The sequence below is a fragment of the Ruminococcus bromii genome (assembly GCF_002834225.1).
GTDB classification, from domain to species: domain Bacteria; phylum Bacillota; class Clostridia; order Oscillospirales; family Acutalibacteraceae; genus Ruminococcoides; species Ruminococcoides bromii.
Genome location: NZ_NNSR01000039.1, coordinates 1 through 57,671 on the forward strand (window position 1 = coordinate 1; position 57,671 = coordinate 57,671).

Sequence of the window (57,671 nt, forward strand, 5' to 3'; positions counted from 1 at the left end):
TGTCAAGTGCAACATGGTAACCACCTGTGCAAGGACATGGTATACAAATTCACAGTCTTGAAATCTTGCGGTGAATACGCTTGCCAGATGACGAGTCATACTCAGCAATAACAAAATTGCGATAGCAAACAAGAAATGAATCATTGTTTGGATTAGGTCTGAATTGAACATAATCATTGATGAAAGTTTCACTAAGATATAATTGAAAATTCTGAAAACGGACATATCCCCACGAATTTACTTTTATGGCTTTAAAGCCGGGTTCATATTCAAACGGCTCCACCTTGTCAGCAAAAATCCTTTCGCTGTGAGTATAGACATCGGCAGGACATTTGTTTCCAAGTGCTTCATGAGGTCGCAGGCAATTATACTTAGTTCGCCACTCTTGCAGAGCCTTGTCAGCGTAATCCAAGTTCTTGAATAGATTATGATTTAAAAGTTCTCTTTTCATACTGCCATGAAACCGTTCAATTTTTCCTTGTGTTTGCGGATGTTTAATTCTGCAATGTATGGGAAGAATGTCATTGTTCATAAGGAATTTTTCAAACATAGTAAATCCATGTTTAAAACCTGCAAACTGAGAACCATTGTCAGAAAGTACGCTTGATGGCATACCAAACTCATAAAAAGCTTGCTTAAAAGCGTTAATAACGACATTTTTAGTGTTAGGAAAGCATGCTATTTTGATTGAGTATCGTGAGCTGTCATCGAGAATAGTCAATGGATAGCAATAACGATTATCGGCAGTTAAAAACTCTCCCTTGAAATCAGTTTGCCACATATCATTGCAATGTTCTTTCTGAAAGCGTTTAAAAGGCTTTCTTTTGAGAGATTCCTCTTCAGATATGAGTTGGTGTTTATGAAGAATGTTAGTAATGGTTCTTGGACAAGGAATGTTTTTATACCCTTGATTTTCAAGAAAAATTTTAATTTTATCATCACCCCAACCCGGGTTATCGAAACGAACAGAAACGATTAATTCTTCAATGTCGTCAGGCGTTTTGTTAGGAGAACATAATGGTCTGCGTGACATATCAGTTAAGGGCAGTCCCTGTTTAAATCTATCAACCCACTTGCGACCGGTTTTGCGTGTGATTTCATATTCCCGACATAGAGCACTAAAATTATTTGTTTCTAATGCTTTTGTAACAAATTCTAATCTTTGTTTTTCCACAGTTTTACACTCCCACGGCATAAAAACAGCTCCTTCATTTGCTATTTTCTTGCCATTTATTTTATCATAAAACTGTATACTATGTCTTTGCACTGTTGTATACTATGTTACTACACTGCACATATCATCCGCCCGCAGTTAAAGACAGATTTACTTAAGAGATTCTCTGATTCGGCATAATCTGTGTTGTATTTTATGCCTTTTAATAATTCTTGGTTTAAATCTTTAGTAGCTTCTGCAAATTTTGACTGCTTGAGTATATCTGCTTCATTGGCAGTTACTTTATTTCTTAAAACCTTGTCATCTAAGCTTTCGGCGTAGGTTTTATATTCTTTATATTTGTCAGTAGCTTTGGTAATATCTTGCGTTGCTCTAGCTTTGGCAGCCGTAGTAAACCATCCGATATGTTTACCATTATCCTTGTCTAAGTATGTTTGGAGTATCTTTCTCTTAGACACAATATATTAATAAGAAGGTGTTTTAATGCTTGAAGTAGCAATATGTCCAAAATGTGGAGAAGTTAATTACCCTGCATTGGAATCATATAAGAAATGTTATTGTTGTTGGGTTGGTTTTCTTAAAAGACCTCGTAAATTGCTTTTTGAAGTCACAGAACAATTACAGCGAGAGCACTTTGAACGAAATGTTTTGGGGAGCCAAGAGGCTGAATATCTTTTTTGGTATGAAAAATTCCTTAAAGACTGTCCTGAATATGATAATAGTCTATATGAAGAGCACCTAAATAACAACAGACGCTGGGATTTAGTGACAAAACAACGACTTAATGAATTATCTTCCAAGCCAACTGTTAAATGTCCATATTGCGGTTCTCTGCGTACTACTAAAATTTCAACAAGTAGTAAAGTAGCTTCATCTCTCACACTCGGCTTAGCAAGCAACAAGATAGGTAAGAACTATCAATGTAATGATTGCAAAGCCACCTTCTAATTAATAATTTGAGCAGTGTTTTATGATACTGCTCTTTTTGTTTGTTTATAAAACTTTTCTTTTATATGATAGTCACTGTTGTCTCAGTGTCGATTTGGACTATACAATTTAAGGTCATTTCATATCGTTGAAACTACCTCAAGAGGCTTATAGTCTCTGAACCTCCGCTTATGCGGCTGGATGCTGATTATGGCTTATTACGGCGGTTAGCTTTTGACATACGCCGAACAATAACTTGTTTCTGACTTTCGTCTCCGTATGGCGTTCGCCGCTACGAAAAAATCCCTGTCCATTGTGGACAGGGATTTTCATTTGCATTATAAAAAAGTTTTAGGGCTGCGAACCTCGGCTCTTCTAATGTCAAGCCTCGTTGTTCTCCGCTATTCCTAAAATAACTTCCACTCGTCTAATCCGTTTCAATTACTTGTGTAATTTTCACGGCTTAGTCCTCGCCGGTCGTTATTTTAGGGCTGCGAACCTCGGCTCTTCTATTAGTCAAAGAATTTGCTGTGGATAGCGCTTACAGCCTTGTCAGCGTCTGCTGAATCAATAAGAACCGAAACCTTGATTTCGCTTGTGCTGATCATCTGGATGTTGACCTGAGCGTCATAAAGAGCCTCAAACATCTTTGTAGCAACGCCTGCGTGGCTTTCCATACCTGCGCCGACGATTGAAATCTTTGCTACCTTATCGTCATAGAGAATTTCCTCTGCACCGAGGTTCTCTGTGTATTCCTTCATAAGAGCAACAGCCTCTTCGCCTCTGTTCTTGGCAACTGTAAAGCTGATGTCCTTCTTGCCGTCATGACCGATTGACTGAAGAATAATGTCAACATTGATATCTTTAGCAGAAAGCTTTGAGAACATCTTAAAAGCAAGACCGGGGATATTCGGAACACCCATAACAGAAATTCTTGCAACATCTGTATCTTTAGCAACACCGCTGATTAACATTTTTTCCATTTTAGTTTTCTCCTTTACAATTGTACCCGAAGCCTTTGTCATACTTGAAAGCACTTCAAGCTCGATATTATATTTTTTAGCCATTTCAACCGAACGGTTGTTAAGAACCTGAGCACCGAGTGTAGCAAGCTCAAGCATTTCGTCATAAGAGATTTCCTGAAGCTTCTTAGCGTTCTTAACCTTTCTCGGGTCAGCTGTGTAAACACCCTCAACATCGGTGAAAATCTGACAGAGATCAGCGTGCATTGAAGCCGCAATAGCTACGGCACTTGTGTCTGAACCACCTCTGCCGAGTGTTGTAATATCGCCGTATTTTGAAATGCCCTGGAAGCCTGCAACGATTACAATGTTCTTCTTGTCAAGCTCTTTCTTAATTCTGTCAGGCTCAACTTTTCTGATTCTTGCGCTTGTGTGAGCAGAAGTGGTATTGAAACCTGCCTGCCAGCCAAGAAGAGAAACAGCGTGGTAACCGAGCTTTTCGATTGCCATTGCAAGAAGTGAAATAGAAATCTGCTCGCCTGCGGCAAGAAGCATATCCTTTTCTCTTTTTGAAGCCTTTGGATTGATTTCGTTTGCCTTTTCAATGAGATCATCTGTTGTGTCGCCCTGAGCGGAGACAACAACTACAACATCATTGCCCTTTGCGTAAGTGTCTGTTACGATTGATGCAACATTCATTACTCTTTCGGCATTGGCAACAGAACTGCCGCCAAATTTCTGAACTATCAAACTCATGTACTTAATACTCCCTCTGTAAAATTATAAATCAGCCACACGGATACTTGAAAGTACCGAAACACCGTCAGCCTCAAGCTGAGCAATCTTCTCGGCAAATTCGCTGTACGGCATAGCCTTGACAACAAATGCTTTTTCGTCGGCAGGTGCGTCAGTCTTATTGATTACTGTTACCTCACCGAATATTTTTTCTGCCTTTTCTGCAACATTACTGCCGTTTGCACGAACATACATGGCACGGCTTGACTCCTCCCAAGGAAGAATGTTTTTGCCGTTGCCGTCTGCCCAGTAAAGGAACTTTCTTGTCTTGAGGTGCTTACAGCAGTCGATTACATCGGCTACAACTGCGCTTGCTGTAGGAAGCTTGCCCGCACCCTTGCCGTAGAATACTACATCGCCTGTGCAGTCGCCTCTTACCATAATGCCGTTGAACTCATAGTCAATGTTAGCAAGCTGGCTCTTGTTCGGAACGAGCATAGGAGCAACGATAATGTCAATCTTGCCGTCCGCAAGACGCTTAACACTGCCGATAAGCTTAATCACGCAATGGAAAGCCTCGGCATATCTTACATCTTCAAGTGTGATTTTTGTAATGCCCTCTGTATGTACAGAGTCGGGATAAACATGCTTTCCGTATGCAAGAGATGCAAGAATACAAATCTTACGGCAAGCATCGTGACCTTCAATATCAGCGGCAGGATTTCTCTCGGCAAAGCCAAGCTCCTGAGCAAGCTTGAGCGCATCGTCAAACTGCATACCGTCTTCAATCATCTTTGTAAGGATAAAGTTTGTTGTACCGTTAAGAATACCGGCAATCTCGTCAACATTGTTTGCAACAAGACACTGGCTCATCGGGCGGATAATCGGAATACCGCCGCCTACCGATGCTTCAAAGAGGAAGTTTGTGTTTGTTTCTTTTGCGATTTCAAGAAGCTCTGCACCGTGAGCTGCAACAAGCTCCTTGTTTGAAGTAACAACACTCTTGCCTGCTTTAAGACATCTCTTTACAAAGTCATAAGCAGGGTTAAGACCGCCCATAACCTCAACAACAACTCTTATTTCGAGGTCGTTGATGATATCTTCAAAGTTTTTTGTGAATCTGTCTGCAAGCGGGCTGTCGGGAAATTCGCGAAGGTCAAGAATCTTCTTGACATAAACCTCTTCACCGATGCTTGCATAAAGCTTCTGTTTGTGTGTTGTAAAGATTTCGGCAACGCCCGAACCTACAACACCGTGACCCATAATTGCTATTGAAACCATATCTAAAAACCTTTCCTTTCGAGTTTTTGGTTTAACCTGTTATTTTATTCTGCCGCAGAAGGGGCGTCGCCTCCTCCTGACGATTCACCGCCTCCTGACGGCTCTCCTCCGCCTGAGGATTCCCCTCCGCCTGAAGGTTCTCCGCCTGAATTATCTCCTCCGCCTGAATTGTCACCGCCTGAATTATCTCCTCCGCCGGAGGTGTCGCCGCCTGAATTATCTCCTCCGCCTGAGGTGTCGCCGCCTGAATTATCTCCTCCGCTGTTGCTTGTGTCGCCGCCGTAATAGCTACCGCTGTTGTCACCGCCGTAATTGGGATCGTAGTAGCTTGACGAGTTGGAAACATCCGAACCGTATTCATAGTTGCCACTGTAATACGAACCGCCGGTACTCGGCATATTATCCTCGGTGTAGTAACCCACATACCGCCCCGAGATGTTATCTGTTGAAACAATAAGTCCCGTTGTTGGGTTATATGTTGCCTCAATCAGGTTATCGGATATTTTATATTCCTTGTTTTCCTTGCCTTCAAGGTAATTGCCCATAACATTTGCAAAGAATTTTGCCGCGGTTGTTCTTCCGCTGTAAGAAATGGTTGAAGGATGATCAAAGCCGCACCAGGTTGCCATTACGGCATAAGGCGAGCCTCCGCAGAACCATGAGTCCTTATCATCATCGGTTGTACCTGTTTTGCCGATAATATCCCAGCCCGAAATTTGAGCGTAATGTGCATTTGTGTGGGCGCTGTTTGTAACATTGTAGTGAAGCAGTCTGTTCATAATGCCTGCTGTTTCTGCCGAATAAGCCTGCTTCGGAACTGCGTCACGGTTATCAATGAGAATATTGTCCTCTGAGTCGGTTACATAGTAGTATGTGTACGGTTCGTAGTAAAGACCGCCGTTGCCGAGATATGTGTAAGCAGCCGCCATTTCTCTTACTGTAACACCGCCGTTCATACCGCCGATTGAAAGAGCACCCGTATTCTGTGCATCCTGTTCCGTAAGATTCTTGAATCCCATTTTTGTAACAACCTGCTGATATGCAACACTCGGACCGCCGATAAGCTCCATTGTCTGAGCGGCTGTTGCGTTAGATGACCACTCAATCGCATCCGGAAGGCTCATATTGCCGTTGTAGTAGCCGTATGCGTTGTTAGGACCCGAAACAAGCTGACCGCTTTCGTTTGTACGGTAGTTGTCAAGCGGTTCATCAAGCACCATTGATGAGAAGTAAAGCTTCTTTGATTCGATTGCGTAAGGATAAACGACAACCGGTTTGATTGAAGAACCCGGCTGAAGCACGGAGTTGTAGGATCTGTCCCAGCCGAGAGCTCCCTCTTTCTTTGTTGAAGAACCGACTGTTGCAATTACTCTGCCGTCATATCCCATAATTGTTGACGCAATCTGAAGGTCGGGATCATTTGATTTATCAATATTAAGTGCCGCATTTTCAAGGTAGGTCTGAGCCTTTTCATCCATTGCACAGTAGATTTTAAGTCCCTCTGTGTAAAGCTTTGAAGATGCCGCAGATTCGCTTATGTTGTAATATTCTGCAATGTCCTTTTGAAGATCACGAAAGACCTGATCAATATACCAGTTCTGAACATCTGCTTCGTCATCTTCGTCATCGTCATCGGACGCCTGCCAGCCGACAAATTTCATTGTGGCACTTTCCTTCATTGCCGCGTCATATTCGTCTTTGGTGATTTTTTTCTGATCGTACATTTCGTTGATTACAATCTCGCGGCGTTCCTTGTTGTTTTCGGGGAAAACAAGAGGATTCCATCTTGACGGATTCTGTGTAATTCCCGCTATTGCCGCACATTCGGCTATGGAGCATTCCTTGATGCTCTTGCCAAAATAGAGCTGAGCCGCAGACTCAACGCCCTGACAGTTATTGCCGAAGTTTACAACATTTAAGTAGGCTTCAAGAATCTGATCCTTGGTATATTCCTGCTCAAGCTTGAGTGCCTTTGTAATTTCACGAAGCTTTCTTGTGATTGAAACCTCGTTATCATCTGTAATATTTTTGATGAGCTGTTGTGTGATTGTTGAACCGCCATACGAATCGGAGCCTGTAGCAAGGTTTGCAACAGCGGAAAGGGTTCTGCCCCAGTCAACACCGTTGTGGTCAAAGAAACGCTTGTCCTCAATTGCTACCACAGCGTCCTTCATTGCCTGAGGAATATCCTGATTGTCAACCCAAATTCTGTTTTCGGTGTCATACAGCTTTTGATACTCCGTAAATTCCTTTGAGTTGTCCTTTTGAATATAGATTCGGCTCGTCTGGTTCATAGACTTTGCCTTGAGGTCAATACCGGTCGGTTCGGATGCAAGGGTAAAAATGTAGACAGCAAGTGAAATGCCTGTAATAAGCAGGGCTACCAGACAGACCGAACAAACGGTAATCAGGAACTTGCCGAAACCCCTGAAAAATCTTTTTGCACCTCCGTCAGCCTTTTTGGACAATTCATTTTGCTGAAGGTCCTTATACTGACTGATGTCGGTTTCACGCTTGTTTCGCATATTATCTCCTTTATCAATTCACAGTTTCGGTCAATTAAACCGTAATTTTGCAATTTGTTTGAGTTATTTGCACGAACACGGTGCACTGATTGTAATAATTGCAATATAAGTTATATAATAACAAATATGTCCAAAATTACAAGCAGAAATACTCATTTGCTTATTATATCACTTGCAAAGGAAAAAATAAATATATTAAACCAAATTTTTGTTAAAAAAAATAAGGATTTACGGTGTTCTTTTGGTGTGAAATTTATAAAAACGGTGAATATAACATACAGTTTGGGCAAAAATAGAAGTAAAAACTGACGGAAAGAGTGCTGAACAATGAAAAAAATAGTTGGACTGACAGGTGTGATTTTAATTGCGTGCATGATGATAAGCTCGCTTTTTGCCCCTGCAAATTCTGTTGAAAACACCTCCGCAACAAGTGATTATTCGGCTTCGCAGAATAACGGTATGGGGGAAAGTGACTACATCATAAAAGCCGAAAAAGGGTATATTGTTGTGTACAAAAAAGGTGAAGACAAGCCTTATCTGACAACCGACTGCAGAGTGTCAAATCTGCCTAAGGGCGACGCACTTTACCTTGAAAAAGGAATTGAAATAAAGGGAAAGGAAAGCCTTATGAAGACCCTTGAGGATTATTGCAGTTAAAGGCGCAATGGTAAATAATTGTTCATATATATTGACTTTTCTGTGCTTTTGGGGTAAAATCAAACTGATATGCCATAAAGTATTGAATCAGGTGCAGAATTTGCCGTGAGTTTTTCAAAATGATGAAATCTTGCAAATTATTTGTTTCTGAAAATCAAGTAAAAATGCAGAAAAGGAGATATTACATATGATTTCTACTGTCATTGACCAGTCGCTCGGTCTTGAGTTCCCTATTTTTCAGGGAGGCATGGCTTGGGTGGCTGATGCATCGCTTGCCGCAGGTGTTTCAAACGCAGGCGGCTTGGGCATTATTGCGGCTATGAATTCCAACGGTGAACAGCTCCGTGAGGAAATCAGAAAGTGCAAAAAAATGACCGATAAAATTTTCGGCGTAAACATTATGCTTATGAGTCCCTTTGCGGAAGAGGTAAGCGATGTTGTTGTTGAAGAGGGCATCAAGGTTATTACAACAGGCGCAGGCAACCCCGGCAAGTATATGGCAAAGTGGCTTGAGGCAGGCATCAAGGTTATTCCTGTTGTTCCGAGTGTTGCACTTGCAAGGAAAATGGAAAAAGACGGTGCTTTTGCCGTTATCGCAGAGGGCGGCGAGTCCGGCGGTCATGTTGGCGACCTCACAACCATGGCTCTTGTTCCTCAGGTTGTTGACGCAGTAAAAATTCCTGTAATTGCCGCAGGCGGTATTGCAGACGGCAGACAGATTGCCGCAGCATTTATGCTCGGTGCTCAGGGCGTTCAGGTCGGCACAAGATTTCTCGTTGCAAAGGAATGTACTATCTCTCAGGAATATAAGAACAAAATTCTCAAAGCAAGAGATATTGACACAGTTGTAACAGGTAAAAGACTCGGTCATCCTGTTCGTTCAATCCGCAACTCATTCACTCGTGAATATACAAAGGCTGAGTACGATTCGGCTAATGTTTCCGATGAAGAGCTTGAAAATATGGGACTCGGCAGACTCAGAAGAGCCGTGAGAGAGGGCGATGTTTCTCAGGGTACCGTTCTTGCAGGACAGGTTGCAAGTATGGTTAAAAAGGAACAGCCTGCAAGGGAAATGATTGAAGAGATGTTCTCACAGGCAGAAGAAGTATTGAACGGAGCAACAAAATGGGTAAAATAGCATTTATTTTTTCAGGTCAGGGCGCACAGTACAGCGGTATGGGCAAGGACCTTTACGATAATTCGCCTGCCGCAAAGGCTGTTTACGAAATGGCTGATTCTATAAGAGAAAACACCTCGAAGCAGTGCTTTGAGGGTACAATGGAGGAGCTTTCAAAGACAGTAAATACACAGCCGTGTATTTTTACTGCCGACCTTGCGGCCGCAAGAGCTCTTGTTGAAAAGGGTATCACTCCCGACTGCGTAGCAGGCTTTTCACTCGGTGAGATTTCTGCACTTGCTTTTTCGGGAATCCTTTCCGATGAAGAGGCTTTCAGACTCGTTTGCAAAAGAGGCGAGCTTATGGACAAAGCCGCAACGGAAAATCCGGGTGCAATGGCTGCCGTGTTAAAGCTTACTCCAGAAAAGGTTGAAGAAATCTGCTCAAGGTTTGACAAAACATATCCCGTAAACTACAACTCACCGGCTCAGACTGTTGTTGCAACAACAAGTGAAAATGCCGACGCTTTCTGCGAGGCAGTTAAAGCAGAGGGCGGAAGGGCAAAACTTCTTGCAGTAAGCGGTGCGTTCCATTCTCCCTTTATGGCTGATGCCGCAGAGGGACTCGGAAGGTATATGGAAAATGTTGACTTTGCTCAGCCAAAGGTTCAGATTTATTCCGATTACACGGCTCAGCCGTATTCGGGCGATTTCAAGAAGCTTGTAAAGTCACAGGTTGAAAATCCCGTAAAATGGCAGACTATTGTTGAAAATATGATAAATGACGGCGTTGACACCTTTATTGAGGTTGGTGTGGGCAAAACCCTCACAGGTCTTGTAAAGAGAATCAACGGTGATGTAAAGGCATTCAAGGTTGAAACTGCGGCTGATATTGACGCACTTGAACTTTGATACTGTTCGGAGGTATAATATAATGAGATTTGAAAATAAAACAGCCGTAGTAACAGGCGGCTCAAGAGGCATCGGCCTTGCAATCGCAACAAAGCTTGCAAAAGAGGGTGCTAACATCGCAATTCTCTATGTTGGTGACGAAAACGAGGGCATTAAGGCTAAGGAAGAGCTTTCGCAGTACGGCACAAAGGTTGAGCAGTATTTCTGCGATGTTTCAAACTTTGAAGAGTCAAAGAAGGTTGTCGATCAGGTTATCGAGGAGTTCGGCAGTATCGAAATTCTTGTAAACAACGCAGGTATCACAAGAGATAAGCTCGTTTTAAATATGGACGAAAAAGATTTTGACGCTGTAATCAATGTAAACCTCAAGGGTACATTCAATATGATTAAGCATACATACAAGCACTTTATGAAAAAGCGTTACGGCAGAATCTGCAGCACAGCGTCAATTGTCGGTCTTACCGGCAACGCAGGTCAGGCTAACTATTCTGCATCAAAGGCAGGTATTATCGGTCTTACAAAGTCGGTTGCAAAGGAGCTTGCCGGCAGAGGCGTTACAGCCAATGCAGTTGCTCCGGGTTACATTGCAACAGATATGACAAGTGTACTTCCCGATAAGGTAAAGGACGCAATGAAAGCACAGATTCCTGCAAAGCGTATCGGTACTCCCGATGATGTTGCAGATGTAGTAGCTTTCCTCTGCTCTGACGATGCCGCTTATGTAACAGGCGAGGTTATCAGAGTTGACGGCGGACTTGCAATGTAATTGATTTGGAGGATATAATGAGCAGAAGAGTAGTTGTAACAGGTATGGGCGCAATTTCACCGATCGGTAACGATGTGCCTACAATGTGGAAAAATATGGTTGACGGCGTTTGCGGTATCGAAACAATCACAGCTTTCGATACAAGTGACCTCAAGGTTCACATCGCAGGTACAGTCAAGGATTTTGATCCCACACAGTATATTGAGAAAAAAGAAGTAAGAAAGCTTGATCCATATACACAGTACGCAATCGCAGCGGCACAGCAAGCAGTTGACGACAGCGGTATCATAGGCAAGATTGACGAGAACCGTTTCGGTGTTTATATCGGTGCAGGTATCGGCGGTTTGCAGACCTTTGTTAAGAATACAGTGGGCATGGAAAACGGAGGCCCGAGAAAGGTTTCTCCTTTCTTCATTCCGATGATGATCGGTAATATCGCAACAGGCAATGTTGCAATCCGTTTTAACGCAAAAGGTGTGTCTCTTTCGGTTATGAGTGCCTGTGCAACAGGTACAAACTCAATCGGTGAGGCTTTCCACTGCATCAAGGACGGCTACGCTGACGCTATCATCGCAGGCGGTGCAGAGGCAGTTGTTGCTCCTCTCACAATTGCAGGCTTCCAGAATATGAAAGCTCTTTCGACAAACGATGATCCAAAGCACGCATCCCGTCCGTTCGACAAGAATCGTGACGGTTTCATCATGGGCGAGGGCGCAGGTATGCTCGTTCTTGAAGAGTATGAGCACGCAGTTGCAAGAGGTGCTAAGATTTATGCAGAGCTTTCAGGCTACGGCAATACTTGTGATGCACATCATGTTACAGCTCCCGATCCTAACGGTGCAGGTCTTGCAAGAGCAATTAAGATTGCTTTTGAGGAGGCAAATGTTGCCGATGATGCACAGCTTTACATCAATGCTCACGGCACAAGCACACATCTTAACGACCTTACCGAAACAATGGCTATCAAAACTGCTCTCGGTGAAAAGGCTTATGATGCAAATATCAGCTCAACAAAATCAATGACAGGTCATCTTCTCGGTGCAACAGGCGCAGTTGAGGCTATCGCTTCGGTTATGGCTCTCAATGACGGTGTTATTCCGCCGACAATCAACCTTGACGAACCCGATGAAGGTCTTGACCTTAACTATACACCTAACAAAGCAGTTAAGCGTGATGTAAATGTTGCCGCTTCAACCAACCTCGGCTTTGGCGGACATGACGCTTGTCTTGTATTTAAAAAATATTAAGCGAGGGAATTACTATGAATAAAATCGAAGAAATAAAGGAATATATTTCCCTTCTTGAAAATTCTTCTTTGAGCGTTCTTGAAATTGAAAAAGAGGACGGCACAAAGATTCATCTTGAAAAAGAACATCCGGCACAGCAGATTTTTAATGCATCTCCAATCGGCGCATATCAGCCGACTGCAACAGATGTTCCCACTCCTGCACCTGTTCAGCCACAGGCTCCTGCGGCTCAGCCTGCCGCTCCCGAAGAAGACGCCAAGACTGTAAACGCTCCGATTGTCGGTGTATTCTATGCCGCATCGGCACCGGGCAAGGCTCCTTTTGCTCCTGTCGGAAAGAAAGTAAGCAAGGGCTCAACCGTTTGCATTATCGAGGCTATGAAGTGTATGAACGAAATTCAGGCTGAGGACGACTATGAAATCGTTGAAGTTCTTGTTAAGGACGGAGATCTTGTTGAATACGGTCAGCCGTTATTCAAGGTTAAATAATCGGAGGACAGTATGAATCAGGAAGAAATTAAAAAGATTTTGCCGCATCGTGACAATATGCTTCTTGTTGAAGAGGCTGAAAGCGTTGACGAAAACACGGCAAAGGGCAGATATACAATCAAAGGTGACGAGTTCTTTTTACAGGGACATTTCCCCGGTAACCCCGTTGTTCCGGGTGTTATTCTCTGCGAAATGATGGGACAGGCAAGCTGTTGCCTTCTTGCAGACAAGGTTAAGAACTGCACACCTTACTTTACGAAGATGAACAATGTTAAGTTCAGAAATCCCGTGAAACCTGGCGACACTCTTGAAAGTGTCTGCACACTCACAAAGAGCAGAGGTGCATTCTACTTTATTGACGCAAAGGGTTATGTCGACGGCAAGCTCTGTGTAAGTGCCGAGCTTTCGTTTGCACTTGTTGAAAATAAGTGATTGATTTTTAAAGGGCTGTCTGTGCCGTTTTGGGTGCAGACAGCCGTAATGCGATAAATAACTGGAAGTGAAAAAATGTTCTCAAAAATTCTGATTGCCAACCGTGGCGAAATTGCAGTAAGAATTATCCGTGCGTGCCGTGAAATGGGCATCAGCACTGTTGCAATTTATTCCGAGGCGGATAAAGATTCTTTGCATGTTCAGCTTGCCGATGAAAGCTACTGCGTAGGCGGTAGCCGTGTTGCCGACAGCTACCTTAATATGCCTGCGATTCTCACCGTTGCCGTTGAAAGCGGTGCTCAGGCTATTCATCCCGGCTACGGACTTTTGTCCGAAAATGCCAAGTTTGTTTCGCTCTGTGAACAGTGCAACATCAACTTCATCGGTCCTTCATCCGATATGATAAAGCTTTTGGGTGACAAGGACAACGCAAGAAAGACTATGCGTGCCGCAGGTGTTCCCGTAACCCCCGGCTGCGATATTGTTGAAAGCGTTGAGCAGGCAAAAGAGGAAGCTGAAAAAATCGGTTTTCCGCTTCTCATCAAGGCTCGTTCAGGCGGCGGCGGAAAGGGTATTCGCCGTGTTGATTCAATTGAGCAGTTTGAAGAGGCATTTTTGTCAGCTTCAAGCGAGGCGCAGTCGGCATTCGGTGACGGTGCCTGCTACATAGAAAAATTCATTCACCCTGTAAAGCACATTGAAATGCAGCTTTTGTGCGACAAATACGGCAATATCGTTTGTCTTGGCGAGCGTGAATGTTCTGTTCAGAGAAAGAACCAAAAGATGATTGAAGAAAGTCCAAGCCCCGCTCTTGACGAGAAAACCCGTAAAGAGATGATGATTGCGGCTGTTAAGGCGGCAAAGGCAGTCAACTATGTCAATGCAGGCACAGTTGAATTTTTGCTTGATATGGACAACAACTTCTACTTTATGGAGATGAACACCCGTCTTCAGGTTGAACACGGCGTTACCGAAATGGTAACAGGTCTTGATATTGTTCAGTGGCAGATAAGAATTGCCGCAGGTGCAAAGCTTTCCCGCACTCAGGACAGCATCTTCACACACGGCAATGTAATTGAGTGCCGAATCAATGCCGAAAATCCTGAAAAGGGATTCAGACCGAGCTGCGGAAGAATTACAAGACTTCACACCCCCGGTGGTGCATTTGTAAGATTTGATACGGCGATTTATCAGGACTATTTTGTTCCTCCGTACTATGATTCGATGATCGGCAAGCTGATTGTTCAGGCAAGAAGCCGTGCCGAGGCGATCAGAAAGATGAAAATGGCTCTTTCCGAGCTTACCATTGACGGAATTGACATTAACCGTGACCTTCTTGCCGAGATTCTCTCGGACGAACAGTTTGTGAGCGGTGAATATACAACAGATTTTATGGCAGAGTTTGAAGAAAAACACGCCGACAGGAAGAAGTAAAAGATATGGATTTGTTTGCTTTCAGAAAACCGAAGAATGAGCTTGAGTCCGATGAGGGCGAGAGCAAAAATGTTCCCTTCGTTCCCGAAGAAATGTGGATAAAATGCCCCAAATGCAACACTATGCTCCTTACGACGGATATGGAGGAAAATCTTCATGTCTGCACAAAGTGCAACCACCATTTCAGAATGAACGGAAGAGATCGAGTTGAAATGCTTGCCGACAAGGATACCTTTGTTGAATTTGACGCTGACCTTTCAAGCCATAATATTCTTGATTTTCCGGGATATGACGAAAAGCTTGAAAAGGCGAGAAAAACAGGTGCAAAGGAGTCTGTTATCTGCGGCGAGTGTAAAATGAACGGCATTGATACCGTACTCTGTGTTATGGATCCGACCTTTATGATGGGAAGTATGGGCGTTGTAACGGGCGAAAAAATCACCCGTGCGTTTGAATATGCAACCGAAAATGCAATGCCGATTGTTGTTTGTACTGCGGCCGGCGGTGCAAGAATGCAGGAGGGTATCCTCTCGCTTATGCAAATGGCAAAAACTTCCGGTGCGGTAAAAAGACACAGCGACGCAGGCAATCTCTACATCACCGTGCTTACAGACCCGACAACAGGCGGTGTTACCGCGTCGTTTGCAATGGAGGGCGACATTATTCTTGCCGAGCCCGATTGTCTTGTTGCCTTTGCAGGTCCGAGAGTAATCGAGCAGACAATCCGTCAAAAGCTCCCCAAGGACTTCCAAACATCGGAATTTGTTCTTCAGAAGGGCTTTATCGATTCGGTTGTCAGCAGAAATAATTTGAAATCTACACTTGTAAAACTGCTTAAATTGCACGGTTACAGCGGTGAGGAGGCTTAAAAATGACAGCTTACGAAAAGGTTATGGCGGCGAGAGATGCTAACAAGCTGACCTCGGTTGACTATATTGCCCATATGTTCGGTGACAGCTTCATTGAGCTTCACGGTGACCGCAGATATGCCGATGATAAAGCAGTTGTTGCAGGACTCGCAATGCTCTTTGACACTCCCGTTACTGTAATCGGAATTGAAAAGGGCAGAAATACAAAAGAGCGTGTTGAACGCAACTTCGGTCAGGCTCATCCCGAGGGCTACCGCAAGGCTTTAAGACTTATGAAACAGGCTGAAAAGTTCAGAAGACCTGTTCTTTGCCTTGTCGATACAAGCGGTGCATACCCCGGAATCGGTGCGGAGGAAAGAGGTCAGGGACAGGCTATTGCAGAGAATCTTATGGAAATGATGACTCTTAAAACTCCTGTGCTTACAGTGCTTATCGGTGAGGGCGGCAGCGGCGGTGCGCTTGCACTTGCAGTTTCCGATGAAGTATGGATGCTTGAAAATTCCGTTTATTCGGTAATTTCTCCCGAGGGTTGTGCGTCAATTCTCTGGAAAGACAGCTCAAAGGCGGCTGATGCGGCAGAGGCTCTCAAGCTTACCGCACAGGATTTGTTTGACCTCGGTGTAATCGAGAGAATCATCCGTCAGCCAAAGGCAGGCGATCAGGCTATGTTTGAAAGCCTTAAAATGCTCATCAAAAGAACATTTGAAAAGAACCTTGCCCTTGATGACGAAGAGCTTTTGAATGCACGCTATGAGCGTTTCCGCAAAATAGGCATACCGGAATAATATCATTTATTTATATTGAAACGGCTCTGTATCAATAGTTTGATTAACTCAAAAAAAGAATAAAGTGTAATTACAAGGGCTGCGAAAAAACAGTCTTACAAAAATAAAAAGGCACATAACCGAAAACAGTGACGGTTATGTGCCTTTTTGCGGTTTTGGTTTTATATATAAATTAAATTATATAATATCGCCTTCTCGCAATTGTAAAACTGTTTGCTCAAACATAGCCGAAAGCGTTTCTTTAAGTGCATTGATTTTGTTGCTGCAATCCTCAATAAAGCCATCGGTTGCCGTCTGTAATGAGAAAATGCTCTCCGATTTTGTAACCAAGGCTGTGATATTTGTAATTTTTAACACAGTAGTTTTGCCCCAAAATGGATAAAATCCTTTTAAAATTGATGTTTTGAGGCATAATATTCTTTTCTGAAAAAATATAGTTTCAAAGTTGAAAATTATTTTAATGATTTGTAAATATTCTTTGTTTTTTCGTAACTTTGATATTGATTTTTTCGTACCTATGGTTTATAATAAGACAAAAGGTGTCATAAGGTGTCATTTGGTGACTTTAAAAACCATTCAAGGGCATCTTTTGAAGAAAAGTGTACGGAGGTGGGCAGATGTTTTCCGGAATGACAAATCATTCTATTGACGCAAAAGGAAGAATTGTACTGCCCGCAAGGTTCCGTGAACAGCTCGGCGAAACATACTATCTTGCACGAGGCTTTGGCAACAAGTGTATTCAGGTTATGTCGGTTGAGCAGTTTAATGCAATGTGCGAGAAGATTCTGGCACTTCCTGCAAACCTGTCGATGGCTGTTCAATACACCTTTAACGCTACTGCCGTCGAGGTAACTTCTAACGCACAGGGTAGGGTAATAATTCCCCAGTCTTTGCGTGAATTTGCTGAGATTGAAGGCGATGCGGTAGTAATCGGTATGACAAACAGACTCGAAATTTGGAGCAAGAAAAATTATGAGGACTATGTTGCTTCTCAGAACGAAAATCTTGCGCTTGCTCTCAAGGAGTTAAAGCTTTAAGGAGGTTTTTATGGAATTTTCTCATATTCCTGTCCTTCTTGAGCAGGCCGTAGATGCCCTTGCAATTAAGGAAAACGGCATTTATGTTGACGGTACAGCAGGCGGAGGAGGTCACAGCAGTGAAATCCTCAAGCATCTTACAACAGGCAAGCTTATTTCGATTGATCAGGATCCCGATGCAATACTCACGCTGACAGAGCGCTTTAAGAAAAACGAAAACTCAATAATTATCAAGGGTAATTTTGCCGATATGGTCGGTCTTCTTCATTCAAGAGGAGTAGGAAGAGTTGACGGTGTTCTGCTTGATATCGGCGTTTCCTCGCACCAGCTTGACACTCCCGAAAGAGGCTTTTCGTTCCATGAGGACGCGCCTCTCGATATGAGAATGAGCCAAAGCGGAACAACTGCCGCCGAGCTTGTCAACACACTTCCCGCCGGCGAATTAAGACGGATTCTCAGCGTTTACGGTGAAGAAAAGTTTGCCGGTTCAATTGTAAACGGAATCGTTAAGGCGAGAGCCGAAAAGCCGATTGAAACTACCCTTGAACTTGCGGAAATCATAAAAGAAAATGTTCCCCAGCGTGTCCGCCGTGACGGACATCCTGCGAGAAAAAGCTTTCAGGCTCTGAGAATAGCGGTAAACGATGAACTCGGAGTTCTTGAAAGAGGTCTTGACGGTGCATTTGAGCTTTTGGGAAGCGGCGGCAGGCTTGCTGTAATTACTTTCCACTCCCTTGAGGACAGAATCGTAAAACAGAAAATGGCATTATGGTGTCAGGGCTGTACCTGTCCGAAAGACTTTCCTGTTTGTGTTTGCGGAAACAAGCCAAAGGCAAAGCTTGTTGTAAAAAAACCAATTTGTGCAAATGAAACAGAATTGTCGGATAACCCGAGAGCAAGAAGTGCAAAGTTGAGAATATGCGAAAAAATTTAAAAAAATTCTCTGTGACTATGGACAAAATTGCCTGTTTGTAGTAAAATATAACAAAGTTGTAAATGTTATTACAGACACAATGGATTGTGATTGAATATGTCATAATAACAAAATGTACGGCTTTTTGATAAATGTCCGATAAAATCGGGCTGATTGTGTGTTGTGTGTTTAAATGAAATTGTTAAAGGTTTGAAACTTTTTTGCTTTATGGAAAAATAAAGCAAGAATGTGTGTTTTATGGAATTGATATAGAAAGGCACCGGGTGCATTCAATGGCTTATGAAAACAGAAATGCAGCTTATGACTTGAGTCTTTTTGATGACAGCACCGACTATGTTTCGGGTACTGCCGTTCCTGAAAGAAAAGAAGAGGTACATAAGAAGCAGGAAAGAAAAAGAAGAAAAAACAATGTTGTAAGTCTTCCGAAGGAGGAACTCCAGAAGAACAGACGCCGCAAGCATAACAAATTTAAGCTTGCTTTGGGAACAGCAGGCGGTGCGGTTGCCGCGGTTGTTATCGGCATCATAATTGTCGGTCAGGTAAGACTTACCGAACTTAATCAAGAAGTTATTACAGCGAAAGAAACTCTTGCAAATGCACAGAGCGTTTATACACAAACACAGATGAAGCTTGAATCAAAGCTTTCAACATCGGATATTGAAAAATATGCCGAGGATACACTCGGTATGACCAAGGCTACGAACACACAAAAGGAATTTGTTACTCTCTCGGGCGGAGACAAAGCAGAGGTTTCTGCAACTCAGGAAAGTGACAATATCTTTGCACAGTTCTGGAATTCAGTACAGAATCTTTGGTCATAACATTCATGGTAATTTAATAGATATGTTATGAAAGAATGGAGAGTTAAGACTGCGTCTTGACTCTTTTTTCGGTATATATGCGGATTGAAACGGAGCGTAACGGACACTATTTTGCGGTGAAAGGAGCTTTACATTGCAATCACCAGGATCAAAAAACAACTTGAAAAAGCGTGCCAAAAAAGGACCTGCACAAAGGCTCAGACAGCGTACGGCAATATTGATTTTGCTTATACTTGTACTCGGTTTCGGTGCGGCTGTTTTAAGACTTACATACCTCACTACGGTTCAGAGCAGTGAGCTTCAGGAGGCGGCTGTTGATCTTCAGCTTGCCGACACAACTGTTTCTGCAAAACGGGGAACAATATATGACGCAAACGGCAATGTTCTTGCCGAGAGCGCGTCTGTTTGGCAGGTGGTAATGTCACCTATCAACTTTAAAAATGACGAGCAGCGTCAGGCTGCCGCAAAGGGCCTTTCGGAAATTTTTGACCTTGAATATAACGATGTTCTCGAGGACACAAAACAGCAGAGTCATTATGTTGTTGTCAAGAGAAGAATTGAATCCGACGAGCGGGAAAAGGTTCTTGAGCTTGTTGACACTTTGAAAAAGAATTACAAGTGTGCCGGTGTTATTCAGCTGCTTGACGACTATAAGAGATATTACCCGAAAAACAGCCTTGCATCCTCCGTAATTGGTTTTACGGGCAGTGATGATCAGGGACTTGAGGGTGTTGAGTATGAATATGACAGCTATCTGTCAGGGATACCCGGCCGTATCATTACCGCTCAAAATGCAAGAGGTATAGATATGCCGTTTCAGTATGAGCAGAATGTTGAATCTGAGGACGGCAACAATGTTTACCTTACAATTGATGAAACGATTCAGTCTATTTGCGAGAAGTATATGCAAAAGGGCGTTGAAGACAACAATGTTCTTAATAAGGGCGTTTGCATTGCAATGGATGTAAACACAGGCGCAATTCTTGCAATGGTAACAACAGACGGCTACGATCTTAACAATCCTTATGAGCTTTCGGCAAAGGATAAGAAGAAAATCAAATCAACTCCAAAAAAGAAACAGGCAGAGGCAGAGAGTGCGGCTCTCAGCGCTATGTGGAGAAACAAAGCTGTTGCCGACACATATATGCCCGGTTCTGTATTTAAGATGTGCGTTGCGTCAGCGGCTCTTGAGGAAAACCTTGTAAATGATAAAACATCTTTTACCTGTACAGGTTCAATTGAAGTTGAAGGAGAAACACTCCACTGCTCAAATATGGAAGGTCACGGAACACAGTCTTTTGTTGAAGCAATTTCAAACTCATGTAACCCTGCATTTGTCCAGATTGGTCAGATGCTCGGTGCAAGCAAGTTCCGTCAGTATTATCAGGGCTTCGGCTTCAGCGACAAAACAGGCATTGACCTCCCGGGTGAAGCTGAGGACAGCTTTTGGAAAGAAGGCAAAATGGGCGGCGTTGACCTTGCGGTTGCTTCATTCGGTCAGAACTTCTCAATCACTCCTATTCAAATGATCACAGCCTGTGCGGCTGTTTCAAACGGCGGTTATGTTGTTCAGCCTCATGTGGTTTCAAAAATCACAGATTCAAAGGGCAATGTAATCAAGACTGTTGATAAAAAAATCAAAAGACAGGTTATTTCAGACGATACATCCAAGAAGATGAATGAATACCTTGAATATAACACAGAAAGACAGGGTGCTGCCGCAGGTTATATTTCAGGCTATAAGGTAGCCGGTAAAACAGGTACATCTGAAAAAAAAGGTGTAACAAAGGTTGAAAGCTCATTTTCTGAGGACTATATCTCATCATTCTGCGGTTTTGCTCCGGCAGACGACCCGCAGATTGCAATGCTTGTATTCTTTGATACTCCCGACGGCGACGCCTACTACGGTTCACAGGTTTCGTCACCTGTATTTATCAATATTATGAGCGAGGTTCTTCCTTATCTTGATGTTAAGACCTCTTACACAGACGAGGAACTCGGATATGTTGACGCATCTGCCGGCGATTATACAGGCGTCAGCGTTGACGAAGCTAAAACAGCTGTTGAGGCTGACGGCTTTACGGCAACCGTAAAGGGTAACGGTTCAACTGTAATTTCACAGATTCCGACCGTATCGTCAGGACTTCAGAAGGGCGGCAGTATTGTCCTCTACACAGACAGCGACAGTCAGTCGGAAACAGTAAGTGTTCCGAGTCTTATCGGTCTTTCTCCCGATGAGGTGAACAATGTTGCAAGTGCCTGCGGACTGAATGTCAGCTTTTCGGGCGCAACAACATCCTCGGGAACAAGCTCGTCGCAGGATATTGAGGCGGGAACCTCGGTTAGTCCCGGAACGGTAATTACGGTATCTTTTGCGGATTCCTCTTCAACACTAAACGAATAACAAAAACACTTATTTGTCTGAAAGGAAAGATAACTATGATTTACGGAATATGGACATTTTGTGCGGCTTTAATTGCATTTATAATTTCAACTGTAACAGGTAAGTTTTTAATTCCATACCTTCGCAAGCTCCACTTTGGTCAAACAATTCTTGAAGAAGGACCTAAGTGGCACAAGGGCAAGCAGGGAACTCCCACGATGGGTGGCATAATGTTTATTGTTGCGATTGTTATTGTTACAATTGCAAGTACGGTTGTCTATGCCGTCACGGGAAATGAATTTGTAACTTCATTTTATGCAGATATACCAAAGGAATGCGTGCTTATTTTCTGCGGTCTTGGTCTTGCCGTTGCAAACGGTGTTATCGGTTTTATTGATGACTATATCAAGGTTGTAAAAAAGCGTAATCTCGGCCTTACAGCGTCACAAAAGCTGATTCTCCAGTTCCTTGTTGCCGCAGCTTTTCTTGCAGTTCTGGCAATTGCAGGCTTTGGCACAACGACAACTATTCCTTTTGCAGGCAAGGTTGACCTCGGTTTTTTCTACTATATAATAGCTGCGGTTGCAATTGTCGGAATTGTAAACTCGGTAAACCTCACAGACGGTATTGACGGTCTTGACGGGTCGGTAACATTTTTTGCCTGTGTGGCATTCATGCTTGTTGCCTGCACAAAAAGCTATCTTGGCATTACTGCAATGAGTGCTGCAGCTGCAGGTGCCTGCCTTGGCTTCCTTGTGTGGAACTTCCACCCTGCAAAGGTATTTATGGGCGATACAGGTTCGCTCTTCCTCGGCGGTCTTGTATGCGGTCTTGCATTTGCGGTTGATATGCCGATTCTTCTGCTTCCTGTCGGAATTATCTATATTGCGGAAGAACTTTCGGTTATTCTGCAGGTAAGCTATTTTAAGATTACACACGGCAAGCGTCTTTTCAAGATGAGTCCGATTCATCACCACTTTGAAATGTGCGGTTGGAGCGAGGTTAAGATTGTTGCTGTGTTCAGTACGGTAACTGCAATTTTCGGTGCAATTGCCTTTGCGCTTGCTTACTTTGGCGGATAACTTATATATTCCGTATAAATTTACAATAAATTTTAAGGGAGGAACGGTCTTTGGCTCCACAAAAAAGAATGATGCTTAAAGCTGATGTAAACAGAATATATGACGAAGAGGTTTACTCGGAGCAGAAGATCAGGGAAGAAAAGTTTTTTGTCCGTCCTTCTCGTCGGAGAAAGATGAAAAAAGGAAAGTTGTTTTCCGTTGGCATGGGACTTGACCTTCCGTTCTGTATAATCATCCTTGTGCTTCTTACAATCGGAATGATTATGATGTTTTCTGCAAGCTATGCCTATGCTTATTACAATCAGGGCGACAGCTACTATTACCTTGTAAGACAGCTCATTTTTGCCGTTATCGGCGTAGGCATAATGTTTGTTCTTTCGTTCTTCAACTATAACAAGCTCCACAAGGTTGCACCGGTTGTTCTTGCAATTTCATATTTGTGCCTGCTTGTGGTTCTTGTACTGCCCGGCTCCGAGGGTGTTAAAAGATGGATTCCTCTCGGCATTTTTAACATTCAGCCTTCCGAAATTGCAAAGTTTGCAATCATCCTTTTCTTTTCACATTGGTGCAGTAAATACTATAACAAAATGCAGTTTGCCCGTTACAGCGTTTTGCCGGGTATAATTGTTTTCGGTTCAACAGCACTTTTGCTTTTTCTTGAACCGCACTATTCGGGCATCGTAATTATCGGCATCCTCTCCGTTGTAATGCTTTATATCGGCGGAATGCAGACAAAGTACCTCGGAATAGGTCTTGGACTTATTGTCGGAGTAGTGCTTATACTTGCCGTCACAAACAGCCTGTCCTATGCTATGAGCCGTCTTGACGGTTGGGGTCAGGCACTTGAATATACAACGAACGAAATGTGGTGGACTACATATCAAACCCGAAATTCGCTCTATGCAATCGGTTCGGGCGGACTTTGGGGGCTTGGTCTGGGTCAGTCAAGAATGAAGTATCTCTACATTCCCGAACCTCAGAACGACTTTATCTTTGCCGTTGTTGTTGAGGAGCTCGGTCTTGTGGGCGCACTTATGATTCTTCTTATTTTTGCGCTTCTCGTATGGAGAGGAATAACGCTTTCACTGCGTGCAAAGGATAAATTCGGCAAGCTTCTCGGCATCGGTCTTACTTCACAAATCGGTATTCAGGTTGTGCTGAACATCCTCGTTATCACCGACTGGCTGCCAAACACAGGTATCAGCCTTCCGTTTTTCAGCTACGGCGGCAGCTCGCTTATTATGCTGCTTGCCCAGATGGGACTTGTGCTTTCAATTTCCAGAACGGCAAACATTGAAAGACAGTAATTTAAAAATCAGCAGTTTTTTAGTTTTCTTCTGCATATTTTTTTGCAGAATTTTCAAAAGAAAGGTAAGAAAATTATGAAAGTATTGCTTGCAGGCGGCGGCACGGCAGGTCACATAAACCCTGCCCTTGCAATAGCCGGATATATAAAGAATAAAAGAAGTGACGCCGAATTTTTGTTCATCGGCAACCGAGGCGGAATGGAGCAAAGACTTGTTCCGCAGGCCGGCTTTGACATTAAGTCAATTACAATCAGCGGCTTTAAGAGAAGCTTTTCTCCGAAAAGTATGCTTGAAAATGTTAAGACGGTTTCAAGAACCTTCACTTCTTCAAGAGAGGCAAAGAAAATAATTGCCGAGTTTAAGCCCGATATCTGTATCGGAACAGGCGGATATGTTTCGGGTCCCGTTATAAGAACAGCCGCAAAGATGGGTATTCCGTGCATTATTCACGAGCAGAACGCCTATCCGGGCATCACAAATAAAATGCTTGCAAAAAGCGTTAAAAAGGTAATGCTTGCCGTTCCCGACGCAAAGAAATATTTTGATAAAAATGTTGATTTTGTCATTACCGGAAACCCTGTAAGACAGGAAATCCTAACGGCAAAAAAGGAAGAGTCAAGAAAAGAACTCGGGCTTGACAACCGTCCCGTTGTGCTTTCGTTCGGCGGAAGCCTCGGAGCAAGAAAAATAAATGAAGCTGTTGCGGACCTTGTTGCAAGAAGCGGTATTGACGGCAGATATCAGCACATTCACGCATACGGCAGTTACGGCGACTGGTTTCCGCAGCTTGTTGAGGAAAAGGGTACCGACATTGCCGATTGTCCGAATCTTGATATAAGACCTTATATTGATAATATGCCGACTTGTATGGCGGCGGCTGACCTTGTAATCAGCCGTGCAGGTGCAATTACCCTCAGTGAAATTCAGGCTATGGGCAAACCTGCAATCCTTATTCCGTCACCAAATGTTGCCGAAAATCATCAGTATCACAATGCAATGGCACTTGTGAATGCAGGTGCGGCTGACATTATTGAAGAAAAAGACCTTACAGGCGCAGCTCTTATGCGAAAGGCCGACAAGATGCTTCTTAACCCCGAAAAACTTGAAAAGTACAGTGAAAATTCACGAAAAATGGCAATAACCGACGCCAACGAAAGAATTTATTCGGTAGTAAAAAAGGTTCTCGGACTTGTGTGACAGTAACATTTGTAACGCTTTCTCATAGAATATAAAGGTATTCTTTTTTGAGAGGGTGTTATTGTGTCAAAACTGCTTGTTACAGGAGGCAAAAAGCTTGACGGAGAGGTTGAGGTTCAGGGTGCCAAAAACAGTGCTTTGCCGATTATTGCAGCCTCAATACTTACAAAGGGCGAAAATGTAATTTACAATTGTCCCTCGCTTTCCGATGTTGACGCGTCTGTCAACATTCTGAGGTATCTCGGCTGTGCCGTCACACGATACGGTAAGACGCTTCTCATCAGCTGTGACGGTATCAATAGATTTGATGTTCCCGATGAATTGATGCGAAAAACAAGAAGTTCAATTGTTTTGCTCGGAGCAGTTCTTGCAAGAACAGGAAGGGCAAGGCTTTCGTTTCCCGGTGGGTGTGAAATCGGCTCAAGACCGATTGATTTGCATCTTAATTCACTTAGGGAGATGGGTGCTGATATTCGTGAAAAGCACGGTTATCTTGAGTGCTTTGCGCCAAAAGGACTTTACGGAACAAAGATAACGCTTTCGTTTCCGAGCGTGGGAGCAACCGAGGATATTATGATTGCCGCCTGTCTTGCAAAAGGCACAACAACAATCATCAATGCCGCCCGTGAGCCTGAAATCTGCGATCTTGCAGACTATCTCAATTCCTGCGGCGCCGATATTTCGGGGGCAGGCGAGGGCATTGTCGTTATTGAAGGTGTAGGTTCTCTTAGCGGTTCGGTTCACACGGTTATTCCCGACAGAATTGTTGCCGCAACGCTTATGTCCTGTGCTGCTGTAACAGGTTCAAAAATCGTACTTAACGGAATAATCTCTTCCCACCTTGCGGCGATTATTCCGACATTCAAAAGTGCAGGGTGCAGGATAAGAATTTCGGACGGCAATCTTGAAATAACCGCCCCCGAAAGACTTAAATCAATGAAGACAATCAGAACAATGCCATTTCCCGGTTTTCCTACGGATGCACAGGCGCCAATGCTTGCGGCATCGTGTGTTGCAGACGGGACAACGGTGTTTGTTGAAAATATATTTGAAAACAGATACAGACACGTCCCCGAGTTGGTCAGAATGGGTGCCAATGTCAAAACAGAAGGCAAGGTTGCCGTGGTTGAAGGAGTGAATATGCTTTACGGAGCATCGGTTGAAGCTCCCGACCTGCGCGGAGGAGCAGCTCTTGTGATTGCAGGACTTTGTGCCGACGGCAAGACTGAAATCGGCGGCGCAGAGTATATTGAAAGAGGCTACGAGTGCATAGAGCTTGTGCTTTCGACACTTGGGGCAGATATAAAGAAAATATAGAGTAATCAGGTAATAAAATTGAAGCTGTCGCAGGGCGGAGATCCGCCCTCGGCAGATGATACAGAAGGGAGGATTTGCTTTGAACGATAACAGGAAGAGAAGACCGCTCACCGCAAAAGAGAGGAAAAGTCTTGACAAGCAGCGAAAAAATGCCGCAAAGCAGGCAGAAAAATATCACAAAGAAAAAGCAAAGCAGGATAAGAAAGCTAAAAAATCTCCCAATACAAAAAAAGGACAGCAGAAAAAGGCTTCTAAAAGTAAAATTCAGGAGGCTTTTATTAAGCAGAAAGAAGAACAGGCCGCACAAAGACCTGCCGAGAATATGAGCCGTGAAGAAAAATTCAGAAGAAAAGGCAAGGCTAAAATAAAGGAGCTTAAGCCAAAGGATTATGAAGACGGCTATTATGTAGATGAATTTGGAGAAAAGCAGAAACAGGAAAAGCGTGCAAGGCAAATTCGCGCACAGGAGCGTGAGGTTATCCGCAGAAGGAAAAAATCCCTTACAAGCACACAGATTAAACGCAGAAGAATTGCACTGTACAGTTCAATTTTTGCGGCGGTTGTTGCAATAGGCGTTATTCTAAGCCTTACAGTCCTGTTTAAAACAGAAAAAATTGAGGTTGTAGGGGACAAGTACTACAGCAAGGAACAGATTATCGCATTCAGCGGTGTTGATTATCAGGAGAATATTTTTATAGGCGCAATGTACAACACCTCTGAAAAGGTTGTTGAAAACCTTTCGTACATAGAGAGCGTAAGTGTAAGCTTTAATATTCCGGACACAATAACAATAACTGTTGTTGACGCAACACCTTCTTATGTTATTCCAAACGGAAAAAGCTTTTTGCTTATAAGCTCAAAGGGCAGAATACTTGAAGAAATTACCGATAACACGGACAAGCTGCCGCTGCTTACCTGCGGAAAGGTAAAAACTACCGAGGTTGGCAAGTATGTGGCGTTCAATGATGCCAATGTTCCCGATATTCTCAGCGATGTTTCACAATGCCTTATTGACAATAAAATAAAAAATATCACTGCCTTTGATGTTTCGGATACGGCAAATATCAAGCTTGTTTATGACGGAAAAATCACAATCAATATCGGACTTCCCGATGATATTGACTACAAAATCAGAACAGCAATGACAATCATCAACGAAAAGCTTGACCCGAACAACACGGGACTTGTTGCAGGAACGCTTGATGTTTCGGCTTGCAGTACATCAAAAATTTCTCACTACAAACCTGCCGCAACTCAGCCCACAGCCGCAACACAGGCAACAACTCAGGCGGCTACACAGGCAGCGGATTCGTCGGGTGACGGTACCGGCAGCAATTATACATGGGATGACGGCACTTATTCTGACGGAAATACGGGTTATTATGATGACGGCCAAGGTGACGGCAACGGCTACAGTGCCGATGGCGGTTATTCAGGTGACGGCGGATATGACTACGGCAACGCAGACGGCGGTTATTCAGGCGACGGCGCAGATGCCTACGGCAATGCATACGGCGGCAATACGGGCGAGTAATTTTTCAGCAGAATTTTCCGTATAAATTTGCAGAAAAACGGCTGAAAAGCATTGCTATTTTGAAAAAAGTATGATAGTATAAGATAGTATAATTGTGTACTATGAAGAATAATGAGTTCTGACTGAAAGTTGACAATATATAAGGAGGACGAAAAAATGGCTTTTGAACTGGAATTGGAAAACGAGTATATGCCTAAAATTAAAGTGATCGGTGTCGGCGGAGGCGGCGGCAACGCTGTTAACCGCATGGTAGCAACCGAGGTTAAGAATGTAGAATTTATCGCAATCAATACAGATGAACATGTTTTAAGACTCTCAAAGGCTTCACAGAAAATACAAATCGGTGAAAAGCTTACAAGAGGTAAGGGCGCAGGCTCTATGCCGCAGATTGGTCAGGAGGCAGCTGAGGAGAGCAGAGATGAAATTGCCGCTCTTCTCAAGGATACGGATATGGTATTTGTTACAGCCGGTATGGGCGGCGGTACAGGTACAGGAGCTGCTCCCGTAGTTGCCAAAATTGCAAAGGATATGGGTATTCTTACAGTCGGCGTTGTTACAAAGCCGTTTGCTTTTGAAGGCAAGAGAAGAATGACTCAGGCTGAGCAGGGTATTGCAGAGCTTTCTGCCTGTGTTGACTCGCTTATCATCGTTCCTAACGAAAGACTCAAGTATGTTTCAGATACAAGCATCACTCTCCAAAACGCATTTGCTATTGCCGATGATGTTCTCAGACAGGGTGTTCAGAGTATTTCTGATCTTATCCTTCTCCCGGGTCTTGTAAACCTCGACTTTGCCGATGTTACTTCCGTAATGAAGGACGCAGGCTACGCTCATATGGGTATGGGCAGTGCAACAGGCAAGGACAAGGCAACTGTTGCCGCAGATATGGCTATTTCAAGTCCGCTTCTTGAAACTTCGATTGATGGTGCAAAGGGTCTTATCATTAACATCACAGCTTCCGCTGATGTAAGTCTTGATGATATTGACGCCGCTTCAACAATGATTAAGGACAAGGTTTCAGATGATGCAAACATTATCTGGGGTGCTGTTATTGACGATAAGATGGAGGACGCTATCAGCGTAACGGTTATTGCAACAGGCTTTAACGCAGACGGTCAGATTGCTAAGAAGAATCTTACAGAGGCAGTTTCATCAGCGTCAGCTCCTGTTGCGGCAAAGGAAGAGCCAAAGCCTGCAACCAAGGACAAGACCGATGATGACGATGACACCTTCTATGATATTATGTCAATTTTCAACAAGTAATAAATTCTGATGTAATTGAGGCACTCCTTGAGGGGTGCCTTTTCGTTTGACAACGGCAATTCCGTTATGGTATAATTTGAACGGAATAAGGGGGAATTGTGAGCTTTTGTGCTTTTACAATTTCTCTTTTTTTGAGCGAAATCCAAAAGCAAAGAAGGCGGAAAAATGAAAAAACTACTTGCACTTTTGATTGCCTTGATGACTGTTCTTTTGTGCAGCTGTTCATCAGGCGGTGAAACAATCCGATTAGGTGCGGCAGGTACCGGCGGAATTTATAACGAAGCGGCAAATTCGATAAAGTCGATTGCCGATGCTGACGGTACTCTGAAAATTGAAACAAAGACAACAGCCGGTTCTGCGGCAAATGTTCGTTTGCTTTCGCAGAATTATCTTGACGCCGCAATTGTTCAGTCCGACATTGCTCACGACGCACTTAACGGCGAAAATAATTTTGAAAAATCCGGCAGCCTTGAGGGTTACAGCGCTGTTGCAGGTATGTTTACAGAGGCTTGTCATATCGTTGTAAGAAAAGATTCTGATATTAACAGTGTTGATGATTTGCTCGGCAAAACCGTGAGCATAGGTGAAGAAGAATCGGGTTCGGAGCTTAACGCAAAGCAGATTCTTTCGGCATACGGGCTTAACTCAAAAATGGTTAAGGAAAAAAATCTTAATTATGCCGATGCCGCAAAACAGTTAGAGAACGGCGAAATTGATGCGGCATTTTTCACACTCGGACTTAATGCAACAGTTGTTGAGGAACTTTCAAAGCAATGTGACATTAAGCTTATAGGAATTGATGACGCAGCTGTTAAAAAGCTTAAAAACACTTACAGCTATGTTGACTGTAAAATTCCGAAAAACACTTACAACGGGCAGAGTGATGAAGTCGGCACAGTTGCGGTAAAGGCTGTTATGATTGTGAACGACAGACTTTCAGACGAACAGGTGAAGAAGCTTACACAGCTTGTCTTTGACAATGCGCAGGAACTTCAGCTGACTGTTTCGGCGGATGTTGACATAACACTTGAAAAAGCCGTTGAAGGTGTTAAAATTCCTTTTCACAAGGGTGCGGCAGAATATTATTCCGAAAAAGGAATAACGGTAAAAACAGCAGGATAACTGCGAAAGGATTGGTGCTGATTGAATATAACTCTTGATATGTATCAGACAATCGCAGTTGCTGTTATTGTTCTGATGGCCGGTGCGTTTCTGAAAAAGCGTATATCGTTTTTGCAGAAATTTTGTATACCTGCACCTGTAATCGGTGGTTTGCTTTTTGCAATTCTCACGCTGATTTTCTATATGACAGGTGTTGCTGTAATTGATTTTGACGATACTCTAAAGGAAGTCTGTATGGTGTTTTTCTTTACCTCAGTCGGATTCCAGGCGAATCTCAAGGTACTGAAAAGCGGAGGCAAATCCCTTATTGTATTTTTATTTCTTGTAATTATGCTCATTGTAATGCAGAACTTCTCTGCAATCGGACTTGCAAATCTGATCGGACTTGACTCGCTTACGGGTATGACAACGGGTTCAATTCCTATGGTAGGCGGTCACGGTACGGCGGGCGCTTTTGGTCCTGTACTTGAGGATTTCGGCGTTCAGGGTGCGACAACTGTTTGTACTGCCGCCGCAACATTCGGTCTTATCGCAGGTTCACTTATGGGCGGACCTGTCGGAAACAGACTTATTAAAAAGCACAACCTTATTGCCACAATCAAAGCAGAGGATGACAGCCTTCTTGTTGAAGAAGAAGAAAAGCACGAACGACATTTTTCAATGTATGCTCCGGCAGTATTTCAGCTGATTATAGCGGTCGGACTCGGTACGGTTGTTTCAGATTTGCTTTCACTTACGGGCATGACATTCCCGATTTATATCGGTGCAATGATTGTTGCCGCAATTATGAGAAACATCGGTGAATACACGGGTAAAATCACTATTCATATGGGCGAGATTAACGACCTCGGCGGCATATGTCTCTCACTTTTCCTCGGTATTGCCATGATTACACTCAAGCTTTGGCAGCTTGCTGACCTTGCGCTTCCGCTTATTATACTTCTTGCAGGTCAGGTTGTTCTTATGTTCATTTTTTCGTATTTTGTCGTGTTCAACATTATGGGCAGAGATTACGACGCCGCTGTTCTTGCGGCAGGTACTTGCGGTTTTGGTATGGGCGCAACGCCAAATGCAATGGCAAATATGCAGGCAATCTGCGAAAAATACGCACCGTCCGTTAAGGCTTATCTAATTGTTCCGATTGTCGGCAGTTTGTTTGCCGACTTCCTGAACAGTCTGACGATAACATTCTTTATAAATTGCATTTAGAATCGGAGGCAGGTATTATGAAGGACAGGAAATTTACATTTGATTCCGAAAACCTTGCTTTTCCCGAGATTCACACGGGCAAAGTTAAGCAGAATGATGTTGCCGAGGATAACACAGACAGCACGGTTGTTTATGATACTGTCGCTGTTCCCGAGGTGCATCTCAAAAAGCATAAGCATAAAAAACAGAAGAAAGACAATGAATAAAACAACAGCCGTACATTTCAAAAGTGTACGGCTGAAATTTTTGTATTTAATTTTGAAATAAAACTTTACCTTCCGTAATGGGTGTGTATGCGGTAAGTTCGGCCATGTCAAGGTCGGTTTTGTGCATATCAACCGCACAAATTTGGTGATTGTTGTAGGTAGTGTAGTAGTAGATTCCCTTGTCGGCATTGCAACAGGAGGTGTAAAGTGTGATTTCATACTTTCCCTCTGCAACCTCGCAACAACCTCTCTGCTGGTCAACAGAACCGAGAATGTGGAAAAACTGGCTCACGCTTTCGCTTTCGCTGTCACCCGAAACGGAGTTCAGCTTTGTGAACGCAACCTTTGCAAAACGGGATGCGGATGAAAGGTCGCCCGGCAGTCCGATTGCACCCATTCCACGGCTGTATGTGGTAAGCTCGGCACTTTTGCCGAAGTTGTTTTCGGGTTGCTTTGGTGAGAGTGACATATAGTTGTTGAGCATGAACATCTGAATGTCAAACGGCGGATTGTTTGTCAGCACACCGACAGGGTTGTCATAGACCTTGAGTCCGTCAATTGTCGATTCAACTGTAAGCGATTCGTCTTTGTCGGAAATAATCCAATGCAATTGAGCACAGGGGAGCTTGTCGCTGAACTGCGTATTTGTTATGTTAAGGTTTTCAAGCTTTTTTCTTGCCTGCAAAACGCTGTCGCAATGTGAAAGTATATACGGGATGAACTCAAATTGTGCAATATTTTCCTTGCCGTTTTTCGGTTCAAAATATACGGCATTTCTAACAAAATTTAGCCCTGCCATACACAAGCCTTTTTCATTCATTGCATCGTAATATAGCGGATAACCGTCCGCAATGTGCGCCATGCCAATCATCGCAAAGTGGCTGTTGCATTCGTTTGTATGGCGGAACTTAAACGGAAAATTTCGTGGAGTAATTGTAATTTCGTCACCGTATGAAAATTCATAATCAAGCGTTCTGCCAAAGTAAAAGTCTTTTGTTTTATATGTTGCCGCTGTACACATATCATCAGCCTCCGATTCTTTTAATAATAAATATTCTTCCGCTTGGTATAGAGTATCATACTGCTTAAACAAAATGATTGCAAGGTTATTTTTGGAAAATTACAAAAATTGTCGAAATCACTTGAAAAATTAACTTGCTCGGTATATACTATATATGTCAATATGAATGGGAATGAGGTTCTCCCACGGCTTTTGTCGAAACCGCTTTTGCTGATGACTTCTGTTTTTTGAACAGGGGCATTGGCTTTTTTTATGCGATGTTCTTTGTGCGGAAATTTTGAGGAGGAAATTTATGAAGAACAAATTTGTTGATTTTAAGGTGCTTGCAACATCTCTTTGCTGTTCCGTTGCAATGGGACTCATATCGTTTGCGTTTCTGAAATGTCTTGAATATGCGGCAGATTTCAGAAGCTTCTTTCCGCTGTGCTATATGTTTTTGCCCGTGGCAGGCATTGTGACCGCCTTTGTATACAAGCGTGTCGGCGGAAAGTCTTCAATGGGCAACAACATTATTATTGAGAGTGCAAACGACGGTGAAAAAGTGCCAAAGCGACTTGCTTCGCTGACATTTATATTTACCTGCATAACCCACCTTTTCGGCGGTTCTGTCGGCAGAGAGGGAACTGCCGTTCAGATTGGTGGTTCGCTGACAAGCAATGTTGCCGATTATCTCGGCTTTAAAAATAATGACCGAAGTACAATTGTTCTCAGCGGAATCAGCTCTGCATTCGGTTCGGTTTTCGGCACACCGTTTGCAGGCGCATTTTTCGGAATGGAAGTCTGCTGTGTCGGAAGATTGTCGGCAGGTGCGGTAATTCCGTGCTTTGCGTGTTCATATCTTGCAAATTTTGTTACACAGCTTCTCGGCTTTAAACATGAAAGATATGCAATCTCGTCAATCCCAGATTTTGACGCAAGATTTCTTTTTGTGTTTTTAATTGCGGCAGTTTGCCTCGGCTTAATCGGCAAGCTGTTTGCACTCGGAATAAAGTATGTAAAACTTGCATACTCAAAAATTTTCAAGAACTACCTTCTTGCCGCAGCAGTAGGTGCGGCAATCGTCAGCCTTTTAATTTTTGCTTTGGGTCTTAACGATTTTGAGGGTTTAAGCACATGGATGCAGGACACCGCCTTTAAGGGCGATGCAAAATGGTACGATATGCCGGCAAAATATCTTTTGACCGTACTCACCCTCGGTGCAGGATTTCAGGGAGGAGAGGTTACTCCTATGTTTGATATGGGTGCGTCATTCGGCAGTTGGTTCGGAGGCAGCTGCGGATTTGATCCCACATTCTTTGCGGCAATCGGATTTGTATGTGTTTTTGCCGCAGCAATCAACACACCTATTACAGCAATCGTTCTCGGTATCGAAGTTTTCGGTGCGTCTGCCGCTCCGTATTTTGTGCTTGCAGTCCTCATCAGCTTTATAGTGTCAGGCAACACAACAATTTATCCCTCTCAAAAATTCCTTACAGACAAAAAACTTTTCAGTTTCAAAAAGAAGTGATACAATAGATACGGTACGATACATTATGTAAAAAGCTATGAAATCATTTTTATGCCAAAGGCAAGCAAACAATCTGCCTTGAACGCAGATGAAAAGAAATTTGCTGACCGTGTAAAAAATTTCTGTATGAGCTAATTTGGCATTAAAAGGGCGTTTAATAAAAACATAAAAGCGGTAGGAAAGACAGCCTGCAAAAATGCAATGCCTTTCCCACCGCTTTGATTTTTAAATCTTAATTATTGATAAGTACTGTAATCTCCGCCGTACATATCGGGGCGATTTACCCAATCACTAATGGAGCTGTTGCCGAAAATCGACTTGCTGTCGCCCGATACCGCCGCAGTTACATTGATTGCAATGCCTGCAATAATGACCGCACCAATCACACAGGCGGCAACAATTTTTACGATTTTAAAAGCTTTCTTTTTATCAATCGGCTGTTCTGCCGGCGGAATGTAGGGAATGGGTGGCTGATTTATTTCAAGTTCGGGCATTTCATTTTGAATCTGTGGTGCAAAGCCCTCCACCTGTTCAAAGCCTGTCTGCGGCAAAGGCGAGGTGTATTCTGTTTCGGTTGTTTCATTATTCTGTGTATGTAAAGCTTCGGAAATTTTCGTTCCGCACATCTGACAGAACGCAGACTCGGTTTCAAAACCGCAATTAGGACATTTCATAGGTTTGTACCTCGTAATTTTTGATAGTATGACACCATTTTATAACAATATTCACTTAAAGTCAATAAATGTGACAAAATCGCTCGGGATAAAGTTTGATATTATGTAAATAATATCGCAAAATTTTTGCAAAATAAGCCTGTATCTGTTGAAAACAAGGATAGTGTAGTGTATAATCTAAGTACGAATTGCAACATTATGTTGCAATTCAGAGATTCAATGTTCCATTGAACCTCTGAGGAGCTAACGCTCCTATGTACAAGATTGCAATCGGTCGCAAATTCTGCTCCTTGCGAGCAAAGCAGAGTGTTGCTCCGATTTAAATCTAAGTACAAATTACAAGCAAGGCAGAGCGTTGCTGCGATTTAAATTTAGTGAATGATTGAATAGAAAATAAAATACACACAGTGAAAGGATGAGTGCCTTGAGAGGACTGTATTCGTCAAAGACAAAAATCCGTAATCAAATTTTCACCGAGGTTGCAAGGTTTGCATACGAGGGCGGAGATTATTCAAAATTTGAAAATCTTCCGTATGAAATTATCCCGGGTGAAATTTCAACATACCGTGAAAGTATATTTCTCGAAAGAGCCATTGTGGGCGAAAGACTTCGCCTTGCAATGGGACTGCCGCTTTTGCCGGTTTCAAAACAAGCGCCTATCTCAACAGGTGTTGAAGAAAGTATGATTGACGAAAAGGTTTACGATCCGCCGTTAATCAATATAATAAAATTCGCCTGTCATAAGTGTGCCGAAAAAAGAGTGGTTGTGACAGACGGCTGTCAGGGTTGTCTTGAACACCCGTGTACAGAGGTTTGCCCGAAGGGAGCAATCTCGATTGTACACGGAAAATCGCATATTGACGATGAAAAGTGCATCAAATGCGGAAAATGTCAGGGTGCGTGCCCGTACAATGCAATCATAAAGCAGGAGCGTCCGTGTGCCGCCGCATGCGGTATGAAAGCTATTCACAGCGATGAATACGGCAGAGCAGATATTGACTATAACAAGTGCGTTTCATGCGGAATGTGCCTTGTAAGCTGTCCGTTCAGCGCAATTGTTGACAAAAGTCAGATTTTTCAGACTATTATGGCAATCAACAGCGGCACACCTGTTTATGCCGCAGTTGCACCTGCAATTGCAGGTCAGTTCAAGGGACTTCCGTCAAATAAAATCAGAAATGCCTTTAAGGCTCTCGGCTTTACCGATGTTGTCGAGGTTGCGGTTGGTGCCGACCTTTGTACGGTTGAAGAAGCCAAGGATTTTATGGAAGAAGTTCCCGAAAAACAGCCGTTCATGGCGACTTCCTGTTGCCCTGCATGGAGCGTTATGGCGAAGAAAACTTTCCCCGACATCGCTCCGTACATTTCAATGGCACTCACTCCTATGGTTCTCACGGGCAGACTTACAAAGCAGCATTATCCCGATTGCAGAGTTGTGTTTATCGGACCATGTGCCGCTAAAAAGCTTGAGGCAAGCCGCAGAAGTATCCGAAGTGATATCGACTTTGTGCTGACTTTTGAAGAAGTTGCAGGAATGTTTGCCGCAAAAGAGGTTGATTTTAACGCTGTTGAGGTTGACGAAAAACCGCTCTCATTCTCAAGCGCAGACGGCAGAGGCTTTGCCGTAAGCGGCGGTGTTGCAAAGGCTGTTGTCAATGCAATTCACAAACTTGATCCCGAAAGAGAGGTCAAGGTTGCCAATGCACAGGGACTTGACGAGTGCGTAAAGCTTTTGCGTATGGCAAAGGCCGGCAAGTACAACGGCTATCTGCTTGAGGGTATGGCTTGCCCCGGCGGTTGTGTTGCAGGTGCCGGAACAATCAACAATCCCGACAAATCTGCAATGGAGGTTCTCAAGAGCAAAAAAGAATCATGCTTTGAGGGCGCTGTTGACACTCCGTTTATTGACCGTTTGTCAACTCTTGAAAATATGTACAATGAGTTTGATAAGATGAAAGAAATTTAACAGGTCGGGTGATATTTTGAAAATGGTGATGTTAATTTTACGCATAATCGGCATTGCCGTGGCTGTTGTGTTTCTCGGATTTTTCGTAATCCCTATGACTCACGGAATTATCAACCCGGGCAATATTGCAGGAACTTTTTTGTGTCTGTGGCTGTTGTGCGTGTTAATTCCGCCCGTTCACGGAGCAATAAAGGCATTTTGCTTTAAGCATTTGTTTACTAAAATAGTTTTTCGTGTAGTGAATATCGGCTTTATCGCTTTTGCCGTTTACGGTGCGATTGTCACCTCTGCAATGGTGTGGGCAACCTGTCAGGCACCGCCCGAAAACTCAACTGCAATTGTCCTCGGTGCTCAGGTTAAGCCATGGGGACCGTCGGTAATTTTGCGTGGCAGAATTGACGCCGCAAAATCATATCTTGACGATTCTCCGAACGCAAATGCCGTTCTCAGCGGAGGACAGGGAAGTGACGAGATTATGAGTGAGGCGCAATGTATGTACAATGTGCTGACGGAGTCGGGCATTGATTCTTCAAGACTTTATATGGAGGACAAGTCAACCAACACAACCGAGAATATAAGAAATTCAATGAAAATTATTGAGGACAACGACCTTAATACCGATATTACGATTGTGACAGACGGTTTTCATCAGCTCAGAGCAAGGATAATTTGTTCGCAACTCGGCATAAAAGGAAATGTCGGAGCAGTAAGCTCCGACACAAGACTTTTGTATGTCCCTACTTATGCTGTTCGTGAGTGGTTCGCTCTTCCGTTTCAGCTTCTGTTTCGGTAGTCACAATCTCGGTGATGTCACCGTTTGTGTCAAAATGAGGCTTTGTCCTGTGACAGTTTGCAAACTCAAGCGGATAAACCTCGTGTTCCGTAACATCAACAATAGGGGAAATTTCCTTTTTGCTGTTTCGTGACGGCAACTCAACAGGATAATTTTCATTCTGTCGGTTGCCACCGTTATGATTAACATCGTAAAAACTCATAATAAAAACCACCTTTCCGTGAGGTGGTTTTATTTTTTGCAGAATTTTAAATTATATGCAGAGAAAAAATTTATTGTTATAGTGAAAATTTACAAAAAAATTGTATGAATCGCCTTAAATTCTATTGACAAAATGTTTTGTTGGTTATATTATTTATTTAAGGTTAAAAGTGGAATGTAATACGATTTCACAAAGCTTATTAAATTTAACAAAATAAGAGAGGAGTTTTTTTATGACGAAAAAACTTATAAGCATGCTTCTGTCAATCGCAATGGTGCTTTCTGTTGCCGTAGTTGGCATTTCGGGAGTATATGCGGCAATTGACAACGACGATCGCTATGTTCCAAGTGAGGAAACGGCTACCAAAAGACTTTATTTTGTAATGCCGGAATCTTGGAAAAATGAAAAATTCGGCGCAGACTCTGCCGGCATTTTTTGGTGGAACGGTTCAGACGCATGCGTGTTTAATGGCGGATCATCACAGGCTGCTCCTTGGCCGGGATACAAGATGCAGGTTTATGACGCTGACGCTAACATCTTCTATATTGACATTCCTTCAGATGTTCCTAATATTATTTTCAACAACTGCCTTAACGGCGGTGAAAGAGAAGAAGATGCAGAAACAGGTAAAGTAACTTTCGAGTTTGGTGAGGAACAGTTTAAGGCTGCTATGCAGACAAAGGATGTGTGTTGTGATTACTATTCGGAAGGTGACAGTACTTATTATGACAAATTACTTGACGGTGAATTCTGGGCAAAGGCTCAGGAGGCTGTTGAGGGTAATGATAAGACATTCCTTGGCAACTTCAAGGATAACTTCTTTATTGATACAGATTTTGACCTTGGTATCTCAATGACATTCAATAATATGATTTTTGTTATCAATCCTAACGACTATGATGTTAGTGTTCTCAGCGGTAAGGTGTTATACGGCGGTGAATTCTACTTCTTCTACGGCAAGAACGAGGAAACAGGCAAGTATGAATACGGCGGACTTCCTAACTATGACATGGCTAAGGAAAATGGCGTAGTCAGCGTTCTTGACAAATCTGTTTTCCCCAATCCCTCTGTTCAACCTACAGATCCTTTTAATGATATGATTTACGGCGATGTGAATAATGACGGCTTGATTACTATTGTTGACGCAACAATAGTGCAGAAATACATAGTAAATGTGGCGCAGTTAGATAATGTAAATCAGAAGTTAGCAGATGTTGATGTTGACGGTGTGATTACAGTTAAGGATGCAACAGCTGTTCAAAAGTATATCGTAAATGTAGACGGATACGGCAAAACAGGCGAAAAGTTTGCAGCTGCATAAGTTAGTTGAATAGCCTAATGAATACACCAAACCCCGAAGTTTTTACAGACTTCGGGGTTTAAATTTTGTTTTATTGTGCTCTGCTTTGTTGTGTCTTGTTTCGTTGTGTCTTAAATTATATGATCCAAAGCCTGTTTCACACCCTTACCTAAGTACCTTAGTCAACAGAACCACGCACTCGATGTGTGCGGTGTGGGGGAACATATCTACGGGTTGGATTTTTTGGGCTTTGTAGGGGCTGTTTTGGGTTAGGTAGGCTAAATCCCTTGCCAATGTTTCGGGGTTGCAGGAAACATAGACAACTTTTTTCGGAGACATTTTGATTAGTGATTCGAGAAATTTTCGGTCACTGCCGGCTCTTGGCGGATCCATAAACACAACATCGGGCTTTTCGTCCTCGTTTGCAGCTTCTCTCATGAACTCGCCCGCATCGGCTTTGTAGAAACGGATATTTTTCAGATTATTTGCTCTTGCGTTTACGATTGCATCCCTTACGGCATCGCCGTTAAGTTCTGCACCGATAACATTGCCTGCACCGTTTTTGGCGGCAATTATGCCGATTGTGCCGATTCCGCAGTAGGTGTCAAGCACGGTTTCGCTGCCTTTGAGATTTGCAAATTCAATTGCTTTGCCGTACAAAACTTCGGTTTGAACGGGGTTAATTTGGTAAAAGCTTTTCGGCGAAATTCTGAACCTGCAACCGCAGAGAATATCCTCAATATAACCCTTGCCGTACAGCACTTTCTGATTGTCACCGAGTACAAGGTTGGTGCGGTAGGGATTTATATTTTGCACAATGGTTGTGATTTCGGGAAACTGTTTCAGAATCGCTTTTACAAAATTGTTTTTTGACGGAAAAACAGGTGTACCTGTCACAAGCACAAGCATAATCTGATTTGTCGCAAAGCCTCTTTTCACAAGAATGTGACGGAGAAAACCTTTGCCTGTGTCCTCGTTATAGGTTGTCATTCTGAAAGAGGGGAGGAGCTTGCGTACTGCAACGATGATTTTGTCGGCAATAACATCCTCTGTCTGACAGCTGTCAATTCCGACAACATGATGACTGCCCGACTGATACACACCCGAAATGATTTTGCCCTTTTTGTCCGTATAAAAAGCCGCCTGAACCTTGTTGCGGTAGTGGTAGGGAGTTTTCATTCCGATAATTTTTTCAACGGTGCAAAAGCGTTTGAGAAGTTTTTCGACTTTTTTCTGCTTAAATTCAAGCTGTTCGGGATATGACAGATTTTGCAGTTGACAACCGCCGCATTTTTTGTAAACGGGACAGCTTTGTTTATTGGTTTCAGGTCTGTTACTCATAATATTTCCTCACATTTTATTGCATTGTATATATCCTTTATTTTATCATCAATCATATTGATATGCAACACAAACAAACCCTAAATGACAAAGAAAAACGCAGGAGGGAAATCCGCTCCTGCGCTTTCTGATTATTAACCGTTATATCGAAAAATTGAGGATTATCAGGTTATTGTAATCAATTAAAGATTTGTGTATCCCATAAGGCTTTCGTCTACCTCTTTGGCAACATCTCTGCCCTCACGAATCGCCCAGACAACAAGTGACTGTCCTCTGTGCATATCGCCTGTAACAAATACATTTTCAACATTTGTCTTGTGTGAGCCTTCTGCCGTTGCAACATTGGTTCTTGCGTTTGTTTCAACACCGAATGCCTTGGTTACATAGTTTTCACTGCCGAGGAATCCTGCCGCAATGAGTACGAGTTCAACATCAACCTTGTACTCTGAGCCTTCAACCTCTTTCATCATAAGTCTGCCTGTTTTAGCATCCTTTTCGGGTTTGAGCTTAACAAGCTCCGCACCTACAAGATTACCGTTCTTGTCAGCAATGAACTGCTTAACGGTTGTCTGATAAACTCGTGGATCGTGACCGTAAACTTCAATAGCCTCTTCCTGACCGTAGTCTGTTTTGCAGACTCTCGGCCATTGCGGCCATGGGTTATCGGCACTTCTTGTGTCGGGAAGCTTAGGCATCATTTCAAGCTGAAGAACGGATTTTGCACCGTGTCTGATGCTTGTGCCAACGCAGTCGTTACCTGTGTCGCCGCCGCCGATTACCATTACATTCTTGCCTTTTGCGCTGATGAATGTACCCTCTCTGAGGTTGCAGTCAAGAAGTGACTTTGTTGTTGATTTGAGAAAGTCAACGGCAAAGTGAATGCCGTTAGCCTCTCTGCCGGGAACTTTGATATCTCTCGGATTTGATGCACCGCAAGCAAGGATTACACGGTCAAAGTCCTTGAGAATTTCGCTTGCTTTGATGTCTTTGCCGACATTTGAGCAGGTTTCAAAGGTTACGCCTTCTTCTTCCATAATGTTAATCTTGCGTTCGATAACATCTTTTTCAAGCTTCATATTCGGAATGCCGTACATAAGCAGACCGCCTACTCTGTCATTGCGTTCAAATACCGTTACAGAGTGACCGCGCTGATTGAGCTGGTCGGCAGCGGCAAGTCCCGATGGACCCGAACCGATGATTGCAATTTTCTTGCCTGTTCTTACCTTTGGAATTCTTGCGTCTGCAAGACCTTCTTCATAGGCGTTTTCAATGATTCCGTATTCGTTGGCTTTTACGCTGACAGCGTCACCGTTTGCACCGCAGGTGCATGCCTTTTCACAGAGAGCAGGACATACACGGGATGTAAATTCGGGGAAGTTGTTTGTAACCTTAAGACGGTTGTAAGCCTGTTCCCAGTTGCCCTTGTAGATAAGGTCGTTCCATTCGGGAATGAGGTTGTTAAGCGGACAGCCTGAGAATGCAGAACCGATCTGCATTCCTGCCTGACAGAAAGGCACACCGCAGTCCATGCATCTTGCACCCTGTTTTTGCTGATCCTCTTTGCTGAGGGGATCGTGAAACTCGTCAAAATTTTTGATTCTTTCTTTTACGGAGTATGCCGGAGCATCCTCACGCTTATATTCCATAAATCCTGTTGGTTTTCCCATTGATGTCCCCTCCTTATTTATTATTCACAATTTCGTAGAAAGCTTCAATCTGTGCCTGCTCGTTTGTAAGACCTTTTTCTTCATAAGCGGCAATTGCAGCCATCATTCTCTTGTAGTCGTGCGGAATAATCTTCTTGAATTTCGGAAGATACTCGTCAAAGTTATCAAGGATTTTCTTGCCTCTCTGTGAACCTGTTGCTGCAACATGTTCTTCTATAAGCGTTTTGAGTTCGATTATATCGTACTTTTCTGTTACCTCAGAGAAGAGAACCATTTCTTTGTTGAGCTTTGTGTAAAGATCTCTTTCTTCGTCAAGAACATAGGCAACACCGCCTGACATACCTGCTGCAAAGTTTTTGCCTGTTTTGCCGATAACAACAACTCTTCCGCCTGTCATATATTCACAACCGTGGTCGCCGACACCCTCAACAACTGCCGTTGCGCCTGAGTTTCTTACGCAGAAACGCTCGCCTGCAACACCGTTGATAAATGCCTTGCCGCTTGTTGCACCGTAAAGTGCAACATTACCGATGATGATGTTGTTACCTGCGTCAAATGTTGAGTCCTTCGGAGGATAAACTACCAGCTTACCGCCTGAAAGTCCCTTGCCGAAGTAGTCGTTTGAGTCGCCCACGAGTTCAAGTGTGAGTCCCTTTGGAATGAATGCGCCAAAGCTCTGACCGCCCGAACCGTTGCAGACTACTGTAAATGTATCGTCATCAAGGTTGTTGTAATGCTTTCTTGTAACCTCAGAACCGAAGATTGTACCGAATGAACGGTCTGTGTTCTTAACATTGACTTCAACCTTTTTCTTTGTGCCTTTTGCAAGAACCTTTGCAAATTCTTTGCAGAGGATTCTCTCGTCAAGTGTTGATTCAAGTTTGAAATCATAAAGGCTCTTTTTGTTGTATTCAACCTTTTCCGAAACAAAGTTTGTATCAAGAATGTTAGAAAGGTCAACCTCGGCAGCCTGTCCTGTGATGCCTTCTTTTCTCTTTATGAGGTCAATTCTTCCGACAAGCTCATCAACGGTTTTTACACCGAGCTTTGACATATATTCACGAAGTTCGCTTGCTACAAACTTCATAAAGTTTATTACATATTCGGGCTTGCCGCAGAATCTTTTTCTGAGCTCGGGGTTCTGTGTGGCAACACCGAACGGGCAGGTATCAAGGTTACATACTCTCATCATTGCACAACCGAGAGTTACAAGCGGAGCAGTCGCAAAACCGAATTCCTCTGCACCGAGCATTGCTGCAATTGCAACATCACGGCCGTTCATAAGCTTACCGTCGGTTTCAATAACAACCTTGTTACGAAGGTCGTTCATAATGAGCGTCTGATGAGCCTCGGCAAGACCGAGTTCCCACGGCAGACCTGCATTGTAGATTGAGTTTCTCGGAGCAGCGCCTGTACCGCCGTCATAACCTGAAATAAGGATTACGCCTGCACCTGCTTTTGCAACGCCTGCGGCAACCGTACCTACACCGCATTCCGAAACGAGCTTAACAGAGATTCTTGCGTCTTTGTTAGAATTTTTGAGGTCGTAGATAAGCTGTGCAAGGTCCTCGATTGAGTAAATGTCGTGGTGCGGTGGGGGAGAGATGAGCGATACACCCGGTGTTGAATGACGGGTTTTTGCAATCCAGGGATAAACCTTTTTGCCCGGAAGATGTCCGCCTTCGCCCGGCTTTGCACCCTGAGCCATTTTAATCTGAATTTCGTTTGCAGATGTGAGGTATCTTGATGTAACACCGAAACGACCTGACGCAACCTGCTTGATTGCAGAACATCTGTCAACCTTCTGACCCTTTGTGAGAAGTCTTTCAAGGCTTTCACCGCCCTCACCGGAGTTTGACTTGCCGTGAAGCTGATTCATTGCAATCGCAAGTGTTTCGTGAGCCTCCTGTGAGATTGAACCGTAGGACATAGCGCCTGTCTTGAAACGCTTTACGATTGAATCAACGCTTTCAACCTCATCAAGCGGAACAGGAGTTTCTGCAAAGTTGAAGTCGAAAAGACCTCTGATATTTACAGGATCCATTTCTTCGGAAATCATATGAGAATACTTTTTGTAAAGCTCATAGTCGCCTGTTCTTGTTGCCTGCTGGAGCATATATATAGTCTGCGGATTGTAGAGGTGTTCCTCTTTGCCGCTTCTGAACTTGTGTGAACCACGGGATTCAAGCTCATCGCTTACACCGAGGTCAAGCGGATCAAATGCCGCTGTGTGAAGTTTGTCAACATTCTTTTCGATATCCTTGATTGTGATACCGCCGATTCTGCTGACTGTGCCTGTGAAGTATTCGTCAATAACATCCTTGCCGATACCGATAGCCTCAAAAATCTGTGAGCCCTGATATGACTGGATTGTTGAAATACCCATTTTTGACGCAATCTTTACGATGCCGTGGAGAACTGCGCTGTTGTAATCGTCAACTGCTGCGTAGTAGTCCTTGTCAAGAAGGTCATCACCGATAAGCTCGTGAATTGTTTCCTGAGCAAGATACGGGTTGATTGCACTTGCACCGTAGCCGAGAAGTGTTGCAAAATGATGAACTTCTCTCGGCTCACCGCTTTCAAGTATCATTGCAAGTGAAGTTCTCTTCTTTGTTGCAACAAGGTGCTGATGAAGAGCGGATACTGCAAGAAGTGACGGAATTGCAAGATGGTTTTCGTCAACTCCTCTGTCGGAGAGGATAAGAATATTTGCACCGTCATTGTAAGCCTTGTCAGCTTCAATGAAAAGTCGCTTAACAGCCTTTGAAAGTCTTGTGTTCTTGTAGTAGAGAATCGGGATAACCGCAACCTTAAAGCCCGGAATGTGCATATTCTTGATTTTGAGAATATCGGTTGATGTAAGAATCGGGTTGTGAATCTTCATAACCTTGCAGTTTTCGGGACGCTCCTCAAGGATGTTGCCGTCCTCACCGATATAAATTGTTGTTGATGTTACAACTTCCTCACGGATTGCGTCAATCGGCGGGTTTGTAACCTGTGCAAAGAGCTGTTTGAAGTAGTTGAAAAGCGGCTGCGGTTCTTTTGAAAGAACTGCAAGCGGACTGTCTGTACCCATTGCGGCAATTGACTCTGTGCCGTTCTTTGCCATAGGAAGGATTGATGTCATAACATCTTCGTAGGTATATCCGAAAGCCTTCTGGAGTTTTTGTCTTTCTTTATATGAATGCTCCTCAACCTTCATATTAGGAATTTTGAGGTCTTTAAGACAAACAAGATTACTGTCGAGCCATTCGCCGTAAGGCTGTTTTGACGCATAATACTCTTTGAGTTCATCGTCATCAATGAGTCTGCCCTGAACCGTATCGACAAGGAGCATTTTGCCCGGGCGAAGTCTTTCCTTTGTAACAATCTTTGCGGGATCAATAGGAAGTGCGCCGACTTCCGATGAAAGAATGAGGTTGCCGTCATCCGTGATGTAATATCTTGACGGACGCAGACCGTTACGGTCAAGAACCGCACCCATAATGTCACCGTCAGAAAAAAGGATTGATGCAGGACCGTCCCACGGCTCCATCATTGTTGCATAATACTGATAGAAGTCCTTTTTCTTCTGGCTCATTGTGCCGTTATTATCCCACGGCTCCGGAATTGTAATCATAACGGCAAGAGGAAGCTCCATACCGCTCATTACGAGAAATTCAAGTGTGTTATCAAGCATTGCAGAGTCTGAACCCTCTGTGTTTACAACAGGAATAACCTTGTCAAGGTCGCCCTTGAGATGCTCCGAACGCATTGTTTCCTCACGGGCAAGCATCTTGTCAGCGTTGCCTCTGATTGTGTTGATTTCACCGTTGTGAACAATCATTCTGTTAGGATGAGCTCTCTGCCAGCTTGGATTTGTGTTGGTTGAAAAACGGGAGTGAACCATAGCGATTGCAGACTCGTAATCATCGTCCTGAAGATCAAGGAAGAAGTTACGAAGATCGCCGACAAGGAACATACCTTTATATACAATAGTTCTGCTTGAAAGTGAAACTACATATGTGTCTTCATTACTCTGTTCAAAAACTCTTCTTGCAACATAGAGCTTTCTGTCGAACGGAAGGCCTCTTTTTACACCGTGAGGTCTTTTGATAAAGCACTGCATAATTGCAGGCATACATTCAACAGCTCTGTGACCGAGTACCTCGGGCTTTGACGGAACATTTCTCCAGCCGAGAACCGTAAGTCCCTCTTTTTCTGCAATAATCTCAAACATCTTTTTTGCCTGATTTCTTGCAAGCTCATTCTGAGGGAAGAAGAACATACCTACAGCGTAATCTCTTTCGGAACCGAGCTTAATTCCGATTTCAGCAGCTGCCTTCTTAAAAAATTTGTGTGAAATCTGGAGAAGAATACCTACGCCGTCACCTGTTTTGCCTTCGGCATCCTTACCTGCTCTGTGTTCGAGAGTTTCAACAATTGTCAGAGCGTTTGCCACGGTGTCGTGTGACTTGATACCCTTAATATTAACAACAGCTCCGATACCGCAGTTATCATGTTCAAACTTCGGAGAATACAGAGTCTTGTTGTTCTCTCTGACTGTCTGTTCCATTAATGATCACCCTTTCCTGTTAATCACAAAAATTATTCAGCGGACTTTTTATATACATATATATGTAAAAGGAAGTTTGCTTTCGTAAACTTATCGGTTCAAAGTGGCAATTATTGTTCTGCCGGTTAATAATCAATCATATATATGTAATTGTAAAATGCCCAATCTCTTCTCAGCGGTAAAACCGCTATGCTCAGCCTGTGTTATATCCTGCAAAGGTGAATGTGCAGGTCGGCTGATGTTCTGAAATGCCTTGTCGTCTTTGATTAAGGAAAATCAGCACTTAGATTATATAACTATACATTGTGCTTTGTCAAGGGAAAATAGAGGAAAATTGCAACTTTTAGGGGTAAAACTTTCATTTTACTGTGATTGTTGTAGAAAATATGCAACTCTTATTGGTGTTTCAGCTTAATTTTGCAGGAAATTTAATAAAACTTGCAATTTCAAAACTTTTTTCAAAAAATGTATTGACAAATTCGCAAAAGTGGAATATACTAACAACATCAAAGACAGCAAGGGCGCTGTGAGCTGAGGCTTACAGTGTCCTTTTCTGTTTTTATAAAGCAAAAATCAGACCATTAAAATTTATTTTCAAAATGGATAGGAGAGAATTAAAATGGCAAAAGTTCCCGAAATTTTTGGCAGCATGGTATTTAATGATCAGAAGATGCAGGAAAGACTTCCAAAGTCAACTTACAAGGCTTTGAAAAAAACAATCCAGAACGGTGAACCGCTTGACCTCAGCGTTGCAAATGTTGTTGCGGCTGCTATGAAGGACTGGGCAGTTGAAATGGGCTGTACCCACTACACACACTGGTTCCAGCCGATGACAGGTATCACAGCCGAAAAGCATGACAGCTTTATCGCACCGAACGGTGAAGGTCAGGTTATCATGGAGTTCTCAGGTAAAGAGCTTGTAAAGGGCGAGCCTGATGCTTCTTCTTTCCCAAGCGGCGGTATTCGTGCCACATTCGAGGCAAGAGGTTATACAACATGGGATCCGACATCATATGCATTCGTTAAGGACGGAACACTTTACATTCCTACAGCATTCTGTTCTTATACAGGCGAGGTTCTCGATAAGAAAACTCCTCTTCTTCGTTCAATGGAGAGAATTAATACAGAGGCTGTAAAGATTCTTCATCTTCTCGGTAAAGACGATGTTACAAGAGTTACAACAACAGTAGGTCCGGAGCAGGAATACTTCCTTATTGATAAGGACGCTTACGATCAGAGAGAAGATCTTATTTATACAGGCAGAACACTTTTTGGTGCAAAAGCTCCTAAAGGACAGGAACTTGACGACCATTACTTCGGTGCAATCAAGACAAGAGTTGCTGCTTATATGAAAGACCTTGACGAGGAACTCTGGAAACTCGGTATCCTTGCAAAGACAAAGCATAACGAAGTTGCTCCTTCACAGCACGAGCTTGCTCCTATCTTCACAACAACAAACATTGCAACCGACCACAACGAGCTTACAATGGAAGTTATGAAGAAGGTTGCCGAAAGACACGGTCTTGTTTGTCTTCTTCACGAAAAGCCGTTCGCAGGTGTTAACGGTTCCGGTAAGCACAACAACTGGTCAATTTCAACCAACACAGGCGAAAACCTTCTTGATCCCGGCAAGACTCCTGAAAACAACCTTCAGTTCCAGCTTTTCCTTGCAGCAGTTGTAAAGGCTGTTCACGAGTATCAGGATCTTCTCAGAATCACGGTTGCATCGGCAGGTAACGACCACCGTCTCGGCGCTAACGAAGCACCGCCTGCAATCATTTCAATGTATCTCGGTGATGACCTCGGCGAACTCGTTGATTCAATCATCAATGACAGAGAATATGTAAGCAAGGGTAAGCAGAAGATGAGAACAGGCGTTGATGTTCTTCCTGACTTTATGAAGGATACATCAGACCGTAACCGTACATCACCTTTTGCATTCACAGGTAACAAGTTTGAATTCAGAGCACTTGGTTCTTCACTTAACATTGCCTGTCCTAACTATATGCTCAACACTATGGTAGCCGAAGAACTTTCAGAGTTCTACGATGAGCTTAAAGATGCGGATGATATGGACGCAGCTATCAAGGCTCTTGTTAAGAAAGTATTCATAGAGCATCAGAACATTATCTTCAACGGCAACAACTACGCTCCCGAGTGGGTTGAAGAGGCTGAAAGAAGAGGACTTCTTAACCTCAAGTCACTTCCTGACGCAATGGAACACTTCCTTGATCAGAAGAATATTGACCTCTTTGTTAAGAATAAGATTTGTTCGGCAGACGAAATCCGTGCAAGATATGAAATTGAGCTTGAAAGCTATTCTAAGCAGATTAACATTGAGGCTCTCACAATGATTGATATGGCTAAGAAGAACATTCTTCCTGCCGTTACATCATATGTAAGAGATCTTACGGATACAGCACTTGCCAAGAAGGCACTTTCAGACGCTATTCCTACAAGTGTTGAGGAAGACCTTATTACAAGCCTTTCAAACAAACTTGTATGTTTCTCAAAGAAAACTGCAGAGCTTGAAGAGGCTGTTATCAAGGCAAGCGACTACAGCGATGACAACCTCAAGTATGCTAAGTACTACAGAGAAACAGTATTTGCACTTATGCAGGAACTCAGAGCTGTCGGTGACGCAATGGAAACAGAAACAGCTTCGGAATACTGGCCTTATCCTTCATACGGCGAACTTCTTTTCGGTGTGTGATTGATAGAACCTCTATTTATACTAAATAACATTATTTATATTGTATAACAGGTAACACAACGGCGTGTGATTGACAGAATTAAACTGTCAACTCCACGCCGTTTTTGTTATTTTGATAAAAGGAGAGATTTATATGGCAGAACTAATTTACGGAGGCACAGGCGTCTGGTTTATGATCGGCGCATTACTCGTGTTCTTTATGCAGTGCGGATTCGCAATGGTTGAAACCGGTTTTACAAGAGCTAAAAACGCAGGTAACATCATTATGAAAAACCTGATGGACTTTTGTATCGGTACGGTTGTATTCAGCTTGTTAGGCTTCGGACTTATGATGTCTGAGGACTATGTTGCAGGATTCATCGGTGTTCCCAACCTCAATATGTTCACAGACTGGATGAACTTTAATTGGAACTCATTCGTATTCCAGCTTGTATTCTGTGCTACAGCAGCTACTATCGTTTCAGGTGCTATGGCAGAGCGTACAAAATTCTCGGCATACTGTGTTTACAGCGCAATTATTTCACTCGTTGTTTACCCGATTGAAGCAGGTTGGGTTTGGAACGGTCAGGGTTGGCTTGCACAGCTCGGCTGTATCGACTTTGCAGGTTCAATCGTAATTCATATGGTCGGCGGTATCTCGGCACTTGTCGGCGCAATCATTCTCGGACCCCGTATCGGTAAATACGGCAAGAACGGCAAGGTAAACGCTATCCCCGGTCACAGCATCACACTCGGTGCTCTCGGTGTATTCATTCTTTGGTTTGCATGGTACGGCTTTAACGGTGCCGCTGCTGAAGACGGCGCTCGTCTCGGTCAGATTCTTCTTACAACAACAATTGCTCCGGCAGTTGCAACAGTAACAACCATGCTCTTCACATGGATCAAGAACGGCAAGCCTGATGTTTCAATGTGTCTTAACGCATCACTCGCAGGTCTTGTAGCAATCACGGCAGGTTGTGCAGATGTTGACGCAATCGGCGCAGCAGTTATCGGTATCGTTTCAGGTATCCTCATCGTAGTAGCAGTTGAATTTGTTGATATCAAGCTTAAAATAGATGATCCTGTCGGCGCATTCTCGGTACACGGCGTAAACGGTATGTGGGGCGGCCTTGCAGTAGGTCTTTTCGCAACAGGCAACGGTCAGAACGGTATCACAGGTCTTTTCTACGGCGGCGGTTTCGCTCAGCTTGGTAAGCAGGCTCTCGGTATTGTTACAATCGTAGCTTGGACAGTTGTTTGCATGATTATCGTATTCACAATCATCAAAAAGACAGTAGGTCTTCGTGTTACAAAGGACGAAGAAATGAAGGGCCTCGATATCTGCGAGCACGGTCTTATCAGCGCATATGCAGACTTTATGCCAATCGGTGTCGGTACAGCTTCACTTGATGAAACATTTGATGTTGACAGCAATGTTCCTGTAACTCAGGCAGTTCCCGTTCAGCTTGCCGGCAAGTATGATATGGCTACCGACGGCACAAAGATTACTAAGATTGACATTCTTCTCAAGCAGTCAAAGCTTGAAGCTCTTAAAGAAGAAATGGATAAGCTCGGCATCACAGGTATGACAGTATCTCAGGTACTCGGTTGCGGTGCTCAGAAGGGTAAAGCAGAGTATTACCGTGGTGTTGCTATTGAAAGTAACCTCCTTCCTAAGATGAAGGTTGAAATCGTAGTTTGCAAGGTTCCTGTAAAAGCAGTTGTTGATGCGGCTGTTAAGGCGCTTTACACAGGTCACATCGGTGACGGCAAAATCTTTATCTATGATGTTGAAGATGTTGTTAAGGTTAGAACAGGCGAAACAGGCTACGACGCTATGCAGGATATTGAATAATCCCCAATAGCTTAATTAACCTATCCTTTTTAATTCACATAAACCGAGACGCCCCGAACGGCAATAGCTGTTCGGGGTATTTCGGCTCTTATATTAAATATTATGACTCAATGTTAATAGTTGGGACAATCGAAAAAAGTAAAGTGTAATTGCAGACGGCTGAAAAATAAAGCCTAAGCCCGTTTTAATTATGCCGGTTTGCACAATTTTAGTCCAAAATATAAAGTGCAGAATTTAAAATACTACTTATTTTCACTTTGAATTAGCAATAATTACAAATTATCATATATTATAATTATGCATAAAGCACAAAAATTCAATGTATTATTTACATCTTATAAGTGTAGTGCTATAATAAATGTAAATCGTATTTAAATGTTGATGTGTTCAATATTTAAAAAGCCAATATCAGTTTTAGGCGTAATTGCTTTGGTTCTTGCAATTTGTGCAACGATGTTTTGCGTGTCAGGTTGCGGGTCTGATGTAAAGGTTAAAATTAACGATTCAGGCGTTACAACCGGGGCAGACGGTAACACGGATATGACTGTAAGAGAAATACTCGAAAAGGCTGAAATCAAGCTTGGCGATAAGGACGAAACAGAGCCAAAGGCTGATGAAAAGCTTGGCGACAAGACAGAAATCACAGTAAAGCGTTATGCAAAGGTAACCGTTAAAAACGGCAGTGATGAAAAGACAGTTGAGCTTGTAGGCGGTACTGTTGAGGATGCTGTTAAGAAGGCAGGCTTTAAGCTTGATGACAGCGTATCATACGATGCTGACAAGGCATCATACCTCAAGGACGGTATGACAATTACTCTTACAAACAGCATTGAAGTGAGTCTTACAGTTGACGGAAAAACAACCAAGTGCAAAACTCAGGCTGAAACAGTAAAGGCATTCCTTGAGGAGCAGAAAGTAAATCTCGGCAAGGATGATGAAGTTTCGCCAAAGCTTGATGAGAAAATCAAGGACGGTTCCAAGGTTGTTGTAAAGCGTGTTGAGTACAAGACAAAAACCGAAAAGGTAAGCGTTGACTACAAGACGGAAGAACAGGAAAGCAGTTCGCTTGCGTCGGGAGAAACTCAGGTTACGCAGGAAGGCGTAAAGGGCGAAAAGACTGTAACATACAAGGTTAAGTATGTTGACGGCAAGGAAAAGTCAAAGGAAAAGACAAGTGAAAAGGTTACGAAAGAGCCTGTAAATAAGATTGTAACCGTAGGTACAGCGGTACAGAGCAGTGCTGTTGAAGCTCCTCAGCAGTCACAGCAGACACAGCAGTCGCAGAAACCACAGCAGAGCAGCAGTGCTCAGTCAAGTCAGGCTTCACAGGGCAAGACGGTTGTTTCAAAGCAGGCAGTGTACGATTGTGACGGTTCAGGTCACGGTTACTATGTAATCAAATGGTCTGACGGCACAGAAACATACGAAGAATTTTAATAAATTACAAATACAAAGCAGCTCCCAAAAGGGGGCTGTTTTGTATATTTGTTATTGATATTTAATATGTATTGCTATATAATTGGATTACAAGTCAGTTTTTATATTGGGAGGTGATTATTATGCCATTGCAGATTGTTCGGAACGATATAACTAAAATGGAATGTGATGCAATTGTTAATGCGGCGAACAGTTCGTTGCTTGGCGGAGGCGGTGTTGACGGTGCGATTCACCGTGCGGCAGGTCACGAATTGCTTAAAGAATGTAAAAAGCTCGGCGGCTGCAGAACGGGTGAGGCGAAAATTACGGGTGCGTACAAACTGCCCTGCAAGTATGTTATTCACACGGTCGGCCCTGTATGGCAAGGCGGAAATTATCATGAGGAAGAACTGCTTTCGTCATGTTATCGTAACTCGTTGCAGCTTGCAAAGGTTTATGAATGCGAATCGGTTGCCTTTCCTTTGATTTCATCGGGGGTTTACGGCTATCCGAAAGAACAGGCATTACAGGTGGCAATCAACGAAATCTGTAAATTTCTTGCAGACAACGATATGCTCGTTTATATTGTTGTGTTTGACAAAGACGGATTCCGTGTCAGCAAAAAGCTTGTTCGTGATATTGCCGAATACATTGACGAACACTATGTTGAAACGCACTATTCCGAAAACCGCAGTCGTGGATTATCCCGTCTTTTAAGACAGCCGGAGACTTATCCAATGCAAACCGCAGCTTTGAATTTAGCTGATGTTGTAAATCAGCTTGATGAAAGCTTTTCCCAGATGCTTTTGCGTAAAATTGACGAAAAAGGTCTTACGGATTCTCAGTGTTATAAAAAGGCGAATGTTGACCGCAAGCTGTTTTCTAAAATAAGAAACAATGTCAACTATAAACCTAAGAAAACTACCGCAATTGCCTTTGCCGTTGCACTTGAACTGTCGCTTGATGAAACTAAAGAAATGCTCCAAAAGGCCGGCTATGCACTTTCGCACTCGAATAAATTTGATGTTATCATTGAATATTTTATTCAAAAGGGCGAGTATGATATTTTTACTGTAAACGAGGCTTTATTTGAATTTGACCAGGTTTTGTTGGGTCAGTAAATGTCGCATTTCAGGCGACCATATGTTATCCCGAAAGTTGTATGATTAAGTCAAGATAAAAAACTTAATTACTTTTGGAGGTAACAACTATGAAAAACAACATTACAGAATTGGTATTCATTCTTGACAGAAGCGGTTCAATGTCAGGACTTGAACAGGACACAATCGGCGGATTTAATTCGCTCATTGAAAAGCAACGCAGACAGAACGGCAAGTGCTATGTTTCAACCGTATTGTTTGATCACGAAACCGAGGTTCTTCACGACAGGGTTGAATTGTCTGAAATTTCAAAAATGACTGAAAACGATTATACGGTTCGTGGCTCAACTGCACTCATTGACGCTATCGGCGGTGCAATTCATCACATCGGCAACATTCATAAGTATGCAAGAGAAGAAGATGTTCCCGAACACACCTTGTTTGTGATTATGACCGACGGAATGGAGAACGCAAGCCGTATCTATTCAAGCAATAAGGTCAAGAAAATGATTGAGCGTCAGAAAAATCGCTACGGCTGGGAATTTCTTTTTATCGGAGCTAACATTGATTCCGTTGAAACCGCTAAGCATTTTGGAATCAATTCCGACCGCTCCGTTAATTATCACGCTGACGGTCAGGGTACGGCTGTTGTTTTTGACGCAGTATCAAAAACCGTGTGCAATTTCAGAAAAAGCAGACCGCTTTCATCGTCTTGGAGTGATGAGATAGACAAGGACTACGAAAGCAGAAAATAAGAGACAAATTAGTTTTAATTTCTGCATTTATACCATAAACAAAAGACCTATATTTACTTTAGAATAAGTAAATATAGGTCAAATTTATTGAAGTCACATTGGAAAGAATCAATCTTTTTATACTTGAAATTACTTTTAATGCATTTTGGCATTTTTGTGAGTTCATTTTTTACAAACCAAATTTTATGATTTGGGTCAACTTTGTCTGCAATTTCATTTTTGTTTATACATTCAACATTTTCAAATGCCTCAAACCAGTTTTCTTTGTAGGTGCAAAGGTGGGTGTTGTTCGGATAATAATACGACATAATTCCGAATGCACTGTCGCAGTAAACAAAAGTGTCTGATTCTGACTGTTGAGAACTGAATCTTTCACGAAAATTTGTCATTGACGGATTATATTCAAACAATCCTGTTGCAACAAGACAGCCGATATTTACAACGCAAAGCAGGGTGCATATTACTTTGCTCGGCTTTGGTTTTATATCTTTTACGCCGAAAGCAACGAGAATTGCAAAGATACCGAGAATTACAACGCTGTATCTTGCAATGTAAAACGGGCGTATAAAAACGGTTACGAACAACCCGATTATTTGAATCCCCATAACGCAGACATCTGCGAAAATTATACACAATTTTCGGTTGCTCTTTTTCATAAGAACAAGTGCAGATACTGCTATGCCCGATATGAATACAATTACAGACAACGGTTCAACTCCGCTGAGCCAAAAATTACTTGAGGCTGATTTTGTTTGATTTAAAAGAGGAATTATCCAAAATGAATATCCTGCCACCATAATAAGGTCTGCAATAATAATACGCTTGAACAAATTCCTGTCTTTAATGAGCAGATATATATTTGCAAAAGCAAAGATAATTGCAACTGCAAGAAGTGCGTAGATGTGATTGTATGCAGCCCCAAGTCCTGCTATAGCAAATAAAATGCAGTGATGAAACTTTTTGTTTGCTATAAAAAGCAGGGACTCAATAAAGCATAATGTAACAAAAAATATGCTCCATGAGTATGACCTTTGCTGAACGCTGAAATAGAGCATCATTGGCACAGCTCCGACAGTCAGCATATAAATTATTGATGTTTTACTGCCGTAGTGCTTTTTTATGATTGTGCATCCCAAAAACAGCGTTGCAATGTAACCGATTGCCGAAAATATTTTTGTTGCTGTTATTGAGTATCCAAAGATGCAACAAAATGTTTTCAGCGACAAGAAATACAGCGGTGGGTGCATATCGGATTTCAGAATATTGATTATGTCTGAATAATTGTGCTGAATCAGCGACAGCGTGTACGCCTCGTCAAACCATATATTGTCATTAAATATAAGTGTTAGGGAAAACAATGACAAAACGGCAAATATGATATATACCGTATGATTTGCTCTGACTTTTAATTTGTGCATCATAATATCTCCGTTTCTGAGTTTATAGGATAATTTTACCATTACAGGGCTATAAATTCAAGATTAACGGAAAACGATCTGTCTGTGATAAGTGTTTTACACACCTGAAAAGGGCGCTGGCCGGTAGCATGGGCTTATAGCCCTAGAGCAAACCACCCGTTGGACGGGTGGTTTTTATTGCATAATTATATTGTCTTTGAAAAATTTCTCAATAAAATTCTTCATTTTCTTATATTGTCGATTAAGCTTTGTGAATATTAAAATCCACACACCTGCAAACAGTAATATCGGAACAATTGAGAATATCAGCGATGCCAAGTTTTCATTACAAAAATAATCGTATATTGAAAGACTTGCCAAAAACAGCACGAAAATCATAAAAGGTATCGGTAAAAGCAGATATTTCAATGATTTCATTTTTAATGTCAGAACCGAGCCGTTTGCTGAGTTTTCAACAGTTCCGTCAAAATCGGGAGATTGGTTGTCAGGTCCGCCAAATGGGTGATTTTTTGAAAGATGAATTGTGAATTTGTTCGCAAAAAAATTGCCTGCAATTTTTGGTGTATCGGGTTTTGTATTGTCCAAAGCTTTCATTCTTAAAGCGTTAGAAACCTGATTGGCAGAAATGTTCATTTTGTAGGAAAATGATTTAATGCAGTTGAACATAACAATTCTCCTTTAAATTACTGTTCTTTCAGAACACCGTTGCGGTAGGCGCAGAGGAGCATTGAAAGTCCTTCAATGCGGTTACGGATTGTCTGACCGTCATCGGTTTGTGCAACACGGATTCGGTTTTCCGAGGTGTCAAAAACTTTTGTTGTTGAGAGAATGTCCTTGTTTGATTTGATTGCGTTGTCAATTCCCGCAAAGGGTTCGTGGGTGACAATTCGCATACCGTAGGAATTATAGACAAGCGTGTAGCCCGCTGTGCCTGTTTTGTCCTGATATGCTCTGCAAAATCCGCCGTCAATCACAATCAGCTTGCCGTTAGCCTTTATCGGACTTTCGCCCTTTTTGCGGATAACGGGAACATGACCGTTGATTATGTGACCGTGATTTTCCGAAAGACCAAATTCTTTCAAAATCCTTACGCAGGCGTCTTCATCGTGATAGAGCGTGTAGTAATGGTTGCGTGTTTCCGTGTGGGTTTCGGAATCGTCAATAAAGAACCGCTCAAACGAACACATTTTTTCTCTGCCGAAAAGCGGTGAATGTTTTCCGCACCAGAGATACCACATATAGTCGTTGCCTTTTTGCCTTTCGGGAGAATTTTCGGGGGCAGAGTGTCCCTGACGAACAATCTTTTCAAGCTCATCAAGCAATGCTTTTCCCGAAAGCACACAACTGCCCGTGTAAAATTCCATAAAACTGCCGTCCTTGTTCATCGGAATACAGCCGTGGAGCAAAAGATTGTTGTTGCAACACTTGTACATTCCGCCCTTGGCAAACAGAAAATCAATGTGTCTTTTCAGCTTTTCACTTGCCATAAAGGCATTTTTAAGCTGTTCCATAACCCGTTTTTCCGTCTTTGTCAGTTCATACGGATAGTCATGGTCAACTGTGGGGAAGAAGGTGTCGGAAATCGGATATTTCTTTTCGCCGACAGTTACGGTCGCATTTTCAAAATCAATCTTGTCAAGCAATCGCCTGTCGCTCATATTAAAGTTAGGATTGCGGCTGACAAGCT

At 43.0% G+C, this 57,671-nt stretch carries 48 protein-coding genes and 1 riboswitch (1 of these 49 running past the window's edge); of the genes, 33 read left to right on the top strand and 15 right to left on the bottom strand.

From position 1 onward, the window contains the following. Positions 1-49: 49 nt before the first annotated feature. Positions 50-1,174 carry an IS481 family transposase gene (locus RBATCC27255_RS03925; RefSeq protein ID WP_169923245.1) on the bottom strand — a complete coding sequence of 375 codons (1,125 nt, stop codon included), beginning with the start codon at positions 1,172-1,174 and terminating at the stop codon, positions 50-52. Positions 1,175-1,284: 110 nt separating this feature from the next. Beyond that, the gene (locus tag RBATCC27255_RS03930; RefSeq protein WP_101028835.1) at positions 1,285-1,632 is read right to left on the bottom strand and encodes a hypothetical protein; all 348 of its coding nucleotides are present in this window, start codon (positions 1,630-1,632) and stop codon (positions 1,285-1,287) included. A gap of 25 nt (positions 1,633-1,657) precedes the next feature. Between RBATCC27255_RS03930 and RBATCC27255_RS03935 the strand changes: the two genes are divergently transcribed. Continuing rightward, a complete protein-coding gene (locus RBATCC27255_RS03935; RefSeq protein ID WP_101028836.1) occupies positions 1,658-2,122 on the top strand; it encodes a hypothetical protein in 465 nt (154 codons plus the stop codon). 491 nt (positions 2,123-2,613) lie between these two features. Here the strand turns inward: RBATCC27255_RS03935 and RBATCC27255_RS03940 are convergent, their stop codons facing one another. The 3 genes from RBATCC27255_RS03940 to RBATCC27255_RS03950 are packed head-to-tail and all read right to left on the bottom strand — an operon-like array spanning position 2,614 to position 7,604. Beyond that, the gene (locus RBATCC27255_RS03940; RefSeq protein ID WP_101028837.1) at positions 2,614-3,819 is read right to left on the bottom strand and encodes an aspartate kinase; all 1,206 of its coding nucleotides are present in this window, start codon (positions 3,817-3,819) and stop codon (positions 2,614-2,616) included. Positions 3,820-3,843: 24 nt separating this feature from the next. Continuing rightward, positions 3,844-5,079 (bottom strand): homoserine dehydrogenase, encoded by a 1,236-nt coding sequence (locus tag RBATCC27255_RS03945; protein ID WP_101028838.1) that lies wholly within the window; start codon positions 5,077-5,079, stop codon positions 3,844-3,846. 44 nt (positions 5,080-5,123) lie between these two features. Further along, entirely contained in the window at positions 5,124-7,604 is a 2,481-nt protein-coding gene (locus RBATCC27255_RS03950; protein WP_101028839.1) for a transglycosylase domain-containing protein, read from the bottom strand. A 327-nt stretch (positions 7,605-7,931) separates the two neighbouring features. Here RBATCC27255_RS03950 and RBATCC27255_RS03955 point away from each other — a divergent pair, with 327 nt between their 5' ends. From RBATCC27255_RS03955 to RBATCC27255_RS04000, 10 genes are all read left to right on the top strand, one after another. Beyond that, positions 7,932-8,261 (top strand): hypothetical protein, encoded by a 330-nt coding sequence (locus RBATCC27255_RS03955; protein ID WP_101028840.1) that lies wholly within the window; start codon positions 7,932-7,934, stop codon positions 8,259-8,261. A gap of 187 nt (positions 8,262-8,448) precedes the next feature. Continuing rightward, positions 8,449-9,399: an enoyl-[acyl-carrier-protein] reductase FabK gene (fabK, locus tag RBATCC27255_RS03960; protein WP_101028841.1), complete on the top strand. Its 951-nt coding sequence runs from the start codon at positions 8,449-8,451 to the stop codon at positions 9,397-9,399. After that, positions 9,387-10,289 carry an ACP S-malonyltransferase gene (gene fabD / locus RBATCC27255_RS03965; protein WP_101028842.1) on the top strand — a complete coding sequence of 301 codons (903 nt, stop codon included), beginning with the start codon at positions 9,387-9,389 and terminating at the stop codon, positions 10,287-10,289. The genes fabK and fabD overlap by 13 nt, the downstream gene beginning before the upstream one ends. A 22-nt stretch (positions 10,290-10,311) precedes the next feature. Then, a complete protein-coding gene (gene fabG / locus RBATCC27255_RS03970; RefSeq protein ID WP_101028843.1) occupies positions 10,312-11,055 on the top strand; it encodes a 3-oxoacyl-[acyl-carrier-protein] reductase in 744 nt (247 codons plus the stop codon). Positions 11,056-11,072: 17 nt separating this feature from the next. Beyond that, positions 11,073-12,302, top strand: coding sequence for a beta-ketoacyl-ACP synthase II (gene fabF / locus RBATCC27255_RS03975; protein ID WP_101028844.1), 1,230 nt, complete (start codon positions 11,073-11,075; stop codon positions 12,300-12,302). 14 nt (positions 12,303-12,316) lie between these two features. Continuing rightward, positions 12,317-12,790, top strand: a complete 474-nt coding sequence (gene accB, locus RBATCC27255_RS03980; protein WP_101028845.1) for an acetyl-CoA carboxylase biotin carboxyl carrier protein — start codon at positions 12,317-12,319, stop codon at positions 12,788-12,790. 12 nt (positions 12,791-12,802) lie between these two features. After that, the gene (locus RBATCC27255_RS03985) at positions 12,803-13,222 is read left to right on the top strand and encodes a 3-hydroxyacyl-ACP dehydratase FabZ family protein (protein ID WP_015522656.1); all 420 of its coding nucleotides are present in this window, start codon (positions 12,803-12,805) and stop codon (positions 13,220-13,222) included. Between the two features lie 75 nt (positions 13,223-13,297). After that, positions 13,298-14,656: an acetyl-CoA carboxylase biotin carboxylase subunit gene (accC, locus tag RBATCC27255_RS03990; RefSeq protein ID WP_101028846.1), complete on the top strand. Its 1,359-nt coding sequence runs from the start codon at positions 13,298-13,300 to the stop codon at positions 14,654-14,656. A gap of 5 nt (positions 14,657-14,661) precedes the next feature. Beyond that, positions 14,662-15,525, top strand: coding sequence for an acetyl-CoA carboxylase, carboxyltransferase subunit beta (gene accD / locus RBATCC27255_RS03995; protein WP_101028847.1), 864 nt, complete (start codon positions 14,662-14,664; stop codon positions 15,523-15,525). A 2-nt stretch (positions 15,526-15,527) separates the two neighbouring features. Continuing rightward, a complete protein-coding gene (locus RBATCC27255_RS04000; protein WP_101028848.1) occupies positions 15,528-16,310 on the top strand; it encodes an acetyl-CoA carboxylase carboxyltransferase subunit alpha in 783 nt (260 codons plus the stop codon). 177 nt (positions 16,311-16,487) lie between these two features. Here RBATCC27255_RS04000 and RBATCC27255_RS04005 read toward each other — a convergent pair whose 3' ends face one another. Continuing rightward, a complete protein-coding gene (locus RBATCC27255_RS04005) occupies positions 16,488-16,667 on the bottom strand; it encodes a hypothetical protein (protein ID WP_101028849.1) in 180 nt (59 codons plus the stop codon). 260 nt (positions 16,668-16,927) lie between these two features. Between RBATCC27255_RS04005 and mraZ the strand changes: the two genes are divergently transcribed. From mraZ to RBATCC27255_RS04070, 13 genes are all read left to right on the top strand, one after another. Further along, a complete protein-coding gene (gene mraZ, locus RBATCC27255_RS04010; RefSeq protein ID WP_101028850.1) occupies positions 16,928-17,347 on the top strand; it encodes a division/cell wall cluster transcriptional repressor MraZ in 420 nt (139 codons plus the stop codon). 10 nt (positions 17,348-17,357) lie between these two features. Further along, complete coding sequence (rsmH, locus tag RBATCC27255_RS04015) at positions 17,358-18,281, top strand: 16S rRNA (cytosine(1402)-N(4))-methyltransferase RsmH (RefSeq protein ID WP_101028851.1); 924 nt, start codon at positions 17,358-17,360, stop codon at positions 18,279-18,281. Positions 18,282-18,553: 272 nt separating this feature from the next. Then, entirely contained in the window at positions 18,554-19,102 is a 549-nt protein-coding gene (locus tag RBATCC27255_RS04020) for a hypothetical protein (RefSeq protein ID WP_101028852.1), read from the top strand. Positions 19,103-19,235: 133 nt separating this feature from the next. Beyond that, a complete protein-coding gene (locus tag RBATCC27255_RS04025) occupies positions 19,236-21,506 on the top strand; it encodes a penicillin-binding transpeptidase domain-containing protein (RefSeq protein WP_101028853.1) in 2,271 nt (756 codons plus the stop codon). Between the two features lie 35 nt (positions 21,507-21,541). Beyond that, the gene (gene mraY / locus RBATCC27255_RS04030) at positions 21,542-22,567 is read left to right on the top strand and encodes a phospho-N-acetylmuramoyl-pentapeptide-transferase (RefSeq protein WP_101028854.1); all 1,026 of its coding nucleotides are present in this window, start codon (positions 21,542-21,544) and stop codon (positions 22,565-22,567) included. Between the two features lie 50 nt (positions 22,568-22,617). Beyond that, positions 22,618-23,874 (top strand): FtsW/RodA/SpoVE family cell cycle protein, encoded by a 1,257-nt coding sequence (locus RBATCC27255_RS04035; RefSeq protein WP_242958571.1) that lies wholly within the window; start codon positions 22,618-22,620, stop codon positions 23,872-23,874. Positions 23,875-23,949: 75 nt separating this feature from the next. Continuing rightward, positions 23,950-25,071, top strand: a complete 1,122-nt coding sequence (gene murG, locus RBATCC27255_RS04040; protein WP_101028855.1) for an undecaprenyldiphospho-muramoylpentapeptide beta-N-acetylglucosaminyltransferase — start codon at positions 23,950-23,952, stop codon at positions 25,069-25,071. A 63-nt stretch (positions 25,072-25,134) separates the two neighbouring features. Further along, positions 25,135-26,388: a UDP-N-acetylglucosamine 1-carboxyvinyltransferase gene (murA, locus tag RBATCC27255_RS04045; RefSeq protein ID WP_101028856.1), complete on the top strand. Its 1,254-nt coding sequence runs from the start codon at positions 25,135-25,137 to the stop codon at positions 26,386-26,388. Positions 26,389-26,467: 79 nt separating this feature from the next. Continuing rightward, positions 26,468-27,922 carry a cell division protein FtsQ/DivIB gene (locus RBATCC27255_RS04050; RefSeq protein ID WP_169923246.1) on the top strand — a complete coding sequence of 485 codons (1,455 nt, stop codon included), beginning with the start codon at positions 26,468-26,470 and terminating at the stop codon, positions 27,920-27,922. Between the two features lie 156 nt (positions 27,923-28,078). Continuing rightward, positions 28,079-29,185, top strand: coding sequence for a cell division protein FtsZ (gene ftsZ / locus RBATCC27255_RS04055; protein ID WP_101028858.1), 1,107 nt, complete (start codon positions 28,079-28,081; stop codon positions 29,183-29,185). 165 nt (positions 29,186-29,350) lie between these two features. After that, on the top strand, positions 29,351-30,307 hold the full coding sequence (locus RBATCC27255_RS04060; protein WP_101028859.1) for a TAXI family TRAP transporter solute-binding subunit: 957 nt from the start codon (positions 29,351-29,353) through the stop codon (positions 30,305-30,307). A gap of 21 nt (positions 30,308-30,328) precedes the next feature. Then, the gene (gltS, locus tag RBATCC27255_RS04065; protein ID WP_101028860.1) at positions 30,329-31,516 is read left to right on the top strand and encodes a sodium/glutamate symporter; all 1,188 of its coding nucleotides are present in this window, start codon (positions 30,329-30,331) and stop codon (positions 31,514-31,516) included. 17 nt (positions 31,517-31,533) lie between these two features. Beyond that, positions 31,534-31,722 carry a hypothetical protein gene (locus RBATCC27255_RS04070; protein ID WP_101028861.1) on the top strand — a complete coding sequence of 63 codons (189 nt, stop codon included), beginning with the start codon at positions 31,534-31,536 and terminating at the stop codon, positions 31,720-31,722. Positions 31,723-31,768: 46 nt separating this feature from the next. On the opposite strand, the gene bsh is transcribed toward RBATCC27255_RS04070, so the two are convergent. Further along, positions 31,769-32,743, bottom strand: coding sequence for a choloylglycine hydrolase (gene bsh, locus RBATCC27255_RS04075; protein WP_101028862.1), 975 nt, complete (start codon positions 32,741-32,743; stop codon positions 31,769-31,771). Between the two features lie 159 nt (positions 32,744-32,902). After that, a riboswitch (Fluoride riboswitch) is annotated at positions 32,903-32,973 on the top strand. Between the two features lie 62 nt (positions 32,974-33,035). On the opposite strand from bsh, the gene RBATCC27255_RS04080 reads away from it, so the two are divergent. Further along, the gene (locus tag RBATCC27255_RS04080; protein ID WP_101028863.1) at positions 33,036-34,250 is read left to right on the top strand and encodes a chloride channel protein; all 1,215 of its coding nucleotides are present in this window, start codon (positions 33,036-33,038) and stop codon (positions 34,248-34,250) included. Between the two features lie 236 nt (positions 34,251-34,486). On the opposite strand, the gene RBATCC27255_RS04085 is transcribed toward RBATCC27255_RS04080, so the two are convergent. Further along, entirely contained in the window at positions 34,487-34,924 is a 438-nt protein-coding gene (locus RBATCC27255_RS04085) for a zinc ribbon domain-containing protein (protein WP_101028864.1), read from the bottom strand. 424 nt (positions 34,925-35,348) lie between these two features. On the opposite strand from RBATCC27255_RS04085, the gene RBATCC27255_RS04090 reads away from it, so the two are divergent. Further along, a complete protein-coding gene (locus tag RBATCC27255_RS04090) occupies positions 35,349-36,890 on the top strand; it encodes a 4Fe-4S dicluster domain-containing protein (RefSeq protein WP_101028865.1) in 1,542 nt (513 codons plus the stop codon). Between the two features lie 22 nt (positions 36,891-36,912). After that, a complete protein-coding gene (locus RBATCC27255_RS04095; RefSeq protein WP_101028866.1) occupies positions 36,913-37,683 on the top strand; it encodes a YdcF family protein in 771 nt (256 codons plus the stop codon). On the opposite strand, the gene RBATCC27255_RS04100 is transcribed toward RBATCC27255_RS04095, so the two are convergent. Continuing rightward, positions 37,628-37,885 carry a hypothetical protein gene (locus tag RBATCC27255_RS04100; RefSeq protein WP_101028867.1) on the bottom strand — a complete coding sequence of 86 codons (258 nt, stop codon included), beginning with the start codon at positions 37,883-37,885 and terminating at the stop codon, positions 37,628-37,630. The genes RBATCC27255_RS04095 and RBATCC27255_RS04100 overlap by 56 nt on opposite strands. A 232-nt stretch (positions 37,886-38,117) precedes the next feature. On the opposite strand from RBATCC27255_RS04100, the gene RBATCC27255_RS04105 reads away from it, so the two are divergent. Then, positions 38,118-39,206 carry a dockerin type I repeat-containing protein gene (locus tag RBATCC27255_RS04105; protein WP_101028868.1) on the top strand — a complete coding sequence of 363 codons (1,089 nt, stop codon included), beginning with the start codon at positions 38,118-38,120 and terminating at the stop codon, positions 39,204-39,206. A gap of 144 nt (positions 39,207-39,350) precedes the next feature. Here the strand turns inward: RBATCC27255_RS04105 and rlmD are convergent, their stop codons facing one another. The 3 genes from rlmD to gltB form a co-directional block, all read right to left on the bottom strand. Next, a complete protein-coding gene (gene rlmD / locus RBATCC27255_RS04110; RefSeq protein ID WP_101028869.1) occupies positions 39,351-40,526 on the bottom strand; it encodes a 23S rRNA (uracil(1939)-C(5))-methyltransferase RlmD in 1,176 nt (391 codons plus the stop codon). A gap of 182 nt (positions 40,527-40,708) precedes the next feature. Then, positions 40,709-42,193: a glutamate synthase subunit beta gene (locus RBATCC27255_RS04115; RefSeq protein WP_101028870.1), complete on the bottom strand. Its 1,485-nt coding sequence runs from the start codon at positions 42,191-42,193 to the stop codon at positions 40,709-40,711. A 13-nt stretch (positions 42,194-42,206) separates the two neighbouring features. Continuing rightward, positions 42,207-46,748, bottom strand: coding sequence for a glutamate synthase large subunit (gene gltB / locus RBATCC27255_RS04120; protein ID WP_101028871.1), 4,542 nt, complete (start codon positions 46,746-46,748; stop codon positions 42,207-42,209). A 619-nt stretch (positions 46,749-47,367) separates the two neighbouring features. Between gltB and RBATCC27255_RS04125 the strand changes: the two genes are divergently transcribed. From RBATCC27255_RS04125 to RBATCC27255_RS04145, 5 genes are all read left to right on the top strand, one after another. Then, positions 47,368-49,461, top strand: coding sequence for a glutamine synthetase III family protein (locus RBATCC27255_RS04125; RefSeq protein WP_101028872.1), 2,094 nt, complete (start codon positions 47,368-47,370; stop codon positions 49,459-49,461). Positions 49,462-49,594: 133 nt separating this feature from the next. Then, positions 49,595-51,295 carry an ammonium transporter gene (locus RBATCC27255_RS04130; RefSeq protein ID WP_101028873.1) on the top strand — a complete coding sequence of 567 codons (1,701 nt, stop codon included), beginning with the start codon at positions 49,595-49,597 and terminating at the stop codon, positions 51,293-51,295. Positions 51,296-51,724: 429 nt separating this feature from the next. Then, a complete protein-coding gene (locus RBATCC27255_RS04135; protein WP_169923247.1) occupies positions 51,725-52,732 on the top strand; it encodes a G5 domain-containing protein in 1,008 nt (335 codons plus the stop codon). 122 nt (positions 52,733-52,854) lie between these two features. Next, positions 52,855-53,832 carry an O-acetyl-ADP-ribose deacetylase gene (locus RBATCC27255_RS04140; RefSeq protein ID WP_101028875.1) on the top strand — a complete coding sequence of 326 codons (978 nt, stop codon included), beginning with the start codon at positions 52,855-52,857 and terminating at the stop codon, positions 53,830-53,832. A gap of 89 nt (positions 53,833-53,921) precedes the next feature. After that, positions 53,922-54,566 (top strand): vWA domain-containing protein, encoded by a 645-nt coding sequence (locus tag RBATCC27255_RS04145; protein ID WP_046433793.1) that lies wholly within the window; start codon positions 53,922-53,924, stop codon positions 54,564-54,566. A gap of 53 nt (positions 54,567-54,619) precedes the next feature. On the opposite strand, the gene RBATCC27255_RS04150 is transcribed toward RBATCC27255_RS04145, so the two are convergent. The 3 genes from RBATCC27255_RS04150 to RBATCC27255_RS04160 form a co-directional block, all read right to left on the bottom strand. Beyond that, positions 54,620-55,987 carry a glycosyltransferase family 39 protein gene (locus RBATCC27255_RS04150; protein WP_169923248.1) on the bottom strand — a complete coding sequence of 456 codons (1,368 nt, stop codon included), beginning with the start codon at positions 55,985-55,987 and terminating at the stop codon, positions 54,620-54,622. 171 nt (positions 55,988-56,158) lie between these two features. Next, entirely contained in the window at positions 56,159-56,650 is a 492-nt protein-coding gene (locus tag RBATCC27255_RS04155) for a hypothetical protein (protein ID WP_101028877.1), read from the bottom strand. 17 nt (positions 56,651-56,667) lie between these two features. Continuing rightward, positions 56,668-57,671: the 3' portion of a fructose-1,6-bisphosphatase gene (locus tag RBATCC27255_RS04160; RefSeq protein ID WP_101028878.1), read on the bottom strand. It continues 979 nt past the right edge of the window; only the last 1,004 of its 1,983 coding nucleotides appear in the window; the start codon falls outside the window, past its right edge — the gene reads right to left on this strand; the stop codon is at positions 56,668-56,670.

Coding starts and splice junctions, on each gene's coding strand:
- RBATCC27255_RS03935 (WP_101028836.1), top strand. CDS start 1,658: ATGCTTGAAGTAGCAATATGTCCAAAATGTGGAGAAGTTAATTACCCT.
- RBATCC27255_RS03940 (WP_101028837.1), bottom strand. CDS start 3,819: ATGAGTTTGATAGTTCAGAAATTTGGCGGCAGTTCTGTTGCCAATGCC.
- RBATCC27255_RS03945 (WP_101028838.1), bottom strand. CDS start 5,079: ATGGTTTCAATAGCAATTATGGGTCACGGTGTTGTAGGTTCGGGCGTT.
- RBATCC27255_RS03950 (WP_101028839.1), bottom strand. CDS start 7,604: ATGCGAAACAAGCGTGAAACCGACATCAGTCAGTATAAGGACCTTCAG.
- RBATCC27255_RS03955 (WP_101028840.1), top strand. CDS start 7,932: ATGAAAAAAATAGTTGGACTGACAGGTGTGATTTTAATTGCGTGCATG.
- fabK (WP_101028841.1), top strand. CDS start 8,449: ATGATTTCTACTGTCATTGACCAGTCGCTCGGTCTTGAGTTCCCTATT.
- fabD (WP_101028842.1), top strand. CDS start 9,387: ATGGGTAAAATAGCATTTATTTTTTCAGGTCAGGGCGCACAGTACAGC.
- fabG (WP_101028843.1), top strand. CDS start 10,312: ATGAGATTTGAAAATAAAACAGCCGTAGTAACAGGCGGCTCAAGAGGC.
- fabF (WP_101028844.1), top strand. CDS start 11,073: ATGAGCAGAAGAGTAGTTGTAACAGGTATGGGCGCAATTTCACCGATC.
- accB (WP_101028845.1), top strand. CDS start 12,317: ATGAATAAAATCGAAGAAATAAAGGAATATATTTCCCTTCTTGAAAAT.
- RBATCC27255_RS03985 (WP_015522656.1), top strand. CDS start 12,803: ATGAATCAGGAAGAAATTAAAAAGATTTTGCCGCATCGTGACAATATG.
- accC (WP_101028846.1), top strand. CDS start 13,298: ATGTTCTCAAAAATTCTGATTGCCAACCGTGGCGAAATTGCAGTAAGA.
- accD (WP_101028847.1), top strand. CDS start 14,662: ATGGATTTGTTTGCTTTCAGAAAACCGAAGAATGAGCTTGAGTCCGAT.
- RBATCC27255_RS04000 (WP_101028848.1), top strand. CDS start 15,528: ATGACAGCTTACGAAAAGGTTATGGCGGCGAGAGATGCTAACAAGCTG.
- mraZ (WP_101028850.1), top strand. CDS start 16,928: ATGTTTTCCGGAATGACAAATCATTCTATTGACGCAAAAGGAAGAATT.
- rsmH (WP_101028851.1), top strand. CDS start 17,358: ATGGAATTTTCTCATATTCCTGTCCTTCTTGAGCAGGCCGTAGATGCC.
- RBATCC27255_RS04020 (WP_101028852.1), top strand. CDS start 18,554: ATGGCTTATGAAAACAGAAATGCAGCTTATGACTTGAGTCTTTTTGAT.
- mraY (WP_101028854.1), top strand. CDS start 21,542: ATGATTTACGGAATATGGACATTTTGTGCGGCTTTAATTGCATTTATA.
- murG (WP_101028855.1), top strand. CDS start 23,950: ATGAAAGTATTGCTTGCAGGCGGCGGCACGGCAGGTCACATAAACCCT.
- ftsZ (WP_101028858.1), top strand. CDS start 28,079: ATGGCTTTTGAACTGGAATTGGAAAACGAGTATATGCCTAAAATTAAA.
- RBATCC27255_RS04060 (WP_101028859.1), top strand. CDS start 29,351: ATGAAAAAACTACTTGCACTTTTGATTGCCTTGATGACTGTTCTTTTG.
- RBATCC27255_RS04070 (WP_101028861.1), top strand. CDS start 31,534: ATGAAGGACAGGAAATTTACATTTGATTCCGAAAACCTTGCTTTTCCC.
- bsh (WP_101028862.1), bottom strand. CDS start 32,743: ATGTGTACAGCGGCAACATATAAAACAAAAGACTTTTACTTTGGCAGA.
- RBATCC27255_RS04080 (WP_101028863.1), top strand. CDS start 33,036: ATGAAGAACAAATTTGTTGATTTTAAGGTGCTTGCAACATCTCTTTGC.
- RBATCC27255_RS04085 (WP_101028864.1), bottom strand. CDS start 34,924: ATGAAATGTCCTAATTGCGGTTTTGAAACCGAGTCTGCGTTCTGTCAG.
- RBATCC27255_RS04095 (WP_101028866.1), top strand. CDS start 36,913: ATGGTGATGTTAATTTTACGCATAATCGGCATTGCCGTGGCTGTTGTG.
- RBATCC27255_RS04100 (WP_101028867.1), bottom strand. CDS start 37,885: ATGAGTTTTTACGATGTTAATCATAACGGTGGCAACCGACAGAATGAA.
- RBATCC27255_RS04105 (WP_101028868.1), top strand. CDS start 38,118: ATGACGAAAAAACTTATAAGCATGCTTCTGTCAATCGCAATGGTGCTT.
- rlmD (WP_101028869.1), bottom strand. CDS start 40,526: ATGAGTAACAGACCTGAAACCAATAAACAAAGCTGTCCCGTTTACAAA.
- RBATCC27255_RS04115 (WP_101028870.1), bottom strand. CDS start 42,193: ATGGGAAAACCAACAGGATTTATGGAATATAAGCGTGAGGATGCTCCG.
- gltB (WP_101028871.1), bottom strand. CDS start 46,748: ATGGAACAGACAGTCAGAGAGAACAACAAGACTCTGTATTCTCCGAAG.
- RBATCC27255_RS04125 (WP_101028872.1), top strand. CDS start 47,368: ATGGCAAAAGTTCCCGAAATTTTTGGCAGCATGGTATTTAATGATCAG.
- RBATCC27255_RS04130 (WP_101028873.1), top strand. CDS start 49,595: ATGGCAGAACTAATTTACGGAGGCACAGGCGTCTGGTTTATGATCGGC.
- RBATCC27255_RS04140 (WP_101028875.1), top strand. CDS start 52,855: ATGCCATTGCAGATTGTTCGGAACGATATAACTAAAATGGAATGTGAT.
- RBATCC27255_RS04145 (WP_046433793.1), top strand. CDS start 53,922: ATGAAAAACAACATTACAGAATTGGTATTCATTCTTGACAGAAGCGGT.
- RBATCC27255_RS04150 (WP_169923248.1), bottom strand. CDS start 55,987: ATGATGCACAAATTAAAAGTCAGAGCAAATCATACGGTATATATCATA.
- RBATCC27255_RS04155 (WP_101028877.1), bottom strand. CDS start 56,650: ATGTTCAACTGCATTAAATCATTTTCCTACAAAATGAACATTTCTGCC.